The following is a 56345-nucleotide window of genomic DNA, read 5'->3' as shown; positions in this document are numbered from 1 at the left end:
CCGGTGGACGTCGATCCCGGCGCGCACGAACAGCTCCGCCCGCGGCGGCATCCCGTTGGCGCGGCGCAGGTCGCCACCCTCGCGGCGCTCGAAGATCGACTCCGTCTCGATCACGCCGTTCTCCACCCGCCCCGGCACGCCGACGACCTCGTTGACCCGGCGTACGCCGTGCTGGTCGATGCCGAGGTGGACGACGAGGTCGACGGACGCCGCCACGGTGGGTACGACGAAGCCGGCCGAGATGTTCTCGCCGGCGAGCAGCGGCAGCGTGCACATCTTGACCAGCGCCTCCCGCGCGCTGTTGGCGTGGAGCGTGCACATGCCCGGAAGCCCGGCGTTGAGCGCCAGCAGCAGGTCGAGGCACTCCTCCGCGCGGACCTCGCCGACGATGATCCGGCTCGGCCGCATTCGCAGGCTCTCCTTGACCAGGTCGCGAAGCCGGATCTCGCCCGTGCCCTCGAGCCCGGACTGCCGGGTCTGGAGCGGCACCCAGTCGGGATGTGGGAACCGGAGCTCCCAGACCTCCTCGGCCGACACCACCCGGTCGCCGCCGGGGATCGCCGCGGCGAGGCAGTTGAGCATGGTGGTCTTGCCGGCCTGTGTGCCGCCGGCGACCAGGATGTTGAGGCCGGCGCGCACCGCGGCCTCGAGGAACGCGGCCGCGCGCGGAGTCAGGCTGCCGAGCTCGACCAGGTCGGTGACCCGGGAGGCGCGCAGCACGAACTTGCGGATGTTGACCGCGGAGAAGCCGCGGCTGATCCCCTCGAGCACGACGTGGAGCCGGTGGCCTTCGGGCAGCATCGCGTCGACGAACGGGCGACTGATGTCGATGCGGCGCCCGCTCGACTTGAGCATCCGTTCGACCAGCTCGTTGACCTGGGCCTGGCTCAGCATCAGGTTGGTCAGCTCGTGGCGCCCGTGGCGTGCGACGAAGACCCGGCTCGGGTCGTTGATCCAGATCTCCTCGACCGCTGGGTCGTCGAGGAACGGCTGGAGCGGCCCGAAGCCCGACACCCGCGCGACCAGCTCACCGACCATCGACCCGACGTCGGGCACCGGAACCACGGCCCCGGTCAGCGACCGCTCGTCATGGTCGCGCACCACGCTCTCCGCGATCCGGCGTACGACGACCGCGTCGCGCTGTGGGTCGACGCCCTCGCCGCGGACGAGCGCGCGCACGCGCTCGTCGAGCTGGTCGACCAGCTCGCGATGCTGGTCCGGAAGTGGATCAGCCTGCACCATCGCCATGGCGTCTCCCGAGAAGAAGTTGCTGGCAGTTGATGTGAAGGTACGACTGTCGGCGCCGTCGCGCCAGAGGCTCCGCGCAATCTGTGGATGGTGTGGCGGGTGAGACGCGGAAGGTTCCGCGTCAGGTCAGCGCTTCAGGTCCCGGACGATGCCGCGGAAGGCGGACGTGGTGCTCCGCGAGAAGGTGGCGCTCAGGTGGATCCCGTCGTACCAGGTGTAGACGTCGTCGCGCAGCCCGTAGCAGAACGCCGAGTCACAGATCCGGGGCTTGAGGTTGATCAGCCGCGGCCGTCCGGCCAGGGCCTCCATCTGGGTCTCGACGTACTCCCGTGTGGTGCTCTCGTCGGGCAGGGCCTGGCCGCGCGGGATCGGGCACGCGTAGGGGATCTCGCCCTGGAGGCACGGGAACACCTCGTCGGGCACGGTGGGCACGGGTCCGAGTACGTCGGCGTTGACCCCCATCCGCCCGAGGGTGCGGAACATCCGAGGGACGCCCGGCCGGAACTCCCGGGACTGCTCGAAGATGTAGGCCTCGTCCGCCCCGGGCTCCTCGCCCGCGTCGATCTTCTCCAGGGTGCTGAGGTACCAGTGCCAGTAGGCGCCTAGGAGGACAGTGAGCGGACGGCCGTTCTTGTGCAGGCGGGTCACGAACTCCAGCGCCTGGCGGTTGATGACCGAGCACGTGTCCTGCTGCTTGGCGATGCGGACCATCGGCGGGCATGCGCCCGCGATGAAGAGCACGAGGTTGACGTTCTGGCCGCGCACGGCCGCTCGCACGGCGGGGATGTGGTGGTAGGCGTGGGAGTCGCCCCAGAGCATCACCGTCGGGCGGGTGCGGACGAACCGGGTGACGTAGCAGGGGGCTGGCTTGCTGATGTGCTGCTCGGAGTCGGGGCGGCACCGGGCCGGCAGGGTCGGCCGGTCCTGCGTGGGGTCTGCTACACGGGCAGCCACGATGCTCGAGGCGGCCGTGCCCGCACTGCCGACCGCGGTCGTCGGCAGCAGGACGGTGACCAGCGCGACGGCCGCGAGACAGGCGCCGAGGAGGGCACCGGGACCGCAGCGCACGGGGCTTACCCAGACGCGGCGCGGCGTGCCTCGAGAGCTCACGAGTGATGCCTTTCGGACGGTGGCGTCCCGCGATGACGCGGACGACGGGATCTTGTCATCTGTTCGGTCAGGATGAGGTCGTCCCGCCTACATGTGGCCACGTCTGACACGCGCTGACGACATGGACGCCGAGTGACAGCCGGGGGGGGAGTTGGGCAAGGCGCATACTGCGATATGCAGGAGATTCGGGTGACCGGGCCCGGGCCGATCGAGACCATGACCCCATTCGACGGGTTCCTCGCGGGAACCGACTCCGTGGCGGCTGTGACGGTGCAACGCGACGGCACGATCGTGGGCGCCAACCCCGCCTTCCATCGCACGGTGGGGTCGACTGACTCCCTTCCCGGGGTCGTCGTACCTGCTCAGGCTGCCATCGTGACCGGCCTGCTGGCCGCCGCCGGGGCGAGCTGGCAGTCCGTCCAGGCGGGGCTCGTACGCCGAAGCGGAGACGTGGTCGACTGCAAGTTCTGGGCACTGCTCCACGGCGAGCACGTCCTTGTCCTGGCGGAGCCGCTGCGCGCTCCGGCGGAGAAGCTGAACGCGCTTCTTCTCGAGCTCAACGACGAGCTGCTCGCAGCCCGCCGCTCGCTCAGCGCGAAGAACCGTCGCCTTCGCGAGCTCGACGAGCTCAAGAGCATGTTCCTGGCGTCAGCAGCGCATGACCTCAAGACGCCCTTGACCTCGATCCTCGGCTATGCCGAGCTGCTGGGCGAGGAGGAGCTTCCGGCTGAGGCGCAGCGCATGGCACTGACCATCGAGAACGGTGCGCAACGGGTGCTGAGCATGATCAACGACCTGCTCGCTGCGGCCACGATCATGACCGGCGAGCTGCGACTCGAACCAAGCGACACCGACCTGGTGACCGTGGCCCGAGATGCCGTGCATGGCCTCCTGCCCGCGGCCCGGGCCGGGCACGCGACGATCACACTGAGCGGAGCCGAGTCCGCACCGGCACTTGTCGATGAGCGTCGCGTACGACAGATCCTCGACAACCTGCTCTCGAACGCCGTCAAGTACTCCCCCGGCGGCGGGCGGGTGAACGTCGACTGCGAGGTACGAGGACCGACGATCGCGATCACCGTCACCGACACCGGCATCGGGATTCCCGCGGCAGAGCAGCAGCACCTCTTCGACCGGTACTTCCGCGCCTCGACAGCCGTCGACCACGGGATCGAAGGCACCGGACTCGGACTGGCCAACGCACGCGCCTTCGCCGAAGCACACGGGGGCGACCTCACGTGCGTCAGCGAGCCCGGGTCCGGCTCCACGTTCTCCCTGGTTCTCCCCCACGGACTGGCGCGCACATGACGGCCTACGTCTCGGTCTCCCACGACCGGATCTCTCCCGAGTTGCGTGAGGGCATCAAGCGCGAGCGGCTCAAGAGCATGACCAGCTACGACGTAGTGGCCGAGTGAGACTCACGTGAAGGCCGAGCTCGCCGCCGAGATCGGCCGCGCCCGTGACGACGCCGCCGCCGCCGCAGTCACCCATACTTTCCTGTCTCGTCATCCCGACTGGATCGAGCGCTACGGCGACCGGGCGCAGGCGCGCGGCGTTCAGGACGCCCGGCACCACATCGACTTCCTGCAGGCATCGGTCGAGCTGGACGACCCCACCACCTTCCGGGACTACGCGCTCTGGTGTCGCGACCTGCTCCAGTCGCACGGGATCAGCGGGGTGTTCCTCGCTGAAAACCTAGAGACGATCCGCGACCACCTGACGGGTCGGCTGACGCCACCAGCAGCTGAGGCAGTTCGTCTCGCCATAAGCGCGGCCCTCGAGTCCCTCGCCGCCGACGAGAGCTCACCTTGGGGTGAAGACAACCCGCTGTCGCCCGCCTGCCTGCTGTACGTCGCTGCGGCCATCAGCGGTCGCCGCGAGCAGGCTCTCGCCATCGTGCGGGGTGCGCTCAGCGACGCTGAGTCCCCGGTAGACGTCTACGTCGAGGTCTTCGAGAGTGCGCTCTACGAGGTGGGGCGGCGCTGGCAGACCACCGGGCTCACCATCGCCGAGGAGCACATGGCGACGGCCACGACCCAGTTCATCCTCAGCGTGCTCCAGGAGGAGCTCCCCCGGACGAGAGGTCGGAGGGGGACGGCTGTGGTTACCGGCGTGGTCGACGAGAACCACGTCGTCGGCGCGAGCATCGTCGCGAACGTGTTGGATGCGGATGGGTGGGACGTGCGCTTCATCGGCACGAACCTGCCTCATGACGCGATCGTCTCGGCGATCGAACAGCACAGGGCAACACTGCTTGCCATCTCGGTGACGATGAGCGGCTGTGCCGCGCGCGCCCACGACCTGATCGCCCTCGTCCGCGAAAGCAGCGTCGACCCGCCCCGCATCATCGTCGGTGGAGCCGCCTTCCGGCGCGACCCGCAACTGTGGCGTGTCGTCGGCGCCGACGGTTTCGCGCCCGACGCGCACGCTGTCGCCGAGATCGCCCGCGGCTGACCCCTCAGCGCGTGACGGCGAGCTGCGGCGCGGTCTCGCGCAGCCGGCCCTGCTGCCACATCGCGTGTACGACGAGCGCGGCGAGAACAGTGCCGGTGGAGCCGAGAGCGAGGTCGCCGAGGGTGTCGTCGTAGGCGCCGGCGCGCTCCGACGACTTGCTGACGAAGGCGAAGTACTCCGCGATCTCCCAGGCGAGTGCGGCGGTGACGCCGAAGGCGAGGCCGCGCTCGATGGTGCGGCCGAGGCTGGCGCGGTGGTGCAGGGTCAGCAGGATGAAGGCAGCGGCGAGCAGGCCGGTGTTGACGAGGTGCATCCAGTCGTCGAACCACCAGATGGCGTCGTAGAGGTCCATCCGGTTGCCGAGGGTGTCGCTGAAGCAGGTGATGGTGACCAGCAGGTCGGCCACCCACGGGAACGAGGCCCGCTCGCGCCAGAAGGCGTACCAGATGGCCGGCACCGTGAAGGCCAAAACCGAGTAGCCGATCGTGCGCGCGTTGGCGCCCTTGCCCTCGAGGTTGCCGAGCTCGGGGTTCATCGTCGCCATCGCCAGCAGCAGCAACAGGCCGCTCTTGGCGAAGAGGTCGAGGCCGCGCACCACGCTGGGCGTGGGGTGGCGTACGGCGAGCTGGGCGTCGGTCACCGGCCGAACTGTACGGCGCGGCAGACGCTCAGAAGAGCAGGTGCTGGCTGAGGTCACCGACCTGGTCGACGAACATGGTGCGCGACGCGAACCACCAGCGGCCCTCGAGCCGCTGGAACGTGTCGTGGTAGCGGCCGGTGATGATCAGCTGGAGCGGCAGCTCAGGGGTGGCCTGGGCGACGGCGAAGTAGGACCGGCAGGTGCCGGTGCCCGCCTCCTCGTCGACCTCGACCCGGACGTTGGTGGTGATGTGGTGGGTCTTCGGGGTGCCGTCGTCGTCGTAGCGACGCGTGGACATCTCGTACAGCCGCAGCGCGCCGGCACGGCCCTCGAAGACCGTCTCCGGCGGGCCGTTCTCCTGGCCGTGGATCCGCGCGTGGGTGAAGAGGTCGGCCACGCCCTCGAAGTCGCCGGCGTCGATCCGCTCGGCGTAGTCGTAGAGCAGGTTCTCGATCTGACGGGCGCTGTCGGCCATCCCGGCAGCCTAGGGTGCGCGAGTACTGCCGCTTCGGAGGGTCACGTCTGGGGTACCGTGGAACGACTCACGCATGTGCACCCACCCCCTAGGGCGCATTGACCACCCCCTTGCGGAGCCCGCAGAAAGCAGCCACGTATGTCCCCCCATACTCCCTTCTCCGCGCCTGCTCCCGGGCCGCGCGGCCCCCGCCGCCTCGTCTCCTCGCTCAGCGTGGCCGCCGGCGCCCTCCTGGTGGTCGGCGTCGCGATGAGCGGCGCTTCCCCGGCGTACGCCGCCGACCCGATCCTGCTCGGCACGGCCGAGTCCTTCGCGGTGCTGGCCGGAAGCGAGGTGACCAACACCGGCGCGTCGGTGGTCTCCGGCGACCTCGGCGTCAGCCCCGGAACCGCCGTCTCCGGCTTCCCGCCGGGCCAGGTCAACAACGGCACCCAGCACGTCGCCGACGCCGTCGCCCTGCAGGCCCAGAACGACCTGACCACCGCCTACCTCCAGGCCGCCAACTCGCCCACCGACACGGACCTGACCGGCACCGACCTCGGCGGTCTGACCCTGATCCCCGGCGTCTACGAGGACACCTCGAGCATGCAGCTCACCGGCACGGTCACACTCGACGCCCAGGGCGACCCCAGTGCCGTGTTCATCTTCAAGGCCGGGTCGTCGCTGACCACCGCGTCGGGCTCGAGCGTCAACCTGATCAACGGCGCCTCGCCGTGCAACGTCTTCTGGCAGGTCACCAGCTCGGCGACCCTGGGCACCGGCACCGACTTCGTGGGCACCGTCATGGCCCTCACCTCGGCCACGCTCGACACCGGCGCGGACGTCGTAGGCCGGATCCTGGCCCGCAACGCCGCGGTCACGCTCGACACCAACGTGATCACCTCCCCCGGCTGCGCCGCCCCGACGCCCACCCCCACCGCGACGGCGACCCCGACCAGCACCCCCTCGAGCACCCCGACGAGCACGCCGACCTCGACCGACTCGCCGACCGGCCCGGGCACCGAAAGCAGTACGCCGGGCGGCGGCACCGGGACCCCGGTCGTCCCGGTCGGCAACCCCGACACCGGTCTGAAGCCCGCCTCTGACGGACGCGGGCCCGTGGTGCTCTACGTGCTCGCCGGTCTCGCGGCCCTGGGCGCCCTGGTCGCGGTCACCGTCTCGGCCCGCACCACCCGCACGCACTGACCCATGCGACACCCCGTAACACCGCGCCAGAGGCGCTGGGCCGCGCTCGCGGCCGTGCTCCTCGGTGCGGCGGCGGTGCTCGTCATGCTCGCGGTGCAGCAGTCCGCCCCGACGGAGGACCGGGCCGCGCCCGCTCCGGTCGCGCCCGGCTCGGTCCCACCGTCGACGGCGTCGGCCGCGCCGACCCCTCCGTCCGCCAACACAACACCGGCCGGGCCACCGGCCCGCCCCGAGCACCTCTCCATCCCTTCCATCGGCGTCGCCACCGACCTGATCCGTCTCGGCCTCAACAAGGACCGGACCGTCGAGGTGCCCGAGAACCCGGCGCGCGCCGGCTGGTTCGACCAGGGGCCGGTCCCCGGCCAGCTGGGCTCCTCGGTCGTGCTCGGGCACGTGGACTCGGTCGACGGGCCCGCGGTGTTCCACGACCTCGCCCAGCTCGAGCCCGGCAGCACGGTCGAGGTCAGCCTGGTCGGAGGGTCGGTCGCCACGTTCCGTGTCGACCGGGTGGCGACCTACGCCAACGAGGACTTCCCCGCCCAGGAGGTGTACGCCGGCGACCCCGCCCGCCGCGCACTCAACCTGGTCACCTGCGGCGGCGAGTACGACGCGGCGCGCGGCGGCTGGCAGTCCAACGTGGTCGTCTTCACCACCCTCGTCAGCACTGCGTGAGAATGCGCGCATGAGCGTGCTGCCCCGGATCCTCGACCTGCCCCTCCCCCACGTCCGGCTGTCCGCGCTCGCCTGGGGTCCCGACGACGGCCCCCTGGTCGTCGCCCTCCACGGCTTCCCCGACACGGCCTGGACCTGGCGCCACCTCGGCCCGCACCTCGCGGAGTGCGGCTTCCGGGTCGTCGCGCCGTTCACGCGCGGCTACGGGCCCTCCGACGTGCCGGCCGACGGCTGCTTCCAGGTCGGGGCGCTGATGGCCGACGCGGCCGCCGCGCACGAGGTGCTGGGCGGCGACGAGCGGGCGGTCCTGGTCGGCCACGACTGGGGCGCGATCACCGCCAACGGGCTCGGTGCCCACGAGCGCAACCCCTACCGCGCGGTCGTCACCCTCGCCGTGCCGCCGTTCCCGGCCATGGCCGGCGTCACCCCGGGCGTCGGTGAGTGGGCACGGATGATCCCGCGTCAGGTGCGCCTGTCCTGGTACACGATGTTCAACCAGCTCCCGGTCCTGCCCGAGCGCAACCTGGAGCGGCTCGTGCGCCACCTCTGGCGCGCGTGGTCGCCCGGCTACGACGCCGCCGAGGACCTCGACCACGTGCTCGCCTCGCTGGCCACCCCCGAGCAGCGCTCGGCTGCGGTCGGCTACTACCGCGCGGTGGCGCGCCCGTGGGCCGTCCCGGCGGGGTATGCCGACTGGCACCGCACCTGGACCGCGATGCCCACGGTGCCCACGCTCAACCTGCACGGGGCCGACGACGGCTGCCTCCAGGCGGGCTTCGCCCGGCGGGCCGCCCCCCGGATGCCTGCGCACGGGGAGCTCGTGGTGGTCCCGGACGCGGGCCACTTCCTCCAGCTCGAGCAGCCGGCGGAGGTCAACCGCCTGGTGACCGCGTTCCTCGAGGGGCAGACCCAGCGCTGATCAGCGGCGCGGGAGCAGCGCCACGAGGTCGGTGGCACCTTGAGGGCCGGGCAGCGACTGGAGACGGCCGCCCAGGGCCTCGACCACGGAGCGCGCCTCCTCGACCAGGTCGTCACTCTCGGGCGACGACGTGCGGTGGCCGCGAACGGTCACCCGCAGGTGGCCCCGGGCGTCGCCCTCGAAGATCAGCCGCGCGTCGCCCTGCCCGTGGCGTACGGCGTCGCGCAGCAGCAGATCGAGGATCTGCTCGATCGGCCCCGGTGTGAACGTGAGCTCGATGTCACCCTCGACCGCCGCCGTCAGACCCCGGCCGTGCTCGCCGAGCTCGTCGGCCCAGTGCTGGGCGCTGCTGGTGGCCAGCTCGCGCAGCGGGATCTGCGCCCCGCCGATCAGGCCCCGGCGGGACAGGTCGACGAGGTCACCGGCGACCTCGTTGACCTCGTCGACCGCGGCCATGCAGCTGACCGCGGCGGCCCTGGTCGCGTCGGGAAGGTCGTCGTCGAGGGTCATCTCCTCGAGCTGGAGGCGCAGCCCGGTCAGCGGCGTGCGCAGCACGTGGGAGGCGTGCATCGCGAACTCCTGCTCGCGCTCGAGCCGGCTGCGCAGGGCCACGGCGCTCGCACCCAGTGCCTCGGAGATCGCCCGCGCCTCGGGCACCCGGGTGCGGGGCAGGTCGAGGTCGAACCGGCCGCGGCCCAGCGCACTGGCGGCGACGGCGAGGCGCTGGAAGGGCGCCGACATCGACCAGGCGATGAGGTAGCCGAGCACCGCCGCGGCCACCGCGATCAGGGCCAGCAGGATCAGGGCAGCGGAGGTGTCGTCGCGCCACAGCCCGCGGATCACGCCGCCGGACTGCCGGATCGTGAGCGACCCGTCCTCGAGTACGACGGTCGAGGAGATGCCGTCGTCGGACTCGCGGTAGTCGGGGCCGTCGACGACCACCGCCTCACCGCCCTCCGGCACGAACGCCACCTGGGTGTCGGAGCCGGCGTAGTCGGCGAGGAAGTCCTCGTCGACGCGCTGGTCCTGCCGGATCCGCTGGTCGACGACGGTCGCGAGCGTCAGGGCCTCACGGAAGATGTGCTCGCCCTCCCGCTCGCGCAGCAGCCCCTCGAGCGTCACCGTACGCACCACTCCACCCGCGGCCGTGAGCAACAAGGTGACGAGGACGAACGCGAGGGTGAGTCGCTTACGCATCGGGAGTGTTGCCCTCGAGGCGGAAACCCACGCCTCGAACAGCGACCACTCGCTCCGAAACCCCGACGCTCTCGAGCTTCTGTCGCAGTCGCCCGATCGTCACGTCGAGGGTCTTGGTCGAGCCGTACCAGTTCTCGTCCCACACGTCGGCCATCAGCCGACCGCGCGACACCACCTTGTCGCGGTGAGCCGCGAGGATGTTGAGGACGTCGAACTCCTTGCCGGTCAACGGCACCTCGTCGTCACCGGCGTAGACCCGCCGCGCGGCGACGTCGATGCGCAGGGCACCCTCGTCGGCGCCCTCACCGCTGGCTCCACCGGTCGTGCGCCGGATCAGGGCGCGCACCCGGGCCTGCAGCTCGGCGAGGCCGAACGGCTTGGCGAGGTAGTCGTCGGCGCCGTAGTCGAGGCCCACGACCCGATCGAGCTCGCCCGCCCGGGCGGTGACGATCATGATCGCGCCGTCGTAGCCGGCGCCACGTGCCTTGCGGCAGACCTCCAGGCCGTCCATGTCAGGAAGACCGAGATCCAGGATCACGACGTCCGCCGAGCGGGAGTCCAGCTCGTCGAGCGCCTTTTGTCCGCTGTCGACCCACAGGACGTCGTACCCCTCGCGCTCCAAGGTGCGCACCAGAGGGATCGCGATGTCCTCCTCGTCTTCGACGACAAGAACTCTGTGGGCCACAGTCCAGCATCATAGGGCTTCTCATCTCTACTACCGGGGTGACGTGCCGACTGTCTGGGACGGACCCGGACGCGGCTGCCTCGCGCGCATCGAGTCCTGGAGCAGCAGGAGCAGCAGCGCGGAGCCCGGAACGATCAGCGCGAGCAGCCACACCGACTCCCCGATCGGGGCCACGAACGGCAGCCCGACGTAGGGAATCGACACGACCACGCGGGACATCACCGGCTCCTCGAGGGGCACCAGCCAGGGGTCCGGAGTGGGCTGCGCGTCGCCCTGCGTCTGCAGGTGGATGCCGTCGATCCAGATCACCCGGTGGGTGAGCAGACCCTCCACGCCGGACGCGGGCGGCGGGTCGTAGGTGATCACGTCGCCGACCTTGAGGTCGCTGATCGGGACCCGGCGCTCCAGGACCACCGAGCCGCGGCTGATGCCGCCGTCCATCGACTCGTTGGCGACGACGTAGCGCTGGAGTCCGAACATCGTCGGCACGAGGGCCAGGAAGGTGACGGGCGCGAAGACCCCGAGCGCGATCAGCACGCGGGCAAACGGCGACAGCCGTCGCCGATGCGGTGCCGGGGCGATCTCCATCATGTCCTTCCCGAGGTCGGGGGCCGGTGCTGCTGACCACGAGGCGTGTGCCCCGCCAAACCCCCCAAAGTTGCTGCGCTGCGGTGGTGCTGTGGTGCTAGACGGGCACGAGCACCCACGCGTAGGACGCCGTGGCCGTCTCTCGACCCGGGCCGAGGTAGGTGACCTCGTCCGGGAGGGACACCGTGAACCGGAAGGTGACCGACTCGCCGGCACCGATCTGACCCATGTCCTGGGTGAGGTCGGCCATCGCTCCGAACTGTCCTGCGTAGACCTGCCGGCCACCGGCGTCGACCGACAGCTGGAGCTGCCCGTCACGGTAGCCCGTCGCCTCGCCCTGCTCAGTGAAGTCGATCCGCGCCGGCCGGTCGGCCGAGTTGTGGATCGTCACCAGGCGTGAGGCTTCGTCACCAGGCTGGATGTCGGTGACGGTCAGGGTAGCGAGGTGCCCGTCGGCGACCAGCTGGACCCCCGACGGCGACTCGCTCGCCTGGCTCCAGGAGATGCCGCTCAACGCGGCGATCGCGGCCACGACGAGCACGGAGACGACCGAGACGACGAGCTTGCGGCTGATCGTGAACTTCATGACACCCCCCACAACGACGTGGCCAGAAAAATCTCTAGGACAGCACGGACGCTACGCCTGGGGCGACCACGGTTGAGGAACGGTGTTTACACGCCCGATCCACCAATTGGTAACAGGCATTTCCCCAGGTCAGGACGCGAAGAGGTCGCCGTGCTCGGATACCCGTCGGAGTATCTCGTCGAAGCGGAGCTGCTCGAGGCCGAGCGGGTCGTCCGCGCCCTCCTCGACCTCGGCCCACGAGACCGGCGCCGCGACGTACGGCAGCTCCTTGCCGCGCAGCGAGTACGGCGAGATCGTGGTCTTGGAGCCGGCGTTCTGCGACCAGTCGAGGAACACCTTGCCCGGCCGCTTCGTCTTGGTCATGGTCGCGGTCACGAGCGAGGGGTGCTCGCGCTGCAGCTCCTCGGCGACCACCTTGGCCAGGGCCGTCGAGTCGTCGCTCGGCATCCGCTTCGGCAGGTCGGCGTACAGGTGCAGCCCCTTGCTGCCGCTCATCACCGGTTTGCCGTGCAGACCGCGCTCGGCGAGCTTGTCCTGCACGAGGAGCGCGACCACGCAGCACTCGTGGAGGCCGGCGGGCTCACCCGGGTCGAGGTCGATGACCAGCCGGTCGGCGTTGCGCGGTCGGCCGTTGCGCCCGACCGTCCACTGGTGCACGTGCAGCTCGAGCGCAGCCAGGTTGACCAGCCAGGTGAGCGTGGCCAGGTCCTCGACGATCGGGAACGTGATCTCGCCGTCGCCCTTGCCCGACCGGCTGCCCGTGGTGGGGACCGTCACCGTGCGCACCCAGGACGGCGTCCCCGACGGGGCGTTCTTCTCGAAGAAGCTCATGTCCTGCACCCCGTGGGGCCAGCGGATCCGGGTGACCGCGCGGTCCTTCAAGTGCGGCAGCAGCACGGGGGAGATCTGGGCGTAGTAGTTGAGGACCTCGCCCTTGGTGGTGCCCGTACGCGGGTAGAGCACCTTGTCGAGGCTGCTGATCTTGAGGGTGCGGCCCTCGACGTCGACCATGATTTCTTGCTTGTCGTACGCCGGCTTCTTGGGGCTCATCGGCCGACCGCGATCACGGGCCGCCGCTGCGGGTCGAGCCGGCTCATCAGCGCGCGCAGGAAGCCCCGCGGGGCGCTCACGCAGCCCGCGGTCGCACCGCGCCCGTTGACGTGCAGGAAGATCCCGGAGCCGCGGTGGCGGACCTGGCCCATGTTGAACCCGACCACGATGGAGTACTCGTACTGCCGGCCGTAGTCGGTCAGCCGCTCCGAGGCGTTGGGGTCGCTGGGCGGCAGCCACCAGCGGAAGCCGCCCTGCCGCTTGGCGCGGTAGCGGTTGTAGAAGTCGGAGGCGTTGTCCTGCACCCAGAAGTCGCCGCGGCGGATCTCGCGGTAGCGCAGGTCCCAGCCCGGCCGCTGCGCGTGGGTGCCGAAGGCCCACGGCAGCGGGTAGGTGCCGAGCGGGGTGGTGCCGGTGCCCTGGCGACGCCGGGTCCCGGCGACCAGGCCGCCGTAGCCGATCCGGCCGTCGTCGGCCTGGAGGCGCTGGACCCACTCGCCGTCGTGGCGCGCCCACAGGGTGACCCGGGCGTGGTAGCCGCGGGTGTGGTTGACGGTGACCACCTGTGCCGTGTGCGGCCCGAGGCGCACGGTCACGCCGTCGAGGACCACCGACTCGGGTGCGCGGGCGGGCGCGGTGCCGGGCGGGGCGGCCGCGACCGGCGAGCCGAGCAGCGGCGCGAGCACCGTGAGGGCGAGGACGGACAGCAGGCGTCTCACAGGTCCTCCGCGACCAGGTCGTGCCGCACGCCTTGGTAGGACGGCTGGCGCAGGCGGGTGTAGCCGACCCCGTGGGTGTCGACGTCGATCACGATCCGTGGCTCCACCCACCGGGTGCCGAGCGCGTCGACGCGCGGCACCTCGTCGGAGAAGGGGCTGTCGGCGCGTGCCAGCGGCGCGAGCAGCTCGGCGAGCTGGGCACTGACCTTGCCGCCGATGCCGCTGCCGACCCGGCCGCGGTAGAGCAGCCCCTCGGCGGTCTGCTCGCCCACGAGCACCGCCGCCAGCCGGTCACTGGTCCCCTCCTGGGGTCGCCAGCCGCCGATGACGTAGGAGTGCCGGTGGCGGTGGGCGAACTTCAGCCACTCTCGGCTGCGCTCACCAGGGCGATATCGCGAAGACCGTCGCTTGCTGACGATGCCCTCGAGCCCCTGCTGGAGGGTCGCGTCGAAGAGCATCGCGCCGTCGTCGTACGACGCGGGCACCTGCCAGGCCGAGCCCCCCAGGTCCAGGCCGGTGAGCAGCGCGCGGCGCTCCTCCAGCGGCAGGCTCGTGAGGTCGCGGCCATCCAGACGCAGCAGGTCGAAGACCATGAAGGTCGCCGGGGTCTCTAGGGCCAGCCGAGCTACGTCGGCGGGGCGGCGCAAGTGCATCCGATCCCGCAGCATTCGGAAGTCAGGAATCCCCCGGTCGTTGAGGGCGATCACCTCGCCATCCACGGCAAGGTCGCGAGCAGCCGCTTCCGAACGAATCAACTCGGGCCAAGCGACGGTGGCATCGTTCCCGTTCCGCGTGTAGAGCCGCACGTCGGACCCGCGGGCCTCCGCGAGGATGCGCACCCCGTCCCACTTCACCTCGTGCGACCACTCGGCTCCGGTGGGCACGTGGGTGCCCTTGGTGGCGAGCATGGGACGCATACCGACATCATGCCTCCCGTGGAACCGCCAAACTCGACTGACCAACGCACCTATGCGGTGATCGGCGCGGGCCCCTCCGGGCTCGCCGCGGCGCGCAACCTCCAGCGCGCGGGCATCCCGTGGACCGGCTACGAGCTGGCGTCGGGGGTCGGCGGGCTGTGGGACATCGACGGGCCGCGCAGCACCGTCTACGAGTCGGCGCACCTGATCTCGTCGAAGCGGACCACGGAGTTCGCCGAGTTCCCGATGGGCGACGAGGTCGCGGACTACCCGTCGCATCGCGAGCTGCTCGGCTACTTCCGCGACTTCGCCACGACGTACGACCTGACGTCGGGGTTCGAGTTCGGCGCGGAGGTGGTCGCCGCCGCGCCGCACCCCGAGGGCGGGTGGACCGTCACCGTCCGACACGGCGGGCCGGACGGGGAGGTCCGACAGGACCGGCACGCCGGGGTGCTGGTCGCCAACGGGACGCTCAGCGAGCCGTCGGTCCCGACCTTCGCCGGCAGCTTCGACGGCGAGGTGCTGCACACCAGCGCCTACAAGAGCGCGTCGGTGTTCGCCGGCAAGCGGGTGCTGATCATCGGCGCCGGCAACTCCGGCTGCGACATCGCGGTCGACGCCGTGCACCACGCCGCGTCGGTCGACCTGTCGGTGCGCCGCGGCTACTACTTCGTGCCGAAGTACCTCTTCGGCAAGCCCGCCGACACCCTCAACCAGGGCAAGCCGCTGCCGCCGCGGATCAAGCAGGCGATCGACTCGCGGGTTCTCAAGATGTTCACCGGCGACCCGGTGCGCTTCGGCTTCCCCAAGCCCGACTACAAGATCTACGAGTCCCACCCGATCGTGAACACCCTGGTCCTGCACCACCTCGGCCACGGCGACCTGCACGTGCGGCCGGACATCGACCGCTTCGACGGGGACGGCGTGGTGTTCCGCGACGGCAGCAGGTCCCCGTACGACGTGATCGTGCTGGCGACTGGCTACCACCTGCACTACCCGTTCCTGGACCCGAAGCTGCTGCGCTGGAGGGGCCGCGGGAGCGCGCCCGACCTCTACCTCAACATCTTCACGCAGGCCGACCCCGACCTGTTCGTGCTCGGCATGATCGAGGCGTCGGGCATCGGCTGGCAGGGCCGCTACGAGCAGGCCGAGCTGGTGGCGTCGTACCTCCGGGCGCGACGCGACAAGCCCGGGGCCGCCCGGGCCCTCGAGGCGCGGGTCGCCGGGCCGCGGCCGGACCTGTCGGGCGGCTACCACTACCTCGGGCTCGAACGCATGTCCTACTACGTCAACAAGGACGCCTACCGCTCCGCGGTGCGCGCCGAGATCGAAGGGCTCGCACCATGACCGATGTCGACAACATCAGGATCGTCTTCGAGGAGAGCTCGCTGACGACGCTCAAGATCGTGATCGGCGCGATCCTCTTCGGGATCGCGCTCGACACGAAGCTGGACGACTTCAAGGCCGCGGCCCGCCGCCCCGGCGTGATCGCGATCGGGGTCCTGGCGCAGTTCCTCCTGCTCCCCGCGATCACGTTCGTGCTGACCCTGGTGCTCGACCTGCGCGGCTCAGTGGCCCTCGGCCTGATCCTGGTCGCCTGCTGCCCGCCGGGCAACGTGTCCAACATCCTCACCCACCGCGCGGGCGGTGACGTCGCGCTGTCGGTGTCGATGACCGCGGTCAGCAACCTCCTGGCGATCGTCCTGATGCCGCTCAACATGGCGTTCTGGGGCGGGCTGCACCCTACCGGCAAGAAGCTGCTCGAGGAGATCGACCTCGGCGCGCTGGACATGCTGGTCGAGGTCGGCCTGGTGATCGGGGTGCCGTTCGCCGCCGGCCTCACCATCGCGCGGTTCTGGCCCCGGGTGGCGGCCGTCGGGCACCGGATCATCGGCCCGCTGTCGTACGTCGGTCTGGCCGCGATCATCGTCGCGGGCGTCGCCAACAACTGGGAGATCTTCGTCGACTACATCGGCATCGTGCTGCTCGCGGTGTTCCTCCACGACGCGCTCGCGCTGCTGCTGGGCTACGGGATCGGGCGGGCCACCAAGCTGCCTGACGCCAGCGTGCGTGCGATGACCTTCGAAGTCGGGATCCGCAACGCCGGGCTCGGGCTGCTGCTGGTCTTCACCTACTTCGACGGGCTCGGCGGGATGGCGCTGGTCGCGGCCTGGTGGGGCATCTGGGACATCATCGCGGGCCTCACGGTCGCGGTGGCCTGGCGGCGCGTGCGCGGCGTGGCCCCCAGCCCAGCCGACTCGGTGGCGGCCGCGTGACCGCCGTACTGGTCACGGGCGGCAGCGGCTTCCTCGGTTCCTCCGTCGTGCGCGGCCTGGCGGCGTCGGGCCACACCGTCACCAGCGCCGACCTGCGGCTGCCCACGACCCCGGTCGACGGCGTCGGCCACGTGTTCATGGACGTGACCGACGCGGCGGCTGTCGACGCGGGCATCGCCGCGGCGGCACCCGAGGTGGTCGTCCACCTGGCGTCCATCGTCACGCCGGGCAAGGGCTCCTCCCGGGCCTTGGAGCACGCCGTCGACGTCGACGGGTCTCGCCACGTGCTCGACGCGTGCCTCGCCCACGGGGTGCGGCGGATCGTGGTCTCGTCGAGCGGGGCCGCCTACGGCTACCACCCCGACAACGGCGCGGCCCACGGTGGCTGGCTGACCGAGGACGACCCGGTGCGCGGCAACGAGGAGTTCGCCTACAGCCACCACAAGCGGCTGGTCGAGGAGCTGCTGGCCACCGCGCGGGCCGAGCACCCGGAGCTGGAGCAGGTCGTGCTCCGGATCGGCACCATCCTCGGCGAGTCGGTCGACAACCAGATCACCGCGCTCTTCCAGCGGCCGCGGCTGCTCAAGATCCGCGGCGCCGACTCCCCCTTCGTGTTCATCTGGGACACCGACGTCGTGGCCGTCATCGAGCGGGCGGTCACCGGCGCCGCGACCGGGATCTTCAACGTCGCCGGCGACGGCGCGCTGACCGTCGACGACATCGCCGGGCTGCTCGGCAAGCCGACGCTCGTGCTGCCCGAGCGGGTGCTCCGCGCCGCCCTGGCCGTGGGCAGCCGGCTCGGCCTCACGCCGTACGGACCCGAGCAGACGCGCTTCCTGCAGTACCGCCCCGTGCTCGACAACACGCGGCTGAAGGACGAGTTCGGGTACCGGCCCACGCGCACCAGTCGCCAGGCCTTCGATGAGTGGAGGATGCGGCGCGGGTCGTAACCACGGATACTGATGCGACGTCAGCGACAAGAGAGGCTTCCCCATGCGCGCGATCTGGAAGGGTGCGGTGTCGTTCGGGCTGGTCAGTGTGCCGGTCAAGCTCTACTCCGCCACCGAGTCCCACGACGTCTCGTTCCGCCAGGTGCACGCCAAGGACGGCGGCCGGATCAAGTACCAGCGGGTCTGCTCGATCGACGGCGAGGAGGTGGCCTACGCCGACATCGCGAAGGGCTACGAGACCGAGGACGGCGAGATGGTCATCCTCAGCGACGACGACCTGGCCGAGCTGCCGCTGACGTCGTCGCGCGAGATCGCGGTCGAGAAGTTCGTGCCGACCGAGCAGATCGACCCGATGATGTTCGAGAAGTCCTACTACCTCGAGCCCGAGAAGACCGGCGCCAAGCCCTACGCCCTGCTCCGCCAGGCGCTGCTCGACGCCGACCGGATGGCCGTGGTCACCGTGGCCCTGCGGCAGCGCACCTCGGTCGCCGTGCTGCGCGTGCGCGACGACGTGATCGTGCTCCAGACCATGATGTGGCCCGACGAGATCCGCAAGCCCGACTTCTCCATCGAGACCGGCGAGATCAAGGACGCCGAGGTCAAGATGGCCAACATGCTGGTCGAGACCCTGGCCGGCGACTTCGACGCCTCCGACTTCGAGGACGACTACGCCGGCGCCGTCGAGGCCCTGGTGAAGGCCAAGATCGAGGGCGGCGAGGTCAAGCGCACGGCGACGTCGACCAAGTCCTCCGGCGAGGTCGTCGACCTGCTCGCGGCGCTCCAGCGCTCGGTCGACGCGGCCAAGACCGCGCGCGGCGAGACCAACGACGCGGACGAGGCGACGCCGGCGAAGAAGACCGCGGCCAAGAAGGCGCCCGCCAAGTCGACCCCGGCGCAGAAGGCTCCGGCCAAGAAGGCCGCCGCCAAGAAGACCCCGGCGAAGAAGACGCCCACCAGGAAGACCCCGGTCAAGAAGGCGAGCTGAGATGTCCCGCTCCAAGGTGCCCGGCGAGCCCTGCTGGGTCGAGCTGTTCGCGACCGACGTCGACGACGCGGTCCGCTTCTACGGCGGCCTGTTCGGCTGGACCCACGAGGACGCCGGCGAGGAGTACGGCGGCTACGTGACGTTCCGCCGCGAGGGCCGCCGGGTAGCGGGGCTCATGCGCAACGACGGCACCCAGCACACCCCGGACAACTGGGGCGTCTACCTCGAGACCGACGACGCGGCGGCCACCGTCGCCATGGCCGAGGCCCACAGCGGCCAGGTCGTCGTGGAGCCGATCCAGGTCGGCCCACTGGGGCACATGGCGTTCGTGAGGGACCCCGGCGGTGCCATGGTCGGCGTCTGGCAGCCCGGCGAGATGGCCGGCATCGAGGACGTCGGCGAGGTCGGGGCGCCGGGTTGGTTCGAGGTGCTGACCGGCGACTACGACACCGTCGTGGCGTTCTACGAGAACGTCTTCGGCTGGGTCACCGACACCATGAGCGACACCGCCGACTTCCGCTACACGACGCTCGGCAAGGACGACGACGCCCGGGCCGGGATCCAGGACGCCGCCTCGGTCCTGGGCGACCAGGGATCGGCGTGGCAGTTCTACGTGATCGTCGACGACACCGACGCCGTCGTCGCCCGGGCGGACGAGCTCGGCGGTGCCGTCGTCACCGCGGCCGAGGACTCGCCGTACGGCCGGCTGGCGGAGCTCGCCGACCCCGCCGGGGTGCGCTTCCACGTCATGGGCCCGGTCGAGGCGGCCTAGGTCATCCGCCGCAGCTGGGCGCCGATCTCGGCGGCGACCGCGACGGCAAGCTCCTGCGCGGACTCGCCGTCGATCTCGGGGACGACCCGCTGCACGGTGCCGTCGGCGAGGAGGTCGGCGGCGCCGACGCGCTGCGCCGCGGCCATCTCGGCGGCGTGGCCGGTGTCGCCGTGGACGATGACGCTGGCACCCTCGGGCGGCAGCGGCGAGAGCCACGCATGCTCGGCGGCGATGACGGTGTCGGCCGGGAGCAGCGCGAGCGCGCCGCCGCCGCAGCCCTGGCCGAGCAGCACCGAGAGCGTGGGCACGGTCATCGTCGCGAGGGTGCCGATGCAGCGCGCGATCTCGCCGGCGATCGCGCCCTCCTCGGCCTCCGGGGACAGCTCGGCCCCGGGGGTGTCGATCACCGTGACCAAGGGCAGCCGCAGCTCCTCGGCCAGGGTCATCGCGCGTCGCGCCCCGCGCAGCGCGGCCGGCCCCATCGCCCGGTCGGGCGACTGCCGTGAGCGGTCCTGACCGACCAGCACACACGGCTGGCCGTCGATGCGCGTGAGCGCCAGGAGCACCGTGTCGTCGAACTCCCCCTGGTCGGTGCCGCTCAGGCGCAGCGTGCCGGTGGCGCCGTGGCGCAGCAGGTCGCGGACCCCGGCCCGGTCGGCGGCGCGGGTGCGGGTGATCGACTCCCAGACCGTCGTACGACGCTCGGTCGGGCGATCCTCGCGGCGCGGGAGGGTGGGCTCGCTGGGCCCGTCGACCAGCACGGCCAGCGCCAGGTCCACGAGAGCCGGCAGCTCCTCCGGCGAGACCACTGCGTCGATGATGCCCTTGGCGGCGAGGTTCTCCGCGGTCTGCACCCCTTCGGGGAACGGCACCCCGTTGAGCCCCTCGTAGACCCGCGGCCCCAGGAAGCCGACGAGCGCGCCGGGCTCGGCGACGGTCACGTGGCCCAGGGAGCCCCAGGACGCGAAGACCCCGCCGGTGGTGGGGTGCCGCAGCTGCACGAGGTAGGGCAGGCCGGCGGCGCGGTGGTCCATGAGCGCGCGCGAGATGTCGACCATCCGCACGAAGGCCGGGGTGCCCTCCTGCATCCGGGTGCCGCCCGAGCTGGTGGTGGCCAGCACCGGGAGACCCTCCGCCGTCGCCCGTCGTACGGCGGACGCGATCCGGCGGGCGGTGGCCTGGCCGATCGACCCGCCGAGGAAGCGGAACTCGTTGGCGACCACGGCCACCGGCCGGCCACGGACCAGGCCGCGACCGGTGAGCACGGCCTCGTCGGCACCGGACTTCTCCGCCGCCGCCTCCAGCTCGCGCCGGTAGGGCTCGGGGTGGTGGGAGATGTCGATCGGGCTGTCCCAGGAGACGAACGAGCCGTCGTCGAGGACCAGATCGAGCAGGTCCTGGGCGCCCCAGCGGCGGGTCACGCGTCGGACTCCAGCCAGGAACGGATGGAGCCGGCGTGCTCGTCGAGCACCGGCGGCGGGGAGTGCTCGCGCCGCGTCACCTCGGCGCCGGCCGCGTCGAAGAAGCGCAGGGGCGGCCCCGGCAGCGTCACCCGGCCGAGCGTGGGGTGCTCGACGTCGACGAGCAGCCCCTGGCTGGCGGTCTGGTCCCAGCCGTAGACCTCGTCGAGCGTCCGGACCTTGCCGGCGGGGATGCCGACCTCGGCCAGCCGCGCCAGCAGCGGCTCGGCGTCCCAGTCGGCGAACGCCGTCTCGACCACCTCGATCACCCGCTCCCGCGCCGCGACCCGCTCCTCGTTGGTGACGAGCCCCTCCGCCGCCGGGTCCAGGCCGAAGCCCTCGCAGAACTTCCGCCACAGTCCCTCGCTGCCGAGGGCGATCTGCACGGCGCCGTCGCGGCAGTGGAACAGCCCGTAGGGCGCGATGGACGGGTGGTGGTTGCCCTGCGCGCGGCCCACCTCGCCGGCGACGGTCCAGCGGGTGCCCTGGAAGGCGTGGACGCCGACGACCGAGGCGAGCAGCGAGGTCCGGACGACGGTCCCGCGCCCGGTGCGGTGCCGCTCGTTGAGCGCGGCCAGCACGCCGTAGGCGCCGTACATCCCCGACAGCAGGTCGGCGATCGGGACGCCCACCCGCTGCGGGTCGTCGGGGCCGGAGCCGGTCAGCGACATCAGGCCGGCCTCCCCCTGCGCGATCTGGTCGTAGCCCGCGCGGCCGCCCTCGGGACCGTCGTGGCCGAACCCCGTGATCGAGAGGACCACCAGGCGCGGGTTGCGCTCCTGCAGCGACGCGATGCCGAGGCCGAGGCGTTCGAGCACGCCGGTACGGAAGTTCTCGACCAGCACGTCGGCCCGGTCCACGAGCCGCAGCAGCAGCTCGCGGTCGCCCTCGTCCTTGAGGTCGAGCGCGATCGACTCCTTGTTGCGGTTGGCCGCGAGGAAGTAGGTCGACTCGCGACGGCCCGGGTCGCCCACGAACGGCGGTCCCCAGCCGCGGGTGTCGTCGCCGGTCCCGGGCGCCTCGACCTTGATCACCCGGGCACCGAGGTCGCCCATCATCATCGTCGCGTGGGGGCCGGCCAGGGCCCGGGTGAGGTCGACGACGAGGACGTCGTCCAGGGGTCCGGTCATGTGGCTGCTCAACCTCTCGTCACCAGCTCGGCAGCACGAGCGCGGCCCAGACCAGGAGCGGTCCGACGATCACCACGATCACGCTGTAGGTCAGGATCTGCTTGTAGTAGACAGGTTCGCTGATGGTGTCGGGCTTGTTGGCCAGCATGAGGGCACCGTTGGTGGAGAACGGACTGACGTCGACGATCGTGGACGACACCGCCAGCGCGGCGACGAACATCGCGGCGTTGATGCCGCCCTCCGAGATCAGAGGCACCGCGATCGGGATGATGATCGGCAGCAGGGCAGTCGACGACGCGAACGCTGACACGACGCCGCCGACGTAGCAGAGGATCAGGGCCCCGACCACGACCGCGCTGAAGCCTGCGGCCCACTTTCCGACGAACTCAGGCGACCCGGCGGCGGTGAGGATGGCGGCGTACGTGCTGACGCCGGCCACCAGGAGCACGGTGGGCCAGGCGATCTGCTTGACCGCGTCCTTGTGCTCGTTGGGGGCGAGCATGGCCAGGATGACGGCGGCCGTGATGGCGACGAAGCCGATGTTCTTGTCGAAGGCCAGCGCGATCACGGCCACGCCCACGAACGCCACCAGGGTCAGGATCTGGTCGCGCCGTACGCCGAGCGCCTGGGTGGTGGTGTCGGTGTCCGCGCCCGTGCCCCGGCCGGGGACGTGAGCCCCGCCGCGGTGCAGGTCCTCGTCGAGGGTGTCGGGCTCGTCCGGGTCGATCCGGCGGGCCATCAGCTCGCGGCCACCGAGCAGGACGAACAGGATCGCGGCCATGATCGTGTTGACGACGAGGCTGGCGAGGAACACGGTGGTCTCGCTCGTGGGCAGGCCGGCGTCCTCCATCACCGAGTTGGTGATGACGCCGTAGATGCTGATCGGGGAGAACCCACCGCCCTGGGCGCCGTGGACCACGAACATCCCCATCATCAGCGGGTTGATCTTGTAGCGGCCGGCGAAGCCGAGGGCGATCGGCCCGATGATGGCGCAGGCGGCGGGGCTGGCCGCGCCGATCGCCGTCAGCAGTGCGGTCACGGCGAACATCACCCACGGGATCAGCGCGACCCGGCCGCCGACACCGCGAACCGCGGTTCTCACGATCAGGTCGACGGTCCCGTTGTTGCGCGCGATGGCGAACAGGTAGGTGACTCCGATGAGGGTGAGGATGAGGTCACCGCTGACTCCCCCGAGGATCTCCTTCTCGTCGAGGCCGAGGGAGTACATCCCCACCAGCCAGGCGGCGACGTACGCGAGCGCCCCCATGTTGATCGGCAGCACCGTGCCGATCACGAACAGCGCTACGAGGGCGAGGATCGCCACCCATTCCGGTCCCATATTTCCTCCCGAGGCCGACGCGCAGGTCATGGTGACCGGGCTCACACGCTGGCTCAGTGGCCTAGCCAATAGGTCAGTAGGCCGGATGTCAATACAATCCCGCTCATGGTCTCCGATCCCGTCTTCCCGCAGCGGCTGATGCGGACCCGCCTCTACGAGCAGGTCGCGGAGCAGCTCACCGCCTGGATCACCGACAACGACCTGCGCGAGGGCGACCGGCTGCCGCCGGAGCGCGAGCTCGCCCAGCGGCTCGGAGTCAGCCGCGCGACGCTGAGCCAGGCGCTGGTCGCGCTCGAGGTGATCGGCGTCGTCGCCGTACGGCACGGCGACGGCACGATCCTGCGCGGCTCACCCGGGTCGACCCGGATCGTCGAGGCGATCCGCTCCCACGCTGACCGGCTGCCCGAGATCATCGAGACCCGCGACGCGCTGGAGACCAAGATCGCCGCGCTCGCGGCCGCCCGCCGCAGCGACGAGGACCTCGCCCGGATCGACGACGCACTCGACGCCATGGAGGCCGACATCGACGCCGGGGGCCGCGGCGTCGAGGGCGACGAGCGATTCCACGGTGCCGTGACCGCCGCTGCGCACTCGCTGCTGCTCGCCCGGTTGATGGACGAGATCGGCGACCTGATCAAGGAGAGCCGGATCGAGTCCCTCTCCCAGCCCGGCCGTCCGCGCGACTCGCTGGCCGGCCACCGCGCCATCGCCGAGGCCATCCGCTCCGGTGACCCGGACGCCGCCTCGGACGCGATGCACGCCCACGTCGCGATGGTCAGCGACGTCGCGCTGCTGCGCCCGCCCGAGTGACGCCGCCGGTGGGCGTCCGGTGACCGGGCTCGAGCAGCTGGCGGTGCTGGCCGCCGGCCTCGTCGCCGGTGTCCTGACGTCGACGGTCGGCGTCGCCTCGCTGGTCAGCTTCCCGGTCCTGGTCGCGGTCGGCCTGCCGCCGGTGGTCGCCAACGTCAGCAACACCCTGGGCATGACGCCCGCGGGGATCAGCGGCTCCTTCGGCTACCGCCGCGAGCTGCGCGAGCACCCCGGCGTCACCGCCACCGTCATCGCGACCTGCACGGTCGGCTCGGTGCTCGGCGCGGTGCTGCTGCTCGGGCTCCCCTCCGGCGTCTTCGAGTCCGTCGTGCCGTGGCTGATCCTGTTCACCTGCCTGCTCGTCGGGGCGCAGCCGAGCATCTCGAAAGCCCTGCGCCGGCGGCACCCGGCCGGCCAGCCGCCACCGGAGCGCACCCGGATGTCCCCCGTCACGACGGCGTTCTCCACGTTGGTGGGCGTCTACGGCGGCTACTTCGGCGCCGGCTCCGGCGTGATGATGGTGGCCGTCCTGGGCTTCGGGCTCGACCTCGAGCTGCGCATCGTCAACGGGCTCAAGACGCTGGCGATCCTGTGCGGCAACGTCATGGCGGCGGTGATCTTCGTGTTCGTGGCCGAGGTCGACTGGCGGGCCGCAGGGCTGCTGGCGGCGGGCTCGGTGGTCGGGGGGTACGTCGGGGCGCGGGCCGGCCGGCGGCTGCCGCCGACGTTGTTCCGGGTGCTGGTCGTCGTCGCGGGCGTCACCGCCGCGGTCACGATGTTGGTCTGACCTTCTCCGACGCCGCCTTCGAGTCGGGCACCATCCGGTCGAAGCGGCTCATCAGGGCGTCGCTGAGCCGCGGGGCCAGGATGTTGAGCTGCTCGCCGATGCTGCCGAACGGCACGTTGACCACGACCGGCCGGTCCTCCAGCGCCCGCACCACCCGGTCGGCGGCCTGCTCGGCCGTGAGCGCGCGGCGGTCCTCGAACGACTCGGTCGGCACCACCATCGGCGTGCGCACCAGCCCGAAGCGCATGTTGGTGAAGGTGACGTTGTCCGCGTAGGTCTCGCGGCCCGCGATCCGCGACCACGTGTCGAGCGCGGACTTGGAGCCGAGGTAGGCGCTGAACTTCGGTGCCTTCATCTGCACCCCCCAGCTCAGGATGTTGACGACGTGGCCGAACCGCTGCTCGCGCATCGCGGGCAGCAGCCCCAGGGTCAGCCGCACCGGCGCGAGGTAGTTGATCGCGATCGTGCGCTCGACGTCGTGGAACCGGTCGTAGGACAGGGAGAGCGAGCGCCGGATCGAGCGTCCCGCGTTGTTGACGAGGTAGTCGACCGGGCCGTGCTCGACGAGCACCTTGGCCACCAGGTCGTCGACGGCGTCGCCGTCGGTCAGGTCGCAGGGGTGGGCCGTGGCGCGCCCGCCTGCCGCTTCGACGTCGGCCCGCACCCGCGCGAGGTCGTCGGCGCGCCGGGCCACCAGGAGCACATGCGCGCCACGGGCCGCCGCGGCTCGTGCGGTGGCCTCACCGATCCCGCTGGACGCTCCGGTGACCAGCACCGTGCGCCCCGAGAGCGGGCTGGTGCCGGACCGACGTACGAGACGGCGAAGGCGGGCGCGAGGAGTCTGCAGGAGAAGGCCCACGTCAGCCCTGGGCCTCCTCGATCAGGGGCTTGACGGCGTTGATCGAGCGGATCCGGCCCGAGACCACCGAGGAGCCCTCCTGGGAGAACGTGGCCGACGGGATGCCGACGATCCGGGCGTCGTTGTCGATCGCCGCGCCACCGGAGTTGCCGGGCGCGATCCGCGCGTCGGTGTCGATCTCGGAGCGCTCGCCGAGGCGGGGGTCGTCGAGGAAGGTCGAGATCACGCCCCGGGTGATGGAGACGCCGGCCGACCCGGAGATGCCGGGGAAGCCGAGCACGGTCACGTCGTCGCCGGTGCGCAGCTCGTCGGAGTCACCGATGGAGAGGGTGGGCAGGTCGAGCGGCCCGTCGAGCGGCTCGCCGTCGATGGTGGCGTAGATCTGGATGACCGACGCGTCGAGGAACCCGTCGCTGACGACGACCCGGGCGCGGTAGGCGGGCGCCGCGGCCGAGTCGTCGGCGTCCTCGATCAGCGCGATCTGGAGGTATTCGGGGTTGGTCTCGTCGCTCGGGCCGTACTGCTGCTCCAGGCCGTCGGCCTCGGGCTCGGCGACGTGGGCGTTGGTCAGGATCAGGCCGTCGGAGCTGATGATCGAGCCGGAGCCCGACCACCCGACGGGATTGCCGAAGATGTCCTCCGACTCGGCCCCGATCAGCACCGTGGCGACCTTGGCGCTGTCGAGCTCGTCGCCCGTGAGGACGTCGGTGGTGACGGTCGGGGTCGGCTCGGTGGTGGGCGGGTCGTCGTCGCCGGAGGCCAGCACCGCGGCCGTCGTACCACCGGCGACGACGGCCAGCACCGCCGCGGCGGAGAGGCCGACCTTGAGCCGGCGGGCCCAGCGGCGGCGCGCGATCCGGCGCTCCTCCTCCTGGGCGGACAGGATCGGTACGACGACGACCTCGGGCCCGGCGACCGGGTGCCCGAGCCGCAGCGTGACCCGTTCGGTGATCTGCTGCCGCTCCACGCGCCGGCCGTCGAGGAACGTGCCCTCACGCGAGGCGTTGGAGTAGGTCCACCCCCCGGCTACGGCGTCGACGCGGCCGTGGAGCCGCGAGGCCACCGGGTCGCTGAGCACGATGGTGCAGTCGGGGAGCCGGCCGATGGTGACGTTGGCGGGGTGGACGAAGCGGTGCTCGTGGCCCTCGGCCGAGACCAGCAGGTCGGGGCCGGTGCGCACCGCCGGGGCACCCGGTACGGGCCCGAACCGCTGGGTCGGGGCGACAACCATGGTGTTCTCGAAGCCCGGTCCCGGTGAGCGCGGCGGAGCCGGCGACGGCGAAGGTGACGGCGCCGGGGACGGCGGAGGTGGCGGGGGCGGCGGCGGGGTCGGTGAGGGTGCCGCCACCGGAGCGGGGTCGCCCTGGACCGGCACCACGCCGGGGAACGGCGTGACCGTGAACGAGCTGCCGGGCCCCTCGGGGCCGCACTGGACGGTCGTGGTGCGGGTCAGCTGGAGCTCGGTGACCCGCTGGCCGTCGACGAACGTGCCGTAGGCACTGGCGACGTCGACCAGGACCCAGCCGCCGCGGGTGGGTCGCAGCTCGGCGTGAACCCGCGAGACCGAGTCACCCGCGAGCAGGATGTCGGACTCGTTGGCGCGCCCGATCCGCAGCAGCCGGGGCGGGTCGATGTCGAGGGTGCGGCCGTCCACCTGGACCCGCAGCGAAGGCACCTCAGACCGCCTGGGTCCGGACGGCCACCACGGTGGCCGAGCCGACGGTGACCCGCAGCCCGTCGGAGATCTCCATGGTGCGGTCGGGCTCGAGGCGCACCTGCTGGCCGGCGCCGTACGTCGCTTCCCACGGCCGGTCGGACAGGTTGTGCAGGCCCCAGCGACTGGCGTCCTCGGGGTGGGCGCGCACCTGCCCGACCACGACCGACTCGTCGACTCCGGAGGCCAGGTGGTCGGTGCGCAGCGTGGCGAGCGGGCTGACCGCAACCGTGCGACGCCCGATCCGCAGGAGGTAGGGCGGCTGGAGCGAGGTGCCGCACGAACGGCAGGTGCGGTCGGGCTCGGCGACGTCCCAGAACCCGGTCGCGCGGCAGCCGCGGCAGGTGACCATGCCGTCGCGCAGCCGGTCCATGGCCTTGATCCACTGCCCCTCGGTGACCCGCTGCCCGGGGTTGTCGACGCCGGCCACGAAAGCCTGGACGAAGAGGTCCTGAAGGAACTTGGGGTAGATCGACCAGTACTGCTGGACGATGTCGGAGGGGCGGTTCTCGTCGCGCTCGGGGTGCATGCAGAAGACCGGGTCGGTGCCGAAGTAGTTGAGCAGCCACGACGTGTCGCGCAGGCCCGCATCGGTGCGCGCGCCCTCGAAGGGGTGCCCGAGGAAGAGCGTGTAGAAGAGCAGCACCGCCAGCGAGTGCCGGTCGGTGTCGGTGCTCGGCAGGGTCTGGTAGGTGAGGTCGCGCACGACCTCGGGTGCCATGAAGAACGGCGTGCCGAGGACCCGGCTGGTGCCGTCGTCGACCCCGACGTTGTCGTTGTCGCAGATCAGGACCGTGCCGTGCTCGGGCTCGAAGAAGACGTTGCCGAAGGAGATGTCGCGGTAGCACATGCCGCGGGCGTGGAGCCGCAGGAAGCTGTAGCTGAGCTGGCGGCACATGTTGATGGTCGACGCGAACGACACCGACAGCGGGTTGCCGTCGCGGTCGGTGTTGGAGAGCAGGAAGCTCAGCTCGAGGTAGCGGTCGTCGCGCAGCTTCATGACGTAGCCGAACGACTGCTCGCCCTCGACGCGCGCCATGCTGATCGGCCACAGGAACCGCTCGTGCGGTGACCCGGACTCCACGAGCCGCTGCATCTCGTTGAACTGCTCCACCGAGGCGCACTCGGGTCGGTACCACTTGAGCGCGAGCGCCTCGCCGTTGGCGAGGCGGACGTCGTAGACGAAACCCTGGCCACCCTGGCCGAGAAGCTGGATGATCCGCGCGCGCCCCAGAGGCCCCAGGTCGACCTCGGTCCCGTCCGACAGGCTCATGGGCGCCGACCACCTCCGCTCACAGCCACGGTTCACCAGAAAGAATGCCCCTTGCCGGTGTCACCGGAGTCCAGATGCAGACCCGCCGAAGAGACCGTGCCGGAGCGGGAACAGGGTATATCCTCGGCTCGGCCAAGGCATCGAGGCGGGGAAAACATGAGTGATCGCTTGGGCGGTGCCCTCGGGCGCAAGCCGTTGCACTTCATCTTCGTGCTGGACGTGTCCGGCTCGATGCTGCGCGGCGGCCGCATCCAGGCCCTCAACAACGCCATGGCCGAGGTGATCCCCCACCTGCGCGACGAGGCCCGGGCCAACCCGCACGCCGAGCTGCTGGTGAGGGTGCTGGCCTTCGCGACCGAGACCACGTGGGTCGTCGAGCAGCCGACCCCGATCGACCAGTTCCACTGGGAGCGCCTGCCCGCGACGCCCAAGGGCTTCACCGAGCTCGGCAGCGCCCTGTCGGTGCTGGCCAAGAGCCTGCACGAGATGGACACCGGCGCGAGCGCCTACCCGCCCGCGATCATCCTCGTCTCCGACGGCCGCCCGACCGACAGCACCGGCATCAGCTTCGCCGACGGCCTCCAGGAAGTCCTCGACGAACGCTGGGGCGCCGCCGCGGTCCGGCTGGCGCTGGGCGTCGGCCGCGACGCCGACATGCACTCGCTGCGCCGCTTCATCGGCAACGAGGACGTGCCGCTGCTGCGTGCCGACAACCCGCAGCAGCTCGTCGAGTACATCGTCTGGGCCTCCAAGGCCGCCAGCCGCGGCGCCTCGCGCCCGGTGCTCGGGACGAGTGGCGTCACCTACACCCCGCCCTCGGCGGCCGGGGGCGACCCGATCTGGAGCACGCTCGGATGAGCCGTCGCTGGACGGCACTGTCCGGCACGCAGATCGGCTCCGTGCACGTGCGCGACGGGCTCCCGCTCCAGGACTCCCACGCCGTGCGCGTCGCCGGCGACACGGCGTACGTCGCGGTGGCCGACGGCCACGGCCACCGGCTCCACTTCCGCAGCGACGTGGGCTCGGCGCTCGCCGTCGACCTCAGCCTCGAGCTGCTCGAGGCGGCCCTGCCGCACCTGACCGACGTGGCCGAGGCGCAGACCACCCTGCGCGCGGTCGGCACCGACCTGGTCGCGCGCTGGACCGCGGCGGTCTACGCCCACATCGAGCAGCACCCGTTCGACCCCGAGGAGCGCGCGCTCGTCAGCGGCTCCGACCGGGAGCACCTCACCCGCCCCTACGGGTCCACCGTGCTGGCCATGGTCGCCACCGGCGACCTGGTCGGCGTCCTGCAGATCGGCGACGGTGACGCGATCGTGGTGACCGGCTCCGGCCAGGCGCTGCGACCGGTGCCCGACGACCCCGACCTCGACGGCACCCGCACCACGTCGCTGTGCCAACCCGACCCCGTCGCGTCACTGCGGGTCGGCGCCCTGGACGCCGCGGCCGACCAGCTGGTGCTGGGCTACCTGTGCACCGACGGCTTCAGCACGTCACGCGTCGACCGCGACGGGTGGTGGCAGCAGACCGGGGCCGAGCTCGTGGCGTTCGCCCAGGAGCACGGCTTCGCCTGGATCGGCGAACGGCTGCCCGGCTGGCTCGAGGAGCCGGCCCGGATCGGCGGCGACGACACCACGCTGGCGCTGCTCGCCCGCGCCGACCTGGACCCGCACCACACGCGCTGACGGGCGCCGGCCCCGGGAGTACGAGCGAAGCGAGTACTTCCAAGGGAGGACGAAGTCCTCCCCTAGCCCTGGGGCCGCGGGTCCACCCACCAGTCGGTGAGGGCCTGGAGGTCGTTGGTCGGGTAGTACGCCTCCATGTAGCACAGGCAGGCGTTGAGGTCCCAGTAGCGCAGCACCCGGTCGCCCTCGGCGTAGGAGTCGGCCAGCCGCCCCTCGACCGGCCCGTCGCCGTAGGTCCAGTCGGGCGGGTTGAGGATCAGACCGTCCCGGCGTGAGTCGCGCAGCCGGGTCTGCCGGTAGGCGATCATGGCTGCCTTGTTCTCGAACTTCCCGACATAGACCTGGATCTGTTTGCGCGCCTTGCAGAGGCTCTCCTCGAGCTCGCCCCTCGCCAGTGTCTGGATCCGGTCGCACTGGTTGGGCCGCACCCACAGGTCGGCGAAGTCGGTCAGGTCGGGGTCGGTCAGGCCCTCGGGGTACTGCACCTGGGAGCCGACGCTCTGGAACACCGAGGCGAGCGCGCCGACCTCGACGGTCGCCGACGAGGCCTCGTAGAGGCCGCTCTGCAGTGCGCTGTCGTTGTCCCAGTAGAGCGTCGGGGTCGCGCCCTCGGGGGCGAAGCTGAAGACGACGCCCGACGCCGCCTTGGCGTAGCGGCCGCCGATCTCGGTGTTGACCTCCCGGAGCCGGGCCGCCTCCAGCTCCTCGAGCGTGTCGTACGTCGTCAGGTTGAGCGTCCCCTGGGGGAAGGTGCAGTCGAGGCTCTCGGTCTGGCCCGACAAGAGCTCACCCTCGAGGCACTCCGACTGGCCGGTGGTCACCCGGGTGCCGAGCGCCGAGTAGCGCTCGTTGATAGCGATGAAGTCGAGGTCGAGGGGGTCCTCGGTCACCTCCGTGGTCTCACCGGACTTCGGGTCGTCGGGCTCGGCTCCGGGGTCCTTGTCGTCGTCGCCGGTCAGCTTCAGCACCCCGAACACGACCGCCAGGATCACCAAGCCGATGCCGACGCCGATCAGCAGCGGCAGCAGCCCCTTCTTCTTCTTGGCCGGGGGCGGCGGGGTGGGTTGGCTCGACCACACGGGCGGCTGCGGCTGTGAGTACGCCGGTCCGGCCGGCGGAGGTGCGGAGAAGGCAGGCGCCGGCTGGCCCGCGAGCTGCGTGCCCGGGGCCGAGGCGCTCTGGGGGGCGGCCGGCGGCGGCACCATCGTGGGTGACATGGGCGGCGGCGCCGGGCTGGTCGACGCCGGCTGGGCCTGCGGCGGGGGCGGTGGGCCCTGCGTCCGGTAGCGACGTACGTCGGTGTCGGTCACCTTGCCGACCGCGAAGCCGAGCACGGCACACGCCCAGCGCGAGCCGGCCACGTCGGCGCTGCCGCGGTCGCGGGCGAGCAGGTCGCCCGCGGACTCGATGGCGCGCGCGGGCTCGGCACCGCTCTCGATGGTGCTGACCATCCACCGGAACGAGCCGAGCCGCACGGCGTCGACGAGCAGGTTGATGTCGCCGGTCGACGCGGCGCCCTCGTCGAGGAAGTCGTCGAGGGCGGCCCGGAGCCCGTCGGCGTCGTCGAACACGTCACGACCGAAGGAGATGCCCAGCTGGTAGAGGTTCTCGTGGAGCTCCATGGCTACCTCGATCAGGCTAGGGCCGCGACGCGCTGGGCGACCTCGGCGGCGGTCTGGGGGCGATTGCGCAGGTCCGCGTCGAGGCAGGCCGAGATCAGCTCGGCCAGTCCTGGTTCGATGTCGGGGAGCACGGTGGGTGAGGAGCCGAGGATGGAGCGCACGAGCAGCAGTGGCTCGCGGCTCGGCAGGTCGCCGTAGACGCCGACCCCGGTGGCGGCGTAGTGGAGGCAGGCGCCGAGGGACCAGATGTCCGAGGCCCTCGACGCGGCCGCCCCCAGCATGATCGCGGGGTCGGTGAACTCCAGGCCGATCTGGCCCATGCCGGTCACCACCATGCCCGGAGACAGCAGCTGGGACAGGCCGAGGTCGGCGAGCCGGCCACCGTCGGCGGCGATCAGGATGTTGGCCGGCTTGATGTCGCGGTGGGCGATGCCGCGCTCGTGCAGGGCATGCGCGGCCTCGGCGACGTCGCGGACCGCACGCAGTCCGTGCTCGCGGGTCAGGGTGCCGGTGGGCGACTCCAGCGACCCCAGCGGGAGGTACTCCATCGCGTAGAAGAAGTCGCCACCCTGGCGGCCGGCGTCGTAGACCGCCACCAGCTTGTCGGAGTCGGCGAGGCTGAAGTGCTTGAGCTCGCGGGTGGCGCGACGGAAGGCGTCGTCGGACGTGGGCCCGGAGATCACCTTGACCACGACCTCGACACTGCCGATGCCCAGGCGCGGTGGGGCGGTCGCCAGGTAGTTGGTCCCGTAGTTGGAGACCCCGAGCGGCCGGACGAACTCGTAGTCGGCGATTCCCTTCACACGGGCTCCTATCCGTGACTGAATCTCGTTGCCCAGGAAGCATGGCACGATCCCCAGCCCGGCGTGCGCTTTACCTGTCCGAGACTGCCCACGAGGTGTACGGTGCGGCAGGGATTTCAGGACGTTGAAGGGATGCCCGTGATCGACCCCTCCGCAGGCACCGTGTTTCCGACACCTGGCGCCCAGAACTACCTGCCCGCACAATCTGCCCCCGGCGACCTGACCGACGAGCTGCTCAACACCGACTGGTGGACCGACGAGATCGTCGCCTCGGCAGGGATCCCGATCATCGACGTGCCCTTCGTGTCGGTCGGCGGCGGCATCGGCAGCTTCGTCACCGCCGACTACCTGCGCATCGGCGGCGTGGACACCAGCCAGATCCGGATCCTGTCCGCACTCGACCATCCCTGGGAGACCTACGAGTACCTCACGCGGGTCTCGCAGATCCCCCGCGGCGAGCGGCTGCGGTCCGACTCGGCGTCGCGCCCCGACAACATCTGGGGCTTCCCGTCGTACGCCGTCAGCGAGGCCTGGCGCACCAAGAACCCGCGCCGGCTGTGGCAGGTCCTGGTCGAGCCGGTCTTCGACGACTTCTACACGCCCAAGGCCGGTTTCGTGTTCGAGCAGATCGAGCGCGAGGCCAACCGGATCCGCTACGACGAGATGCTGGCCAAGGGCCTGGTGCGCGTCGTACGACGTCGGGCCGGCGGCGGCTACTTCACGATCCTGACCCCGCCCGAGGGCGCGACCTCCACGAAGCGGCTGGCGTTCCGCTCGCAGTACGTCCACCTGGCCGTGGGCTACCCCGGCCTGAAGTTCCTGCCGGACCTGCAGGCCTACCGGACCGAGCACAACGACTACCAGCACGTGGTCAACGCCTACGAGTCCCACGAGCACGTCTACGAGCGGCTGAGGACCACGCCGAGCACGGTGCTCGTGCGCGGCGGCGGCATCGTCGCCTCCCGCGTCCTCCAACGGCTGATGGACGACCGGCTGCTGCACGGCGCCCAGACCACGATCATCCACCTCTTCCGCACGTTCATCGACGGTCCCAACGACGGCGCGGGCTCGCTCAAGCCGCACCCGTTCATGAAGCGCAAGGGCGCCGACGGCTGGGCCTACCAGGGCTTCAACTACCCCAAGTCGGTGTGGGGCGGGCAGCTCAAGGCCGAGATGCGCAAGCTCGAGGGCGCCGAGCGGGCCGCGAAGTACAAGGTCATGGGCGGCACCAACACGCCCTACCGGCGCTACTGGCAGAAGCAGATGAAGCAGGGTCGCCAGGAGGGCTGGTACCAGCTCGCGATCGGCACCGTCGAGAGCATGCAGCCGCACAACGGCCGGATCCTCAACCAGCTCAAGACCGCGCAGGGCGTCTACCCGCTCGAGGTCGACTTCGTCATCGACTGCACCGGTCTCGAGGCCGACATCACCGAGCACCGGCTTCTCAAGGACCTCCTCGAGCACAGCGGCGCGGGGCGCAACCCGGTCGGACGCCTCGACGTGGACAGGAACTTCGAGCTCAAGGGCACGGTCTCGGGCAACGGGGTCATGTACGCCTCGGGCTCGACGACGCTCGGCGGCTACTTCCCCGGCGTCGACACGTTCCTGGGTCTCCAGGTGGCGGCCCAGGAGATCCAGGCCGACCTGGCCAAGCGCGGCTTCGGCAAACGGATCGGCACGCTCCGGTCCACGTCGCAGTGGCTCAAGTGGTTCTCCGGCAAGCAGATCTAGGAGGCGCCGACCATGTTGCCGACCCTCAACGGGCGTATCCAGACCCGCATCTTCATGCTCGCCTTCTTCGGCAGCATCATCACGCTGCTGATCACCCCCGTCCTGCCCGGCGACCCCGACTACCGCACGACGTTCATCATCCTGGCGACGGTGCTGGTGCTCGGCGTGATCTGGGAGGTCATCTACCACGGCCTCATGCAGTGGCGGTGGGAGAAGGACTGGCCCACGCTCTTCGGGCTCCTCAACGCGATCAACGAGGGCATCCTCGTGTGGGTGCTGCTCGAGCTCGAGCTGGTGCCCGGCATCGAGGGAGAGGTGCCGTTCTCGGCGTTCCTGATCATGTTCCTCGTGATCTGGCTCTTCATCTGGGTCTGGACCAACGGTCCGATGCGGATCTTCAACATCCGGTGGCGCTTCTTCGGCGGAAGGCTGGTCTGACGTGACCGACACGACCTCGCTCGACTCGGCTGCGGCCTGGACGTCGGTGGCATTCGCACCGCACGCCGGGTCCGGCACCCTGGCCCGCCTCAGCGGTGTGGTGCTGCTCGTCGGCTCGACCGACCCCGCAGCGGTCGCCCCGCTGCTCGACCAGGCACAGATGGTGTCGGCCAACGGTGGCGACGGGCGCCAGCTGGTGCGCGGCTTCGCGCTACAGCTCTCCGCCGGCGCGGGCGACGAGCCGGCGTTCGCGGCCCTGGCCCCGCACGGCAACGGGCTCGCCATAATCGTGTCGGGTGACGCCACCGTCACGGTCGGCAGCGAGACCATCACCGGCGTGGGCTCCCTGTCGTGGGTCGAGCGCCTGGTGCCGTGGCCGGTCGACCAGGTCGTGGCCACGGTCGACCCGGACGGCACGCCCATGAGCGGCCTGTTCGACCTGCGAGCCGGCGTGATCCCCGCCGGCGGGTTCTCCGTGAGCGTCGAGGCCACCCCGGCCATGGCGATGAGCGAGATCGTCGCCGAGCCCACCCCCGAGCCCGTCCCGGCACCCGAGCCCGTCCCGGCACCCGAGGCCGCCCCGGTGCCTCCCGCCCCCGAGCCCCCGGCGCCGCCCGCGCCGCCCGCGCCGATGGAGACGCCCGCCCCGGTGGACCCGTCGCCCACGGGCGACCGTCCGCTGCCGCAGGTCGAGCCCGATGTCGTGGCCCACTTCGACTCGGTCAAGCTGAGCGACCTCGACGACGACGACGTACCGGCCCCGCTGCCTCTGGTCGTCGACCAGCGCGACGTCCCGTCCTCGGGCGCGGTCTCCGAGGTGCGTGGCGTCTTCTGCAAGAACCGCCACTTCAACGACCCCCGCGTGCTCTTCTGCGCGGTCTGCGGCATCAACATGGTGCACCAGACGCCGGTGCTGGTGAAGGGCGAGCGGCCACCCATCGGCGTGATCGTGCTCGACGACGGCGCGGTCTTCCAGCTCGACACCGACTACCTGCTCGGCCGCGACCCCGACGCCGACGACCGGGTCCGTCAGGGCGAGTGCCGCGGCATCCCGATCATCGACGCGTCCAACATGGTGTCGCGCGTGCACGCCCGCCTCGAGCTGCGCGGGTGGGACGTCACCCTGATCGACAACAACTCGACCAACGGCACCTTCGTCAACAGCCCCAAGAGCGTCGAGTGGCGCCGGATGGCTGCAGGCGGCGAGGAGGTCCTGACCCCCGGCACCCGGGTCCGGATCGGCCACCGCACGCTGGCCTTCAACACCCACGGCGGGTCTGCGCAGGACATCTGATCCGGAGCGAGGGTGCGCAAGCTGGGGTGCGGTCTGTTCCGCGGCTCGGCTCGTGGATCGACGCGGTTGATCTGACACACCAGGCGTGTCAGATCCACCGCACTGTTGGCCGACGGCCCGCAGGCGAGGGCCGCTAAGGCTGTGGGTCCAGCACCCCGAGGTCGACCGACGACCAGTCGGTCGGCTCGGCGTCGACCTCGGCGCGCACGCGGATCGCCTCGGCCCGACCGAGAGAGCCGACGGAGAGCGGGTCACCGATCTCGGAGCCGTCGGCCAGCGGGAGGCCGCGCTGGCCGAGCTGCTCGAGCATCGTGGTGTAGCGCCGGGTCTCGCGCTCGGTCTCGATGCCGACGCGGGCCCCGAAGCAGGCGGCCAGCCGGCACGCCAGCACCACGGCGGCGTCGCCGTCGGTGTCGGGGGTCCAGGTCACGCGGAGCCAGGTGCGGTCGGCCGGGCTCGAGGTGCCGGGCACGACCGCCACCATCAGGCAGTCGGTCACCCCGGCCAGCCCGGTCGCGGAGGAGTCGCCCTCGCTGACGACGAGGAACTGCGGGCGCAGGGCAGCGGCGAGCTCGACGACGTCGGCGGTGATGTCGGCGCTGGGGTGGTTGATGATCCGGACGGGTACGCCGTACTCCTGGCCGCGGCGTACGAGCACCTCCAGCCGCTCCATCGACGCCGTCATCTTGGCCAGCTCGTCGGTCAGGCCGCTGCCCATCTCGAGCTTGCCGACCAGCTGCGGCTCGAGGGCGGCGACGACGACCTCGGGGTTGAGCTCGAGGCGCACCAGGCCGATCGCGACGTCGAGCGCCGCGGTGTCGTCCTGGTCGGGGGTGGCGACGAGCAGGACCCGAGTGGACGCCTGGTCGCCCAGCGCGATGCGTTCGGCCTCGGCGATGTCACGGGCCACCCGGCGGGCGGGATAGGCGAAGTGCAGGAGCGGTCCGGTCATGATCGTGGTCACGACCGCCATCACCACGAGCATCGTGAACAACGTGTCGCCGAGCAGGCCGAGCTCGCGGCCGACGTTGAGGATGACCAGCTCGGTGAGCCCGCGGGTGTTCATCAGGATGCCGAGCGAGTTGGCCTGCCAGTGCGGCACCCCGCTGAGCCTGGCGCCGGCGTAGGCGCCGATGTACTTGCCGCCGATGGCGACCCCGAGGATGGCGGCGAGCTGGACCAGGTTGTCGCCGCTGAGGCCGCGCAGGTTGACGTTGAGGCCGGACACCAGGAAGAAGACGGGGAGCAGGAGCAGCACCGAGAGCTGCTCGAGGCGGACCAGGATCTCGTGCCGCATAGCGGCGGCGCCCTCGTGCGGCATGATCGCGCCGAGCAGGAACGCGCCGAAGATGAAGTGGACGCCGAGGTACTCCGTCGTGGCCGCGAACAGCAGCAGGCCCACGAGCACGACCGACAGGATCCCGGGCGTCAGCCGGCCGGCCCGGTGGTAGGCGGCGGTGAGGCGGTTGAGCTGCGGGCGGATCACCAGCAAGGCGAACAGTGCGAACGGGATCGCCAGCGCCACGACCCACTGCGCGTGGTCGCCGCCACCGCCGGCGATGCCGATGACGACGGCGAGCAGGGTCCAGGCGAGTACGTCGTCGGTGGCGGCGCAGGCGAGGGCCAGGCCGCCCGTCTCGGTGCGGTGCATATTGCGGTCGGTCAGGATGCGCGCGAGCACGGGGAACGCGGTGACGGACATGGCCGCGCCGACGAACAGCGCGAACGGCCAGAAGTCGCCGAGGATGTTCTGGTCCTCGAGGAAGCTCGCCAGGACGAGGCCCGAGCTGAACGGCAGCAGGATCGAGGCGAGCGAGACCGACACCGCGACCTTGCCGCGGCCCTTGATCAGGGACACGTCGAGCTCGAGCCCCACCACGAACATGAAGAGGATCAGCCCGATCTGGGCGAGCAGGGTGAGGAACGGGCGGGTGTCGGTGGGGAACAGCTGCTGGCTGAACTCCATGCCGAGGAGGCTCGGGCCGAGCATGATCCCGGCGCAGATCTCGCCGACGACCGCGGGCAGCCCGATCTTGACGAAGACCCAGCCCGCAGCCCTGGCGAGGACGATGATCAGGGCGAGCTCGAGGAGGATCGTGGTGATGTCGGCTGCGTGCATCCGGGCTCCTCAGGCAGTCGGGCTGAGCACACCCTAGAGCGTCCGCCAACGCAACGACAGAGGTTCGGCTAGGTGGTCTCCCACCGGAACAGCCGGGCCGCGACAAGAGTCACGACCAGCGCGAACCCGGCCAGGATGAGGATCGGGAGCAGCGCCGCCGACGGTGGCTCGCCGCGCACCATGACATCGAGCATCTCGTCGACGTCGTCGATCGCGCGGGCCTCGTCGAGGGGGACCGCGCCGGGCGCGACCGTGATCCGGGCCGGGGCGTCGAGCCCGCGGACCAGCGCCGCGGGCGAGTCGACCTTGAGGATCCGGCCGGTGTCCATGATCGCCACCCGGTCACAGAGGACCTCGGCCTCGTCCATGTAGTGGGTGGTCAGCACCACCGTGCATCCGGAGTCGTTGAGCCCCGACAGCAGGTCCCACAGGTTGCGGCGCGCCTGGGGGTCGAGGGCGGCGGTCGGCTCGTCGAGGAAGACCACCTCCGGGTCGTGCACTAGCGCGCAGGCGATCGAGAGCCGCTGCGCCTGTCCCCCGGACATGTCCTCGACCCGGGTGTCCGCCTTGTCGACCAGCCCGACACGCTCGAGCCACTCAGCGGCCAGGCCGAGAGCCCGAGGACGCTCGCGGTGCCGGTGTCGGGGCGCCGCAGCCCCTCGACGATCTCGAGCAACGTCGTCTTGCCGGCGCCGTTGGGACCGAGGATCCCGAAGAACTCGCCCTCGGCCACCTCCAGGCTGACCCGGTCGACCGCCGCCAGGTCACCGTACTTCTTGGTGACGTCGACGACGTCGATGGCGGGCACGAGCCCACACTAGCGAGGCTCGTGCGCCACGACCGGCCAGGGCCGAGCCTGCTCGAGCTGGGCGGAGAGGCTCAACAAGGTGGCCTCGTCGTCGGTCCGGCCGACCAACTGGACACCGACGGGGAGTCCGTCGGCCGCGAGGCCGCAGGGCACGGAGGCCGCGGGGTTGCCGGCGACGTTCCAGAGCGCCACGTAGGCGATCGCCGGCATGGCCGCCAGCGACGACGCGACCGTGCCGCGGCCGTCGAGGACGCCGACCCGGGGCGGCCGGTGCGCCATCGTGGGGGTGAGCAGCACGTCGATGTCCTGGAACACGCGGTTGGCCTTGGCCCCGACCCTCTCGCTGGCCCGGACCGCCCACTCGGTCACCCGCGGCGTCACCCAGGAGCCGAGCCGGTAGGTCTCGCGGGTCCGTCGCTCGAGGCGGTCGTAGTGCTCGACCGCGTCGGCCTCGGTGCGGATCCCGGCGAAGAACTGGGGCACGAAGGCCGCCGTCGGGTCGGGGTAGTGCGGCTCGATCTCGCGTACGTCGTGGCCGAGGTCGGTCAGCAGCCGCGCGGTGTCCTCGACGGCGCGCACGTGGACCGGGTCGGGCTTGATGCCGAGGGTCACCGGCTTGACCGACCAGCCGACCCGCAGCCGGCCCGGTGCGCGCTGCGCCGCCTCCACGAACGAGCCGGACCCGCCCGCGGAGAAGCGGTCGGTGGGCCGGCTGCCCCGGATGACGTCGTAGACGAGCGCGCTGTCGAGCACGGTGCGGCTGAGCGGACCGACCGTGCCGAGCGCCCACCACAGGTGGGGATGGGGTGCGGTCGTGACCCGGCCACGCTGCGGCTTGAGGCCGAAGAGACCGCAGCACGCCGAAGGGATCCGGATCGAGCCGCCGCCGTCACCGCCGATCCCGACGGGGACCATGCCGCTCGCCACCGCTGCCGCCGTACCGCCACTGGAGCCGCCGGGCGTGCGGGTACGGTCCCACGGGTTGCGGGTGATCCCGCGCGAGACCGACTCGGTGTAGGGCCAGGCGCCGAACTCCGGCATCGTGGTCTTGCCGACGATCACCGCCCCCGCCGCCCGCAGCAGGCGGACGACCTCGCCGTCCTCGGCGGCCGGGGTCGAGTTAGCCTCGCCGCCGAACGTGGTCACGGTGCCGGCGACATCGAGCTCCTCCTTGATGGCTATCGGTACGCCGTGGAGCGGGCCTCGTGCCTCGCGCTGCTGGTCACGGGACGAGGCCTCATCGCGCGCGGCGTCGGCGAGCACGACCGAGAAGGCGTTGAGCCCCGGATCGGTCGCCGCGATCCGGTCGAGGGTCTCGTCGAGGACGATCCGGGCGGTCAGGTCGCCCTCGGCGACGAGTCGGGCGGTCTCGGCAACGCTGGCGCGGCTCAGGTCGGTCACGACGTGAGGCTAGCGCTCGTGCTCAGGCCAGGGAGTCGAGCCAGGCCTCGTGGAGGTCGGAGAAGCGGCCCTCGCCACCGGCGACCAGGTCGGCGGGGGCTCCGTCCTCGATGATCCGGCCGTGCTCCATCACGATCACCCGGTCGGCGATCTCGACCGTGGACAGCCGGTGGGCGATGATCAGCGCCGTGCGGCCGGCGAGGACCGTGCGGAGCGCCTGCTGGACCAGCCGCTCGGAGGGGATGTCGAGCGACGACGTCGCCTCGTCGAGGATCAGCACCGCCGGGTCGGCCAGGAACGCGCGGGCGAAGGCCACGAGCTGGCGCTGGCCGGCGCTCAGCCGGCCGCCCCGGTTGGCGACGTGGGTGTCGTAGCCCTCGGGCAGCGCCATGATGAAGTCGTGGGCGCCGAGCGCTCGCGTGGCGCGCTCGACGTCCTCCTGGCTCGCGTCGGGGCGACCGAAGCGGATGTTGTCGGAGATGGTCCCGGAGAAGAGGTAGTTCTCCTGGGTCACCATCACCACGGCCTCGCGCAGGTTGTCGGAGGTGAGGTCGCGCAGGTCGAGCCCGTCGAGCAGGATGCGCCCGCCGTCGGGGTCGTAGAAGCGGGTGGCCAGCTTGGCCAGCGTGGTCTTTCCGGCGCCGGTGGTGCCGACCAGGGCCAGCGTCTGGCCGGCGGGCACGGTCAGGTCGAGGCCGGGCAGGACCGGGCGGCCGTCGACGTAGGAGAACCGGACCCCGTCGAAGCGCAGCTCACCGCGGGCGTGGTCGAGGTGGGTGGGCTGCTCGGGCTCGGGCACGCTGGGCTCCTCGCGCAGCACCCCGGCCAGCTTGTCCAGCGCCGCCGAGGCGGACTGGAAGGTGTTGTAGAACTGCGAGATCTCCATCATCGGCTCGAAGAACTGGCGCAGGTAGAGCAGGAACGCCGCGAGGACGCCGACCGTGACCTCACCGTGGTAGGCGCGGTAGCCGCCGTAGAGCAGTACGACGGCGATGGTGACGTTGCCGATCAGCCGGATGCCGGGCATGAACCAGGCGACCAGGCGGAACGCGACCAGGTTGGCCGCGCGGTACTGCTCGTTGACGTCGTCGAGGATCTCCTGGTTGCGGGGCTCGCGGCGGAACGCCTGCACCGCGCGGATGCCGCCCATGGACTCGACGAAGTGCACGATCACGAGCGCGACCTTCTCGCGGGTGACGCGGTAGCTCTTGCCGGACTCCTTGCGGAACCAGTTGGTGATCCAGAACAGGAACGGCCCGCAGAGGAGCGCGACCAGGCCGAGCTTGACGTCGAGGAACAGCAGCAGCCCGGCCGTGCCGACCAGGGTCAGTGCCGCGGTCACCAGGCCGTCGAAGCCGGTCTCGAGCATCTCGTAGATGGCGTCGACGTCGGAGGTCTGCCGCGAGATCACGCGCCCCGAGGTGTAGCTGTCGTGGAAGGCGGGGCTGAGCACCTGGAAGTGGCGGAACACCCGGCGGCGTACCTCGAAGAGCATGTCCTGGCCGATGTGGCCCGAGCGCACCAGGAAGAGCTGGCGGGCGAGGGCCTGGGTGAGGGTCGCGACCAGCACGATCCCGACGATGACGAACAGCGGCCGGAGGTTGTCGTCGGCGATGATCGGCGGGATGCCGGTGTCGATGCCCTCCTTGACGAGGTAGGGGATCGACAGCCGCGCGATGTTCTCCACCAGGACGATCAGCACCAACAGCTTGAGCGCGCGTTTGTAGGGCCTCAGGAGCTCGCGCAGGAGCTGGCCCGAGCCGCCGGTGAACCTGATCGCGGCGGCGGCGTCGCGCTCGGCGGCCTCGATCGCGTCGACCTCGGCGACTCCGCGCCAGCCGGTGTCGGTCATGACCGCGCCCCCTCGTGGGCGGCCTCGTGGTCGGCCTCGGCGGCGAGCAGCTCGCGGTAGGCGGGCACGGTGGCGAGGAGCTCGCTGTGACCCCCGACGTGGGTGATCGTGCCGCCCTCGATCAGGGCCACCTTGTCGGCGAGCAGCACCGTGGAGGCGCGGTGGGCGACCACCAGACCGGTGGTCGAGCCGAGCACGCGGCGCAGCGCCTCCTCGACCAGCTTCTCGGTGTGGACGTCGAGCGCGGAGAGCGTGTCGTCGAGCACGAGCACCGTCGGCTGGGCGAGCACCGCCCGGGCGAGGGCCAGCCGTTGGCGCTGGCCTCCGGACAGGGCCATGCCCTGCTCGCCGATGCGGGTCTCGAGCCCCCAGGGCAGGTCGCGCGCGAAGCCGGCCTGGGCGATGTCGAGAGCCTCGTCGATGTCGGCGTCGCTGGCGTCGGCGCGTCCGAGGGTGAGGTTCTCGCGGGCGCTCATCGAGAACAGGGTCGGCTCCTCGAACGCGGTGGCGACCAGGGTGCGGAGGTGCCCGAGCTCGAGGTCGCGCACGTCGACGCCGTCGATGGTGATCCGGCCGCCGGTGACGTCGTAGAGGCGTGGGACCAGCGCGGTGAGGATCGTCTTGCCGGACCCGGTCGCGCCGACGAGAGCCACGGTCTCGCCCGGCTGGAGGTCGAGGTTGACGTCGCGGAGGACCGGCTCGTCGGGGGCGTCGGGGAACGCGAAGTCGACGTGCTCGAAGCGCAGGTGGCCGCGGGGGCGCTCGATGACCTGGGCGCCGGAGACGATGTCGGGCTCGGTGTCGAAGATCTCGAGGATCCGCGCCGCGGCGGTCATCGCCTCCTGGGCCATCGCGAGGATGAAGCCGAGCGAGGCCACCGGCCAGACCAGCGAGAGCATCAGCGTGATGAACGCGACCAGCTCACCCGGGGTCAGCCGACCGGTGCCGACACCGATCGCGCCGAGCAGCAGCACGACCACCACGGCGAGGTTGGGGATCACCTCGAGGAAGGTCCAGAACTTCGCCGAGAGCCGGACCTTGTCCATGGAGGTCTCGTGGAGCTGCTGGGCGGCCCGTTCGTACTGGCGGGACACGTGCTCGCTGCGGCCGAAGGACTTGATCACCCGGATGCCGACCGCACCCTCCTCGGCCAGGGTGGCCAGGTCGCCCTGCTCGTCCTGGACGCGGCGCGAGACCACGACGTAGGCCTTCTCGAAGCGCGTCGAGAGCCACACGATGGGTGCCGCGGCGGCCGCGACGACGAGCCCGAGGGGCCAGTACATGTGGAGCAGGACCCCGGTCACCAGGGTGACCTGGAGGATGTTGATGACCAGGAACAGCAGCCCGAAGCCGGCGAAGCGCCGGATCGCCGACAGGTCGGTCGTGGCGCGCGAGAGCAGCTGGCCGGACTGCCACTGGCTGTGGAAGCCCATCGGGAGCACTTGGAGGTGGGCGTAGAGGTCGCGCCGCATCTCGGTCTCCATCGCGAGCACCGCGCTGGACTGCACCCAGCGGCGCCAGAAGACCAGCACGGCCTCGAGCACGCCGAGCGCCAGCGCGATCAGGCCGAGCGGCAGGACCGGGCCCAGGTCGCGCTCGGTGATCGGGCCGTCGATGAGCGCCTTGGTCACGAGCGGGATCGCGATCGCGACACCGACCCCGGCGAGCGCGGTGCCCAGCATGACCGCCAGGGCGCCCCGGTGGGGACGGAGGTAGTGGCGCAGCCGCCACAGGGAGTGCACCCCTGCGGGAGGCCCCTCGAGAGCGTCGGAGTCAGGAGTCGCAGTCATCTGACGAGCAGCGTATGTCGCGCCACCGACACCGCGCGAATCGGTTTAGGACGCCCTCTTCCCCGCCCCGCAGCCCCTCCCCCCGGGGGCACCCCCAGAACCCCCAGGTGGGGGGTGCCAGGGGAGTTGAGGGTCGATCCCTCATGCCCGGGGGGTGCCGTCCCGGACAGAGTCCTCCTCAGACAGGCCGCGACGGAGCGGCCACCCGAAACCGAAGGAACGACCATGAACCGCTCCAGCCGCAAGTCCGTGATCCCCGCCCTGCTGATCGCCACCGTCCTGCTCATGGTCGGCCTCGCCGGAACCGCCACGGCGGCCAAGCTGATCACCGGCAAGAACATCAAGAACAACACCGTGACCACCCAGGACATCAAGAACAACAACCTGTCGAGCGCCGACGTCAAGGACGGGTCGCTCTCCTCGAAGGACTTCAACGGCGCCGTGAAGAACAAGCTCAACAAGCCCAACGTCGTGGGCTACGAGGTCATCACCGACACCGTCACGGTCACCACCGCCGGCCAGAGCACCATCTTCCTCGCCTGCACCCCCGGCAAGTACGCCGTCGGTGGCGGCGGCGACTGGGCCAACACCGAGAACTCGCAGGTCATCGTCGAGTCCGCCCCGCAGAAGCAGATCGGTGAGTTCTTCGCCGCCCCCGACGGCGACCCGGCCACCGCCTGGAAGCTGACCGGCGAGCACAACGCGCTCGGCGACGTCGACCTCAACGCCTACGTCATCTGCGTCAACCCGAACTGATCACCGGGCTCGCCGCTGGTCACCGGCCCGTCACTGGGCTCTCCCCCGGATACCGACACCCCGCCGCACTCGCGGCGGGGTGTTGGTGTGTCCGGGTGTGGGTGCTGACGTCAGCCCGACGAGAGCAGGCCACGCACGACGCGCAGCCCGACCGACATCCGGGCGAGGTCGGCCTGGTCGTCGACGCAGATCTCCTGCAGCGTGGTGGCGGCCCGGGCGACGACGGCCGCGTCGGCCGCCTCCCACGCCGAGATGCGCACCGGAGCCGGGTCGTCGGCCGAGGTGGCCGCCAGGACCTGGGTGGTGAGCTGCCCGTGCACCGCGTGCAGGTCGTCGCGGAGCGCGGCCCGGGCCATGGTCTGCCAGCGGTCGTCGCGCGGCAGCCCCAGGATCCGCTGGACAAGCGAGGGCAGCCCGAGGCGCTCGCCGAGCGCGAAGTGCACCCGGGCCACGTCGGCCGGGTCGAGCGACTCGCGCGAGGCGATCTCGATGACGTTGAGCAGCATGTAGGCCGGCGGCAGCCCCGCCACCTTCGAGGCGAGCGCCTCGGGGACGTGCCGGGAGACCAGCGCTTCGCGCCGCTCCTCGTACGACGCCAGCTCGCGGCCCGTCATCAGGTCGGGCAGCTGCGCCATGGTCGCCTGTACCGGGCCGGCGAAGAAGTCCACCGTCGCCTGACTGTCGAGCGGCGGGCGCCGGTTGCTGACCAGCCAGCGCGACGCGCGCTCGACGAGTGTGCGCATCTCCACCCGCATCCGGGTCTGCACCGAGGCCTCGAGCACGTTGTCGAACTTGCGCAGCTCGTCGCGCAGGGGAAGCGACGCGAAGATCTCGCGGGCCACGAAGTTGGCCCGCACCAGGTCGGCCGCGTCGGCACCGGTCTCGCCGCCGAGCCGCGGCCAGAACGTCATCCCCGCGCCGTTGACCAGGTCGTTGACGACCTGGGTGACGATGATCTGGCGGCGCAGCGGGTGGTCGCTGACCTGCCCCTCGAAGCCCTCGCGGACCTGCTTCGGGAAGTAGGCGCGCAGGTCCAGGTCGAGGTAGGGGTCGTCGGGCAGGTCGGAGGCGATCAGCTCGTCGGCGAGCACGATCTTCGTCCAGGCGAGGAGCACCGAGAGCTCGGGCAGGGTGAGCCCCTCGTGCCGGTCGAGGCGACGGCGTACGGCGCGGCTCGAGGGCAGCCCCTCGATCTCCCGGTTGAGCACCCCGTCGCTCTCGAGCTTCTTCATCCAGAACTCGTGGACGTGGAGCAGCGGCGCCGCGTAGGCGGCGGCGTTGGCCAGGGCGAGGTTCTGCTCGTAGTTGTCGCGCAGCACGAGCTCGGCGACCTCGTCGGTCATCTCGACCAGCAGTGCGTTGCGCTGCTTGGTGGTGAGGTCGCCGGCCGCGACGACGCGGTCGAGCAGGATCTTGATGTTGACCTCGTGGTCGGAGGTGTCGACCCCGGCGGAGTTGTCGATGAAGTCGGTGTTGATCCGGCCACCGGCCAGGGCGTACTCGATGCGGCCCCGCTGGGTGAACCCGAGGTTGCCGCCCTCACCCACAGACCGGGCGCGCAGCTCGCCGCCGTTGACGCGGATCGCGTCGTTGGCCTTGTCGCCGGCCTCCGCGTGGACCTCGTCGTCGGCCTTCACGTAGGTGCCGATGCCGCCGTTCCAGAGCAAGTCGACCGGCGCCAGCAGGATCGCGCGCATCAGCTCCGCGGGGGTCATCGTGTCGACCGAGCCGACGATGCCGAGCGCGGCCCGGATGTGGGCGTTGAGCTTGACCGCCTTGGCCGAGCGGGAGAACACACCGCCGCCCTCGGAGATCAGGCTCTTGTCGTAGTCCTGCCAGCTGGAGCGGGGCAGCTCGAAGAGCCTGCGGCGCTCGGCGTACGACGCGGCGGCGTCGGGCTCGGGGTCCAGGAAGATGTCGCGGTGGTCGAAGGCCGCGACGAGGCGGGTGTGCTCGGAGCAGAGCATCCCGTTGCCGAAGACGTCGCCGGACATGTCGCCGATGCCGACGCAGGTGTGGTCCTCGGTCTGGCAGTCGACGCCCATCTCCCGGAAGTGGCGGCGGACGGACACCCAGGCGCCGCGGGCGGTGATCCCCATGGCCTTGTGGTCGTAGCCCACCGAGCCGCCGCTCGCGAACGCGTCGCCGAGCCAGAAGCCGTAGTCCTGGGCGACACCGTTGGCGATGTCGGAGAACGTCGCGGTGCCCTTGTCGGCGGCCACCACGAGGTAGGAGTCGTCGCCGTCGTGGCGCACCACGCGTTCGGGCGGCACGGTCGCGCCCTCGACCAGGTTGTCGGTGATGTCGAGCAGCCCGGAGATGAACGTCTTGTAGCAGGCGATGCCCTCGGCCATCCAGGCCTCACGGTCGGTCGACGAGGGCAGCTGCTTGCAGAAGAAGCCGCCCTTGGCGCCGACCGGCACGATCACGGTGTTCTTGACCATCTGCGCCTTGACCAGCCCCAGCACCTCGGTGCGGAAGTCGTCGCGTCGGTCGGACCAGCGCAGGCCGCCGCGGGCGACCGCGCCGAAGCGCAGGTGCACGCCCTCGACCCGAGGCGAGTAGACGAAGATCTCGAACTTCGGCCGCGGCTCGGGCAGGTCGGGGATCGCGGAGGGCTCCAGCTTGAACGACATGTAGGGATGCGGCAGTCCCTCGGCGTCGGTCTGGAAGTAGTTGGTGCGCAGCGTGGCCTGCACGTGCGTGAGGTAGGAGCGCAGGATGCGGTCGTGGTCCAGGCTCACGACGTCGTCGAGCGCGCGGACGATCCGCTGCTGCACCTCGTCGGAGCGCGCGGTCCGGGCCTCGGCGTCGGCGGCGAGCCCGGCACTCCCGGGGTCGAACCGGGTCTCGAAGAGCTGCACGAGGAGCCGGGTGATGTCGACGTTGCTGCCCAGCGCCCCCTCGATGTAGTCGAGGGCGAAGGGCGACCCGCCCTGGCGCATGTACTTGGCGTAGGCGCGCAGCACCGTGGCCTGACGCCAGGTGAGCCCGGCGCCGAGCACCAGGGAGTTGAAGCCGTCGATCTCGTTGAAGCCGTTCCACACGGCGCGCAGCGCGTCCTGGAAGACCTCGCGCGCCCCGGCGGGGAGGGCCTTGCCGTAGCGCAGGCCGAACTCGTAGATGTACGACGTCCGGTCGAGGCCGGCCAGCTCGTAGGGGCGCTCGTCGACGACCTCGACCCCCATCGAGGACAACATCGGCAGCACCTCGGAGAGCGACAGCGGCTCACCGATGCGGAACACCTTCAGCCGGGCCTCGCCGCGGCCCGCGTCGAGCTCCTCGTAGAGCGACAGGTCGATGCCCTCGTCGCCCGTGATCGCCTCGAGGCGCCCGAGGTCGACCGCGGCGGTGCGGGCCGGGAAGTCCTCCTTGTAGGCCTCGGGGAACGAGTCGACGTAGCGCCGCCCCAGGCTCAGGCCGACCTCCTCGCCGTACTCCGCGATGACTGCCGACACGAAGTCGTCGCGCCAGGAGCGGGAGGCCTCCAAGAGCCGCCGCTCGAGGTCCAGGGCGTCGACACCCTCCGGGATCGGCTGCCCCTTGGGCATGTGGACAACGAAGTGCACGCGCGCGGTGGTGGACTCGTTGATCCGCACCGTGAACTCGACGGACTCGCCGCCGAGGCGGTCCTTGAGGAGCTGGGCGAAGCGCTCGCGGACCCCGGTGTTGTAGCGGTCGCGCGGCAGGTAGACCAGCACCGAGACGTAGCGGCCATAGGTGTCAGCGCGAAGCAGCATCCGCAGGCCGCGCCGCTCCCGCGCGACCATCGCGGCCTCGGCCATCGGGGCCAGCTCCTCGACCGGCGTGTGGAACAGCTCGTCGCGCGGGTAGTTCTCGAGGGTGTCCATCAGGGCCTTGCCGGCGTGGCTGCGCGGGTCGAAGCCGCTGTGGTGCAGCACCGCTTCGGCCTTCTCGCGGATCAGCGGGATCCGCAGCAGAGACTCGGTGTAGGCCGAGCTGGAGAAGAGCCCGAGGAACCGGCGCTCCCCCGTGACCTCGCCGTCGGGGCCGAACGTCTTGACGCCGACGTAGTCGAGGTAGGCGGGGCGGTGCACGGTGGCACGGGAGTTGGCCTTGGCCAGCACGAGCAGGGTCTTCTCCCGGGCCTTGGCCTTGACCAGCTCGGGCAGCCGACCGAACGACGCCGACATCTCCTGGTCGGCACGAAGGATCCCGAGGCCGGTGCCGGGTACGGCGCGCAGCACCTCCTCCTCCTGCCCGTGGATGGTGGTGTGCTCCAGGGAGTACTCGCGGTAGCCGAGGAATGTGAAGTGCTCGTCGGACAGCCAGGACAGCAGCGCGGACGCCTGCCGGACCTCGTCGGGCGGGAGCGGCGGCGGGTCGGACTCGAGGCCGGTGACGATGTCACGGACCTGGCCGAGCATCTTGCCCCAGTCCTCCCCCGACTCCCGGACGTCGCGCAGCACCCGCTGGATGTCGTCGACGATGGCGGTGAAGTCGTCGCCCTCGCGGATCCGGTCGATCTCGACGTGCATCCACGACTCGCGCACCTTGCCGTCGGCCGGCTGCACCGAGCCGTCGTCGACGACGCACACCTCCTGCAGAGCGCCGGTGATGTCGCGCACGACGTCGTACAGCGGGTGGATGACCAGGTGGACGCCGCGCAGCTGGCGCGAGAGCTCCATGGTCAGCGAGTCCACGAGGAACGGCATGTCGTCGACGACCACCTCCACGACGGAGTGCCCGCCGGCGGACCAGCCGTGCTCGCTCAGCGTCGGGGTGAAGACCCGGACCTTCGCTGTGCCCTGCGGCCGCTCGGCGGCCAGCTTGTAGTGCGACGCCAGGGCCCCGAACAGGTCGACGTCGGCGCGCTCGACGATGTCCTCGGGGGCGGTGTGGCGGAAGTAGGCCCGGAGGAGCGCGGCGACCCGGTCGTGCGGGGGTCCGCCGCGGCCCGACCTGTGCTTGGCCAGGTCGATGGCCTGGTCGAGGAGGTCAGCCTTGTGCACGTCCTGCGTCGTCGTTGACACCCCCTGACAGTAGGACCCCCGATGCCCCACCCACAACACGGGTCACAGCTCGCTGCGCAGGTTCCACAACAGCGGGAAGTACTGCATTGGGAGCCGGCTGCGCAGGTAGGTCGATCCGCTCGAGCCACCGGTGCCGGACTTGGCGCCGATCATCCGCTCGACCATCACCACGTGCCGGGCCCGCCAGCTCGCGGCCAGCTCGTCGTGCTGGAGCAGGGCCTCGCCCAACGCCCACACGGCGGCGTACTGCGAGCGGTCGTGGGCGACCGTGCGCATGGAGGCCGAGACCTCCTCGTCGGACCCGGCCGCGAGGCCGTGAGCGCGGAGCACGTCGAGGAACGCGTCCCACAGCGTCGGCTCGTCCAGGCGTGCCGTGAGCCGCTGCTGCTCCTCCTCGGTCAGGCCGCGGAAGCGCTTGACGTACGTCGCGTCCTTGGCGCCGGAGAGGAACTCCAGCTCGCGGAACTGCACCGACTGGAACCCGCTCGCCGGGGCCAGCCGCTGACGGAACTCCAGGAAGTCCTGCGGGGTCATCGTCTCCAGGACGTCGACCTGCTGCACCAGCACCCGCTCGATCACGTGCACCCGCTGGAGCAGGTGCTGGGCCCACCACACCTTGCCGCCGGTCATGGCGTCGCGGGCGGCGGTCACCTCGTGCAGCAGCTGCTTGAACCACAGCTCGTAGACCTGGTGGATGGTGATGAAGAGCAGCTCGTCGTGTGCCGGCGGGTCGGACTCGAGGTGCTGGGAGTCGAGCAGCTGGCCGAGCCGCAGGTAGCTGCCGTAGGTCAGCTGGGCGCCCTGCTCGCCGAAGGAGACGAACGCCTCGTCGGGGCTCTGGTCGGTAGTCACAGTCGACCACTCAACCACGTCGGTCCTGCGTCGGGGGGTGCATGATGTCCGCCATGAAGTTCCACATCGAGCTGTCGTACGACGCTCCCCCCGCCGACGTCTTCGCCATGCTGTCCGACCCGGCCTTCCGGGAGCGGGTGTGCGAGGCACAGCACACCGTCTCGCACGACGTGACCGTGGAGATGGCCGGCGCCGGGATGACCGTCACCGTCGAGACCGTCCAGAACACCGCCGGCCTGCCGTCGATCGCCAAGAAGATCGTGGGCGACACAACCCGCGCGATCCTCAGCGAGACCTGGAAGGACGGCTCCGGCGGCACCGTGTCGATCACCGCACCCGGCAAGCCCACCGGGGCCTCGGGCACGGTCCGCCTGGTCGAGGCGGGCTCGGGCACGAACGAGGTCGTCGAGCTCGACGTCAAGGTCAAGGTCCCGCTGATCGGCGGCAAGCTCGAGCAGCTGATGGCCGACACCATCAAGGAGGGCTACGACGTCGAGCTGACCGTGGGCCGCGACTGGCTGGCGGGCCGGTGAGCCGGCGCCTGCTCCACGAGCTGACCTACGACGCGCCCGCGGCCGACGTGGCGGCGATGCTCGCCGACCCGGAGTTCCGCAAGGAGGTCTGCGCCGCCCAGCGGGTGACCCGTTCGGAGGTGTCGGTCCAGCGCGACGGCGACCACCTCGAGGTCGTGGTCGACCAGTGGCAGCACACCGCCGGCGTACCGTCGTTCGCGAAGAAGTTCGTCGGCGAGGAGACCAACGTCATCCAGGCCGAGTCGTGGGCGACTCCCCTGCTCGGCGACATCGTGGTCACCCTGCCCGGCAAGCCCGGTGACATCCGGGGCACCGCGCGGATCACCGAGTCCGACGGCGTCACCACCGAGACCGTCGACCTCACCATCAAGGTCGGCATCCCGCTGATCGGCGGCAAGCTCGAGGAGCTCCTGCGCGACCTGATGACCAAGGCGCTCGAGGCCGAGAACACCGCCGGACGCGCCTACCTCTCGCGCTGAGGGTTCGACGCCCGGTCCTGCCGGGCGAGCTCCTCGTCCGCGGCGCGGTCGTGGCGACGGCGTACGGCGATCACGATCCCGAGCACCACGAAGGGCCCGAACGCCAGCACCAACGTCAGCGCCTGCTCCATCGGGTGGAGCGAGCCGAGGTGCATCGGGACGGGGGTCATCAGCCCATGTACGGGTAGCGATAGTCGGTCGGCGGCACGAACGTCTCCTTGATCGAGCGCGGTGACGTCCAGCGCAGCAGGTTGATCGCCGCGCCGGCCTTGTCGTTGGTGCCGGAGGCGCGGCCGCCGCCGAAGGGCTGCTGGCCGACGACGGCGCCGGTCGGTTTGTCGTTGATGTAGAAGTTGCCGGCCGCGAAGCGCAGCGCGTTCTGGGCCCAGGCCACGACCTGTCGGTCGCGGGCGATCACGGCGCCGGTCAGGGCGTACGGCGCGAACGACTCGAGCTGGGCGACGACCTTCTCGAAGTCGCCGTCGGCGAAGACGTGGACGGCGAGGATCGGCCCGAAGTACTCGGTGGAGAACATCTGGTCGGTCGGGTCGGTCGACTGCACGACCGTGGGCCGCACGAAGTAGCCGACCGAGTCGTCGACCTGGCCGCCGGCGAGGACGGTGAGGTTCTTCTGCCGCTTGGCGCGGGCGATCGCCGCCTTGTGCTTGGCGAACGCCCGGTCGTCGATGACGGCGCCCATGAAGTTGGAGAAGTTGGTGACGTCGCCCACCGCGATCGCCTCGACCTCCGCCAGGAACTCGTCCTTCATCCTGTCCCACACCGAGCGGGCGACGTAGGCACGGGAGGCCGCCGAGCACTTCTGGCCCTGGTACTCGAAGGCACCCCGGACCAGCGCGGTGCGTACGACGTCCGGGTCGGCCGAGGCATGCGCGACGACGAAGTCCTTGCCACCGGTCTCCCCCACGATCCGCGGGTAGGAGCGGTAGCCGGCGATGTTCTCGCCGACGGTGCGCCAGAGCGACTGGAAGGTCGGGGTCGAGCCGGTGAAGTGGATGCCGGCGAGGTCCGGGTGGGTCATGGCGACCTTGGACACCTCGAGCCCGCCACCCGGCAGCATGTTGATGACGCCCGGCGGCATCCCGGCCTCCTCGAGCAGCTCCATGGTCAGCGAGGCGGCCAGCTGCTGGGTGGGCGAGGGCTTCCAGATGACGGTGTTGCCCATCAGCGCCGGAGCGGTCGGCAGGTTGCCGGCGATGGCGGTGAAGTTGAACGGCGTGATCGCGTAGACGAAGCCCTCGAGGGGGCGGTGGTCGGTGCGGTTCCAGATGCCGGGGCTGTTGGCGATCGGCTGGTCGGCGAGGATCTGCTTGGCGTAGTGGACGTTGAAGCGCCAGAAGTCGATCAGCTCGCACGCCGCGTCGATCTCGGCCTGGAAGGCCGTCTTGGACTGGCCGAGCATGGTCGCGGCGTTGATCCGCTGGCGCCACGGCCCCGCCAGCAGGTCGGCGGCCTTGAGCAGGATCGCGCACCGGTCGTCCATGCTCATCGCGGCCCAGTCCGGAGCTGCCTTGGCGGCGGCCTTGACCGCGGCCTGGGCGTCGGCCTGGGTGGAGTTCTTCATGACGCCGAGCACGTGCTGGTGGTCGTGGGGCTGCACGACCGGGATCTCCGCGCCGCCTCCCGACCGCTTGCGGCCCCCGATGTGGGCCCGCAGGGTGACCTGCTTGCGCTCCTGGCGCTCGAGCTCGGTGACCAGGTCGGCCCGTTCGGGGCTCCCCGGCGCGTAGGTCAGGTTCGGCTCGTTGGTGGGGGCCGGCGGGTAGGAGATGGCGTCCATGCTCGGATGTTGTCACCCGGCGGTCGGGTTGTCGAAAAGGCCCCGGCCAGTCCTCAGAAGAGGTCCGGGATCTCCTGGGTGGCGAACCACGCGAGGTCGTCGTCGGGGTCGGTGAAGTCGGTGACGTCGGCATGGGCGGCCACGACCTGCCGCATCGGGATCGGACCACCCTCGGTCGCCACCTCGGCCACGACGACCACCCGGCGCCCGGCCCGGCCGATCAGCTCGGCCGACTCGTCGGCGGCCGCCATCAACGCGGAGTACTCCGACTCCTCGTCGTCGTCGTCGGCGACGATCGCGTCGGGCGGCCAGGGCACGGTCGCTGCGGCCAGCCAGTCGGCGAGCAGGTCGAGCGAGGCGGGCACGTAGACGCGCACGGTCAGGGCTTCTTCGTGACGCGCTTGCGGCCTCGCGGCGCACGCACCCGCGACCCGCTCGAGGCCTCCAGCAGCTCGTCGAGCGCCTCCTGGAGGCACACACCGAGCAGGTCGGCGTCGGGCAGCTGCACCCGGTCGGCGGTGAGGCCGTAGAACACCCGACCGTCGTACGACGTGACGCCGATGGCCAGCGGGTGGCCGGGCAGCAGCGGCGGCACGGGGTAGCTGCTGACCATCCGGGCGCCCGCGGCGTAGAGCGGGGACTGCGGGCCCGGCACGTTGGTGACGTTGAGCTGGTAGCCGCGACGCTCGGCCGCGGCGACCCGGGAGCCGATCGCGTGGAACGTGGTCGGGGCGAAGCCGGCGATGCCGGCGAGCCGGTTGGCGGCCACGCCGCGGCCGGTCGCTTGGTGCGCCTGGAAGGAGTAGGACACCTGGTGCAGCCGGACCAGCGGGCTGGGCTCGCCGACCGGGAGGTCGACGAAGTGGGCGGCGATCTGGCTGCCGAGCGAGGTCGCCTCGAGCTCGGAGTCGATCACGGAGACGGGGACGACCGCCCGGATCTGGCGGATCCCCTTGAGCGACTCGGCGCGGGTCATCAGCCAGGCGCGGAGCCCGCCGGCGACCGTGGCCAGGATGACGTCGTTGACGGTGCCGCCGTGGACGGTGCGGATCTTGCGGTAGTCGGCGAGCGGGGTGTCGATGGTGACCACCCGGCGCTGCTGCGAGAGCGCGCCGCTGATCGGGGAGTCCTTCACGGGGCTGCGCCCGCTCAGCGCGTTGACCACGCGGCGGGTGCGCTCGGCCGCGGCGCCGGCGTTGCGCAGGGCGGACCCGGTCTGGCTGCGCAGGGTGTCGACGAGCGTCTCGGGCTCGGTCAGCGAGTCCCTGACGGCTCCGGCGACCAGGCCGAGCGGCGAGGGCGCGCGCTGGGCGTGCCAGTCGTCGGACTCCATCGACTTCGGGGTGGGCGTGGCATCGAGCAGCACCTGGCCCAGGTCGACGGTGTCCACGCCGTCCACGAGCGCCTGGTGCGTCTTGGAGAGCAGCGCGACCCGGCCCTCCTCGAGCCCCTCGACGAAGTAGATCTCCCACAGCGGCCGGGACCGGTCGAGCGGGCGCGACACGATCCGCGACACCAGCTCGCGCAGCTGGTCCATCGAGCCCGGGCGCGGCAGCGCGGACCGACGTACGTGGTAGCCGAGGTCGAACTGGTCGTCGTCGACCCACACCGGGTTGGCGAGCCGGCCCGGGACCGTCTGCAGGCGCTGGCGGTAGCGCGGCACGAACGAGATCCGGTCCTGGATCAGCGAGAGCAGCTGCTCGTGGTCGAAGCCTGACTCGCCCGGCTCGAAGATCTCGATCGTGGCGTTGTGCATGGGGGACTCGGGGGTCTCCTCGGAGAGGAAGGCGAGATCCCGCGGACGGAGCCGCTCGCTCATGTGCCGTTCCTTCCGCGCTGAATCAACCACCGTGGACCCCCACAGTCCACGCTTTGCCCCGCATGGGATTCTGACAGAGTTGTGCCGAAGTCGCGGCACCGCCCGCCCACCGACACTCGACGAGTTCTCGCCGAACCCCAGAGATTGGATCCCGACACCATGCGACGACAGCTGGCGACCTTGACCGTCCTCGTCTCGACGCTCGGTCTCGTCTCCGCGTGTGGGGACGACGAACCCTCCGGCAGCGGCGACGGCAAGGACACCGAGACCATCGAGGTCACGTTCAGCGAGGGCGAAGTCACCCCCAACGGCGAGCGCGTCGAGGTCGACGTCAATCAGCCGATCGACCTGGTCGTCGAGGCCGACGAGCCGGGCGAGATCCACGTGCACTCCGAGCCAGAACAGCAGTTCGAATACGCCGTGGGCACGACCACGCTCAAGATCGTCATCGACAAGCCCGGGGTCGTCGACGTGGAGTCGCACAACCTCGAGCAGATCATCGTCCAGCTCCAAGTGAGCTGAGCACGCCGTGCCAGACGTCCCCGTGGGCGACCGCGCGTTCGCGCACGGCATCGGCGGCTCCGCGGACCTGCCGATCTCGCCGTCCCTCGCGATCGCAGGCGCCGTCGCGGCGCTGGTCATCTCCTTCACCGTGCTCGCGATCGCGTGGCGCACACCGCGCTACGACGAGGCCACGACCGGTCGACCTGCCCCCGCGTGGCTGGACGGGCTGGTCGCCTCGACGGGGTGGCGCTTCGCGCTGCGCGCGTT

At 71.1% G+C, this 56345-nt stretch carries 52 protein-coding genes and 1 pseudogene (2 of these 53 cut by a window edge); 22 read left to right on the top strand and 31 right to left on the bottom strand.

The genetic code is table 11. From position 1 onward, the window contains the following. Both BLR90_RS08470 and BLR90_RS08465 read right to left on the bottom strand, forming a co-directional pair. Window positions 1–1248, bottom strand: partial view of a TadA family conjugal transfer-associated ATPase gene (locus BLR90_RS08470; protein ID WP_091024425.1) — the 5' portion only. 21 nt of this gene lie to the left of the window's left edge; 1248 of the gene's 1269 nt are visible here — the first part of the coding sequence; the start codon lies at window positions 1246–1248; its stop codon lies off the left edge, out of view. Between the two features lie 126 nt (window positions 1249–1374). Further along, on the bottom strand, window positions 1375–2358 hold the full coding sequence (locus tag BLR90_RS08465; protein ID WP_143016157.1) for an SGNH hydrolase domain-containing protein: 984 nt from the start codon (window positions 2356–2358) through the stop codon (window positions 1375–1377). A gap of 189 nt (window positions 2359–2547) precedes the next feature. Between BLR90_RS08465 and BLR90_RS08460 the strand changes: the two genes are divergently transcribed. Together BLR90_RS08460 and BLR90_RS08455 are read left to right on the top strand one after the other, a co-directional pair. Next, window positions 2548–3666 carry a sensor histidine kinase gene (locus BLR90_RS08460; protein WP_143016156.1) on the top strand — a complete coding sequence of 373 codons (1119 nt, stop codon included), beginning with the start codon at window positions 2548–2550 and terminating at the stop codon, window positions 3664–3666. Between the two features lie 114 nt (window positions 3667–3780). Then, a complete protein-coding gene (locus BLR90_RS08455) occupies window positions 3781–4812 on the top strand; it encodes a cobalamin B12-binding domain-containing protein (protein WP_091024419.1) in 1032 nt (343 codons plus the stop codon). Window positions 4813–4816: 4 nt separating this feature from the next. On the opposite strand, the gene BLR90_RS08450 is transcribed toward BLR90_RS08455, so the two are convergent. Further along, on the bottom strand, window positions 4817–5452 hold the full coding sequence (locus BLR90_RS08450; RefSeq protein WP_091024417.1) for a DUF2238 domain-containing protein: 636 nt from the start codon (window positions 5450–5452) through the stop codon (window positions 4817–4819). Between the two features lie 28 nt (window positions 5453–5480). Further along, window positions 5481–5927 carry a nuclear transport factor 2 family protein gene (locus BLR90_RS08445; RefSeq protein ID WP_091024415.1) on the bottom strand — a complete coding sequence of 149 codons (447 nt, stop codon included), beginning with the start codon at window positions 5925–5927 and terminating at the stop codon, window positions 5481–5483. A gap of 138 nt (window positions 5928–6065) precedes the next feature. On the opposite strand from BLR90_RS08445, the gene BLR90_RS08440 reads away from it, so the two are divergent. Genes BLR90_RS08440 through BLR90_RS08430 form a run of 3 tightly spaced genes read left to right on the top strand, consistent with a single transcriptional unit; the run spans window position 6066 to window position 8703 of the window. Then, window positions 6066–7112: an ice-binding family protein gene (locus BLR90_RS08440; RefSeq protein ID WP_218029417.1), complete on the top strand. Its 1047-nt coding sequence runs from the start codon at window positions 6066–6068 to the stop codon at window positions 7110–7112. 3 nt (window positions 7113–7115) lie between these two features. After that, the gene (locus BLR90_RS08435) at window positions 7116–7784 is read left to right on the top strand and encodes a class F sortase (protein ID WP_091024413.1); all 669 of its coding nucleotides are present in this window, start codon (window positions 7116–7118) and stop codon (window positions 7782–7784) included. Window positions 7785–7794: 10 nt separating this feature from the next. After that, a complete protein-coding gene (locus tag BLR90_RS08430) occupies window positions 7795–8703 on the top strand; it encodes an alpha/beta fold hydrolase (protein ID WP_091024411.1) in 909 nt (302 codons plus the stop codon). On the opposite strand, the gene BLR90_RS08425 is transcribed toward BLR90_RS08430, so the two are convergent. The 7 genes from BLR90_RS08425 to ligD (BLR90_RS08395) all read right to left on the bottom strand — a co-directional run bounded on the left by BLR90_RS08425 (window position 8704) and on the right by ligD (BLR90_RS08395) (window position 14445). Next, the gene (locus tag BLR90_RS08425) at window positions 8704–9900 is read right to left on the bottom strand and encodes a sensor histidine kinase (protein ID WP_091024409.1); all 1197 of its coding nucleotides are present in this window, start codon (window positions 9898–9900) and stop codon (window positions 8704–8706) included. Then, window positions 9893–10585, bottom strand: coding sequence for a response regulator transcription factor (locus tag BLR90_RS08420; RefSeq protein ID WP_091024407.1), 693 nt, complete (start codon window positions 10583–10585; stop codon window positions 9893–9895). The genes BLR90_RS08425 and BLR90_RS08420 overlap by 8 nt, the downstream gene beginning before the upstream one ends. Before the next feature lie 30 nt (window positions 10586–10615). After that, window positions 10616–11173 (bottom strand): signal peptidase I, encoded by a 558-nt coding sequence (locus tag BLR90_RS08415; RefSeq protein ID WP_143016155.1) that lies wholly within the window; start codon window positions 11171–11173, stop codon window positions 10616–10618. Window positions 11174–11270: 97 nt separating this feature from the next. Further along, the gene (locus tag BLR90_RS08410; protein WP_091024401.1) at window positions 11271–11759 is read right to left on the bottom strand and encodes a hypothetical protein; all 489 of its coding nucleotides are present in this window, start codon (window positions 11757–11759) and stop codon (window positions 11271–11273) included. A 129-nt stretch (window positions 11760–11888) separates the two neighbouring features. Next, window positions 11889–12809 (bottom strand): non-homologous end-joining DNA ligase, encoded by a 921-nt coding sequence (gene ligD, locus BLR90_RS08405; protein WP_091024399.1) that lies wholly within the window; start codon window positions 12807–12809, stop codon window positions 11889–11891. Next, window positions 12806–13528 (bottom strand): L,D-transpeptidase family protein, encoded by a 723-nt coding sequence (locus BLR90_RS08400; protein ID WP_091024397.1) that lies wholly within the window; start codon window positions 13526–13528, stop codon window positions 12806–12808. The genes ligD (BLR90_RS08405) and BLR90_RS08400 overlap by 4 nt, the downstream gene beginning before the upstream one ends. Continuing rightward, entirely contained in the window at window positions 13525–14445 is a 921-nt protein-coding gene (gene ligD, locus BLR90_RS08395) for a non-homologous end-joining DNA ligase (RefSeq protein ID WP_091024395.1), read from the bottom strand. The genes BLR90_RS08400 and ligD (BLR90_RS08395) overlap by 4 nt, the downstream gene beginning before the upstream one ends. Before the next feature lie 18 nt (window positions 14446–14463). Between ligD (BLR90_RS08395) and BLR90_RS08390 the strand changes: the two genes are divergently transcribed. Genes BLR90_RS08390 through BLR90_RS08370 form a run of 5 tightly spaced genes read left to right on the top strand, consistent with a single transcriptional unit; the run spans window position 14464 to window position 19428 of the window. Beyond that, window positions 14464–15792, top strand: a complete 1329-nt coding sequence (locus BLR90_RS08390) for a flavin-containing monooxygenase (RefSeq protein WP_218029418.1) — start codon at window positions 14464–14466, stop codon at window positions 15790–15792. Beyond that, window positions 15789–16721, top strand: coding sequence for a bile acid:sodium symporter family protein (locus BLR90_RS08385; RefSeq protein WP_091024391.1), 933 nt, complete (start codon window positions 15789–15791; stop codon window positions 16719–16721). The genes BLR90_RS08390 and BLR90_RS08385 overlap by 4 nt, the downstream gene beginning before the upstream one ends. Continuing rightward, a complete protein-coding gene (locus BLR90_RS08380) occupies window positions 16718–17671 on the top strand; it encodes an SDR family oxidoreductase (RefSeq protein WP_091024389.1) in 954 nt (317 codons plus the stop codon). The genes BLR90_RS08385 and BLR90_RS08380 overlap by 4 nt, the downstream gene beginning before the upstream one ends. A gap of 43 nt (window positions 17672–17714) precedes the next feature. After that, the gene (gene ku / locus BLR90_RS08375; protein WP_091024387.1) at window positions 17715–18656 is read left to right on the top strand and encodes a non-homologous end joining protein Ku; all 942 of its coding nucleotides are present in this window, start codon (window positions 17715–17717) and stop codon (window positions 18654–18656) included. 1 nt (window position 18657) lies between these two features. Next, the gene (locus BLR90_RS08370; protein WP_091024385.1) at window positions 18658–19428 is read left to right on the top strand and encodes a VOC family protein; all 771 of its coding nucleotides are present in this window, start codon (window positions 18658–18660) and stop codon (window positions 19426–19428) included. Here BLR90_RS08370 and BLR90_RS08365 read toward each other — a convergent pair. The 3 genes from BLR90_RS08365 to BLR90_RS08355 are packed head-to-tail and all read right to left on the bottom strand — an operon-like array spanning window position 19425 to window position 23357. After that, the gene (locus tag BLR90_RS08365) at window positions 19425–20849 is read right to left on the bottom strand and encodes a carboxyl transferase domain-containing protein (RefSeq protein ID WP_091024383.1); all 1425 of its coding nucleotides are present in this window, start codon (window positions 20847–20849) and stop codon (window positions 19425–19427) included. The two genes, BLR90_RS08370 and BLR90_RS08365, sit on opposite strands and share 4 nt — an antisense overlap. Next, a complete protein-coding gene (locus BLR90_RS08360; protein ID WP_091024381.1) occupies window positions 20846–22018 on the bottom strand; it encodes a CaiB/BaiF CoA transferase family protein in 1173 nt (390 codons plus the stop codon). Before BLR90_RS08360 ends, BLR90_RS08365 begins: the two co-directional genes overlap by 4 nt. A gap of 19 nt (window positions 22019–22037) precedes the next feature. Next, a complete protein-coding gene (locus BLR90_RS08355) occupies window positions 22038–23357 on the bottom strand; it encodes an SLC13 family permease (RefSeq protein WP_091024379.1) in 1320 nt (439 codons plus the stop codon). Between the two features lie 105 nt (window positions 23358–23462). Between BLR90_RS08355 and BLR90_RS08350 the strand changes: the two genes are divergently transcribed. After that, complete coding sequence (locus BLR90_RS08350; protein WP_091024377.1) at window positions 23463–24167, top strand: FadR/GntR family transcriptional regulator; 705 nt, start codon at window positions 23463–23465, stop codon at window positions 24165–24167. A 19-nt stretch (window positions 24168–24186) separates the two neighbouring features. Then, window positions 24187–24954, top strand: a complete 768-nt coding sequence (locus tag BLR90_RS08345; RefSeq protein ID WP_091024375.1) for a sulfite exporter TauE/SafE family protein — start codon at window positions 24187–24189, stop codon at window positions 24952–24954. Here the strand turns inward: BLR90_RS08345 and BLR90_RS08340 are convergent. From BLR90_RS08340 to BLR90_RS08310, 3 genes are read right to left on the bottom strand one after another with little or no spacing between them, the layout of a single operon-like run. Beyond that, on the bottom strand, window positions 24938–25813 hold the full coding sequence (locus BLR90_RS08340) for an SDR family NAD(P)-dependent oxidoreductase (RefSeq protein WP_091024373.1): 876 nt from the start codon (window positions 25811–25813) through the stop codon (window positions 24938–24940). The genes BLR90_RS08345 and BLR90_RS08340 overlap by 17 nt on opposite strands. Before the next feature lies 1 nt (window position 25814). Beyond that, window positions 25815–27488 (bottom strand): FHA domain-containing protein, encoded by a 1674-nt coding sequence (locus BLR90_RS20675; RefSeq protein ID WP_170254333.1) that lies wholly within the window; start codon window positions 27486–27488, stop codon window positions 25815–25817. Window position 27489: 1 nt separating this feature from the next. Next, window positions 27490–28800, bottom strand: a complete 1311-nt coding sequence (locus tag BLR90_RS08310; protein WP_091024365.1) for a protein kinase domain-containing protein — start codon at window positions 28798–28800, stop codon at window positions 27490–27492. Between the two features lie 156 nt (window positions 28801–28956). Between BLR90_RS08310 and BLR90_RS08305 the strand changes: the two genes are divergently transcribed. Both BLR90_RS08305 and BLR90_RS08300 read left to right on the top strand, forming a co-directional pair. Next, the gene (locus BLR90_RS08305) at window positions 28957–29658 is read left to right on the top strand and encodes a vWA domain-containing protein (RefSeq protein WP_091024363.1); all 702 of its coding nucleotides are present in this window, start codon (window positions 28957–28959) and stop codon (window positions 29656–29658) included. After that, complete coding sequence (locus BLR90_RS08300; protein ID WP_091024361.1) at window positions 29655–30485, top strand: protein phosphatase 2C domain-containing protein; 831 nt, start codon at window positions 29655–29657, stop codon at window positions 30483–30485. The genes BLR90_RS08305 and BLR90_RS08300 overlap by 4 nt, the downstream gene beginning before the upstream one ends. Window positions 30486–30547: 62 nt before the next feature. On the opposite strand, the gene BLR90_RS20960 is transcribed toward BLR90_RS08300, so the two are convergent. Further along, window positions 30548–32107 (bottom strand): hypothetical protein, encoded by a 1560-nt coding sequence (locus tag BLR90_RS20960; RefSeq protein ID WP_170254334.1) that lies wholly within the window; start codon window positions 32105–32107, stop codon window positions 30548–30550. 11 nt (window positions 32108–32118) lie between these two features. Next, entirely contained in the window at window positions 32119–32910 is a 792-nt protein-coding gene (locus BLR90_RS08290; protein WP_091024359.1) for a serine/threonine-protein kinase, read from the bottom strand. 132 nt (window positions 32911–33042) lie between these two features. Between BLR90_RS08290 and BLR90_RS08285 the strand changes: the two genes are divergently transcribed. The 3 genes from BLR90_RS08285 to BLR90_RS08275 are packed head-to-tail and all read left to right on the top strand — an operon-like array spanning window position 33043 to window position 36373. Next, window positions 33043–34641, top strand: coding sequence for an FAD/NAD(P)-binding protein (locus BLR90_RS08285; protein ID WP_218029419.1), 1599 nt, complete (start codon window positions 33043–33045; stop codon window positions 34639–34641). A gap of 12 nt (window positions 34642–34653) precedes the next feature. Further along, window positions 34654–35079, top strand: coding sequence for a hypothetical protein (locus BLR90_RS08280; RefSeq protein WP_091024357.1), 426 nt, complete (start codon window positions 34654–34656; stop codon window positions 35077–35079). 1 nt (window position 35080) lies between these two features. Continuing rightward, complete coding sequence (locus BLR90_RS08275) at window positions 35081–36373, top strand: FHA domain-containing protein (RefSeq protein ID WP_091024355.1); 1293 nt, start codon at window positions 35081–35083, stop codon at window positions 36371–36373. A gap of 133 nt (window positions 36374–36506) precedes the next feature. On the opposite strand, the gene BLR90_RS08270 is transcribed toward BLR90_RS08275, so the two are convergent. The 6 genes and pseudogenes from BLR90_RS08270 to BLR90_RS08250 form a co-directional block, all read right to left on the bottom strand. After that, window positions 36507–38492, bottom strand: a complete 1986-nt coding sequence (locus BLR90_RS08270) for a cation:proton antiporter (RefSeq protein WP_091024353.1) — start codon at window positions 38490–38492, stop codon at window positions 36507–36509. Between the two features lie 68 nt (window positions 38493–38560). Next, window positions 38561–39037 (bottom strand): ATP-binding cassette domain-containing protein, encoded by a 477-nt coding sequence (locus tag BLR90_RS21250; RefSeq protein ID WP_218029420.1) that lies wholly within the window; start codon window positions 39035–39037, stop codon window positions 38561–38563. Then, a pseudogene (locus BLR90_RS21245) lies at window positions 39011–39225 on the bottom strand (ATP-binding cassette domain-containing protein); the annotation flags it as partial. The pseudogene BLR90_RS21245 and the gene BLR90_RS21250, both read right to left, overlap by 27 nt. Before the next feature lie 84 nt (window positions 39226–39309). Further along, window positions 39310–40701: an amidase gene (locus BLR90_RS08260; protein WP_091024352.1), complete on the bottom strand. Its 1392-nt coding sequence runs from the start codon at window positions 40699–40701 to the stop codon at window positions 39310–39312. A 22-nt stretch (window positions 40702–40723) separates the two neighbouring features. Then, window positions 40724–42553 carry an ABC transporter ATP-binding protein gene (locus BLR90_RS08255; RefSeq protein ID WP_091024350.1) on the bottom strand — a complete coding sequence of 610 codons (1830 nt, stop codon included), beginning with the start codon at window positions 42551–42553 and terminating at the stop codon, window positions 40724–40726. Further along, the gene (locus BLR90_RS08250; protein WP_091024348.1) at window positions 42550–44343 is read right to left on the bottom strand and encodes an ABC transporter ATP-binding protein; all 1794 of its coding nucleotides are present in this window, start codon (window positions 44341–44343) and stop codon (window positions 42550–42552) included. The genes BLR90_RS08255 and BLR90_RS08250 overlap by 4 nt, the downstream gene beginning before the upstream one ends. Before the next feature lie 225 nt (window positions 44344–44568). Between BLR90_RS08250 and BLR90_RS08245 the strand changes: the two genes are divergently transcribed. Next, window positions 44569–45099: a hypothetical protein gene (locus BLR90_RS08245; protein WP_091024346.1), complete on the top strand. Its 531-nt coding sequence runs from the start codon at window positions 44569–44571 to the stop codon at window positions 45097–45099. Between the two features lie 110 nt (window positions 45100–45209). Here BLR90_RS08245 and BLR90_RS08240 read toward each other — a convergent pair whose 3' ends face one another. Both BLR90_RS08240 and BLR90_RS08235 read right to left on the bottom strand, forming a co-directional pair. Continuing rightward, a complete protein-coding gene (locus BLR90_RS08240) occupies window positions 45210–50093 on the bottom strand; it encodes an NAD-glutamate dehydrogenase (RefSeq protein WP_174812375.1) in 4884 nt (1627 codons plus the stop codon). A 42-nt stretch (window positions 50094–50135) separates the two neighbouring features. Beyond that, window positions 50136–50945 (bottom strand): tryptophan 2,3-dioxygenase, encoded by an 810-nt coding sequence (locus BLR90_RS08235; RefSeq protein WP_091024342.1) that lies wholly within the window; start codon window positions 50943–50945, stop codon window positions 50136–50138. 53 nt (window positions 50946–50998) lie between these two features. On the opposite strand from BLR90_RS08235, the gene BLR90_RS08230 reads away from it, so the two are divergent. Both BLR90_RS08230 and BLR90_RS08225 read left to right on the top strand, forming a co-directional pair. Next, the gene (locus tag BLR90_RS08230; protein ID WP_170254335.1) at window positions 50999–51478 is read left to right on the top strand and encodes a DUF2505 domain-containing protein; all 480 of its coding nucleotides are present in this window, start codon (window positions 50999–51001) and stop codon (window positions 51476–51478) included. Further along, the gene (locus tag BLR90_RS08225) at window positions 51475–51957 is read left to right on the top strand and encodes a DUF2505 domain-containing protein (RefSeq protein ID WP_091024339.1); all 483 of its coding nucleotides are present in this window, start codon (window positions 51475–51477) and stop codon (window positions 51955–51957) included. Before BLR90_RS08230 ends, BLR90_RS08225 begins: the two co-directional genes overlap by 4 nt. Here the strand turns inward: BLR90_RS08225 and BLR90_RS08220 are convergent. Genes BLR90_RS08220 through BLR90_RS08205 form a run of 4 tightly spaced genes read right to left on the bottom strand, consistent with a single transcriptional unit; the run spans window position 51942 to window position 55574 of the window. Then, the gene (locus tag BLR90_RS08220) at window positions 51942–52127 is read right to left on the bottom strand and encodes a hypothetical protein (protein ID WP_091024338.1); all 186 of its coding nucleotides are present in this window, start codon (window positions 52125–52127) and stop codon (window positions 51942–51944) included. The genes BLR90_RS08225 and BLR90_RS08220 overlap by 16 nt on opposite strands. Further along, a complete protein-coding gene (gene pruA, locus BLR90_RS08215; protein WP_091024337.1) occupies window positions 52127–53755 on the bottom strand; it encodes an L-glutamate gamma-semialdehyde dehydrogenase in 1629 nt (542 codons plus the stop codon). Before pruA ends, BLR90_RS08220 begins: the two co-directional genes overlap by 1 nt. A gap of 53 nt (window positions 53756–53808) precedes the next feature. Beyond that, window positions 53809–54132 carry a DUF6912 family protein gene (locus BLR90_RS08210; protein WP_245715211.1) on the bottom strand — a complete coding sequence of 108 codons (324 nt, stop codon included), beginning with the start codon at window positions 54130–54132 and terminating at the stop codon, window positions 53809–53811. Window positions 54133–54134: 2 nt separating this feature from the next. Continuing rightward, entirely contained in the window at window positions 54135–55574 is a 1440-nt protein-coding gene (locus tag BLR90_RS08205; protein ID WP_091024336.1) for a WS/DGAT/MGAT family O-acyltransferase, read from the bottom strand. 159 nt (window positions 55575–55733) lie between these two features. On the opposite strand from BLR90_RS08205, the gene BLR90_RS08200 reads away from it, so the two are divergent. Further along, window positions 55734–56096: a hypothetical protein gene (locus BLR90_RS08200; RefSeq protein ID WP_091024334.1), complete on the top strand. Its 363-nt coding sequence runs from the start codon at window positions 55734–55736 to the stop codon at window positions 56094–56096. A 7-nt stretch (window positions 56097–56103) separates the two neighbouring features. After that, window positions 56104–56345, top strand: the beginning of a protein-coding gene (locus tag BLR90_RS08195; protein ID WP_245715210.1) for a hypothetical protein. 1096 nt of this gene lie beyond the right edge of the window; 242 of the gene's 1338 nt are visible here — the first part of the coding sequence; its start codon is at window positions 56104–56106; its stop codon lies beyond the right edge, outside the window.

The sequence above is a fragment of the Nocardioides szechwanensis genome (assembly GCF_900103935.1).
Classification (GTDB): domain Bacteria; phylum Actinomycetota; class Actinomycetes; order Propionibacteriales; family Nocardioidaceae; genus Nocardioides; species Nocardioides szechwanensis.
Note: the sequence above shows the minus strand (reverse complement) of the source record. Positions and strands in the feature narration are given on the sequence as shown.

What these genes read in the sequence shown, in the direction of transcription:
- BLR90_RS08200 (WP_091024334.1), top strand. Translation starts at nt 55,734, where the DNA reads ATGCGACGACAGCTGGCGACCTTGACCGTCCTCGTCTCGACGCTCGGT.
- BLR90_RS08250 (WP_091024348.1), bottom strand. Translation starts at nt 44,343, where the DNA reads ATGACTGCGACTCCTGACTCCGACGCTCTCGAGGGGCCTCCCGCAGGG.
- BLR90_RS08230 (WP_170254335.1), top strand. Translation starts at nt 50,999, where the DNA reads ATGAAGTTCCACATCGAGCTGTCGTACGACGCTCCCCCCGCCGACGTC.
- BLR90_RS08440 (WP_218029417.1), top strand. Translation starts at nt 6,066, where the DNA reads ATGTCCCCCCATACTCCCTTCTCCGCGCCTGCTCCCGGGCCGCGCGGC.
- BLR90_RS08370 (WP_091024385.1), top strand. Translation starts at nt 18,658, where the DNA reads ATGTCCCGCTCCAAGGTGCCCGGCGAGCCCTGCTGGGTCGAGCTGTTC.
- BLR90_RS08430 (WP_091024411.1), top strand. Translation starts at nt 7,795, where the DNA reads ATGAGCGTGCTGCCCCGGATCCTCGACCTGCCCCTCCCCCACGTCCGG.
- BLR90_RS08245 (WP_091024346.1), top strand. Translation starts at nt 44,569, where the DNA reads ATGAACCGCTCCAGCCGCAAGTCCGTGATCCCCGCCCTGCTGATCGCC.
- BLR90_RS08415 (WP_143016155.1), bottom strand. Translation starts at nt 11,173, where the DNA reads ATGGAGATCGCCCCGGCACCGCATCGGCGACGGCTGTCGCCGTTTGCC.
- BLR90_RS08300 (WP_091024361.1), top strand. Translation starts at nt 29,655, where the DNA reads ATGAGCCGTCGCTGGACGGCACTGTCCGGCACGCAGATCGGCTCCGTG.
- BLR90_RS08305 (WP_091024363.1), top strand. Translation starts at nt 28,957, where the DNA reads ATGAGTGATCGCTTGGGCGGTGCCCTCGGGCGCAAGCCGTTGCACTTC.
- BLR90_RS20960 (WP_170254334.1), bottom strand. Translation starts at nt 32,107, where the DNA reads ATGGAGCTCCACGAGAACCTCTACCAGCTGGGCATCTCCTTCGGTCGT.
- ku (WP_091024387.1), top strand. Translation starts at nt 17,715, where the DNA reads ATGCGCGCGATCTGGAAGGGTGCGGTGTCGTTCGGGCTGGTCAGTGTG.
- BLR90_RS08425 (WP_091024409.1), bottom strand. Translation starts at nt 9,900, where the DNA reads ATGCGTAAGCGACTCACCCTCGCGTTCGTCCTCGTCACCTTGTTGCTC.
- BLR90_RS08350 (WP_091024377.1), top strand. Translation starts at nt 23,463, where the DNA reads ATGGTCTCCGATCCCGTCTTCCCGCAGCGGCTGATGCGGACCCGCCTC.
- BLR90_RS08360 (WP_091024381.1), bottom strand. Translation starts at nt 22,018, where the DNA reads ATGACCGGACCCCTGGACGACGTCCTCGTCGTCGACCTCACCCGGGCC.
- BLR90_RS08310 (WP_091024365.1), bottom strand. Translation starts at nt 28,800, where the DNA reads ATGAGCCTGTCGGACGGGACCGAGGTCGACCTGGGGCCTCTGGGGCGC.
- BLR90_RS08280 (WP_091024357.1), top strand. Translation starts at nt 34,654, where the DNA reads ATGTTGCCGACCCTCAACGGGCGTATCCAGACCCGCATCTTCATGCTC.
- BLR90_RS08285 (WP_218029419.1), top strand. Translation starts at nt 33,043, where the DNA reads ATGCCCGTGATCGACCCCTCCGCAGGCACCGTGTTTCCGACACCTGGC.
- BLR90_RS08435 (WP_091024413.1), top strand. Translation starts at nt 7,116, where the DNA reads ATGCGACACCCCGTAACACCGCGCCAGAGGCGCTGGGCCGCGCTCGCG.
- BLR90_RS21250 (WP_218029420.1), bottom strand. Translation starts at nt 39,037, where the DNA reads ATGTCCGGGGGACAGGCGCAGCGGCTCTCGATCGCCTGCGCGCTAGTG.
- BLR90_RS08270 (WP_091024353.1), bottom strand. Translation starts at nt 38,492, where the DNA reads ATGCACGCAGCCGACATCACCACGATCCTCCTCGAGCTCGCCCTGATC.
- ligD (WP_091024399.1), bottom strand. Translation starts at nt 12,809, where the DNA reads ATGAGCCCCAAGAAGCCGGCGTACGACAAGCAAGAAATCATGGTCGAC.
- BLR90_RS08220 (WP_091024338.1), bottom strand. Translation starts at nt 52,127, where the DNA reads ATGACCCCCGTCCCGATGCACCTCGGCTCGCTCCACCCGATGGAGCAG.
- ligD (WP_091024395.1), bottom strand. Translation starts at nt 14,445, where the DNA reads ATGCGTCCCATGCTCGCCACCAAGGGCACCCACGTGCCCACCGGAGCC.
- BLR90_RS08255 (WP_091024350.1), bottom strand. Translation starts at nt 42,553, where the DNA reads ATGACCGACACCGGCTGGCGCGGAGTCGCCGAGGTCGACGCGATCGAG.
- BLR90_RS08355 (WP_091024379.1), bottom strand. Translation starts at nt 23,357, where the DNA reads ATGGGACCGGAATGGGTGGCGATCCTCGCCCTCGTAGCGCTGTTCGTG.
- BLR90_RS08385 (WP_091024391.1), top strand. Translation starts at nt 15,789, where the DNA reads ATGACCGATGTCGACAACATCAGGATCGTCTTCGAGGAGAGCTCGCTG.
- BLR90_RS08205 (WP_091024336.1), bottom strand. Translation starts at nt 55,574, where the DNA reads ATGAGCGAGCGGCTCCGTCCGCGGGATCTCGCCTTCCTCTCCGAGGAG.
- pruA (WP_091024337.1), bottom strand. Translation starts at nt 53,755, where the DNA reads ATGGACGCCATCTCCTACCCGCCGGCCCCCACCAACGAGCCGAACCTG.
- BLR90_RS08445 (WP_091024415.1), bottom strand. Translation starts at nt 5,927, where the DNA reads ATGGCCGACAGCGCCCGTCAGATCGAGAACCTGCTCTACGACTACGCC.
- BLR90_RS08410 (WP_091024401.1), bottom strand. Translation starts at nt 11,759, where the DNA reads ATGAAGTTCACGATCAGCCGCAAGCTCGTCGTCTCGGTCGTCTCCGTG.